At 48.4% G+C, this 57,671-nt stretch carries 56 protein-coding genes and 2 pseudogenes (1 of these 58 running past the window's edge); 44 read left to right on the plus strand and 14 right to left on the minus strand.

The window, feature by feature from the left end:
• From M3650_RS29510 to M3650_RS29565, 12 genes are all read left to right on the plus strand, one after another.
• The coding region (locus M3650_RS29510; RefSeq protein ID WP_285848752.1) for an RHS repeat-associated core domain-containing protein at nucleotides 1-1,423 on the plus strand (1,423 nt) is incomplete at its 5' end.
• A gap of 6 nt (nucleotides 1,424-1,429) precedes the next feature.
• Complete coding sequence (locus M3650_RS29515; RefSeq protein ID WP_251579819.1) at nucleotides 1,430-1,975, plus strand: SUKH-4 family immunity protein; 546 nt, start codon at nucleotides 1,430-1,432, stop codon at nucleotides 1,973-1,975.
• 672 nt (nucleotides 1,976-2,647) lie between these two features.
• A complete protein-coding gene (locus M3650_RS29520; RefSeq protein ID WP_251579821.1) occupies nucleotides 2,648-2,929 on the plus strand; it encodes a hypothetical protein in 282 nt (93 codons plus the stop codon).
• A complete protein-coding gene (locus M3650_RS29525; protein ID WP_369011163.1) occupies nucleotides 2,842-3,342 on the plus strand; it encodes an RHS repeat-associated core domain-containing protein in 501 nt (166 codons plus the stop codon). The genes M3650_RS29520 and M3650_RS29525 overlap by 88 nt, the downstream gene beginning before the upstream one ends.
• A gap of 6 nt (nucleotides 3,343-3,348) precedes the next feature.
• Nucleotides 3,349-3,516 carry a hypothetical protein gene (locus M3650_RS29530; RefSeq protein WP_251579825.1) on the plus strand — a complete coding sequence of 56 codons (168 nt, stop codon included), beginning with the start codon at nucleotides 3,349-3,351 and terminating at the stop codon, nucleotides 3,514-3,516.
• A gap of 12 nt (nucleotides 3,517-3,528) precedes the next feature.
• Nucleotides 3,529-3,888 (plus strand): hypothetical protein, encoded by a 360-nt coding sequence (locus M3650_RS32395; protein ID WP_311295165.1) that lies wholly within the window; start codon nucleotides 3,529-3,531, stop codon nucleotides 3,886-3,888.
• Nucleotides 3,889-4,071: 183 nt separating this feature from the next.
• A complete protein-coding gene (locus tag M3650_RS29540) occupies nucleotides 4,072-4,350 on the plus strand; it encodes a hypothetical protein (RefSeq protein WP_251579827.1) in 279 nt (92 codons plus the stop codon).
• An 18-nt stretch (nucleotides 4,351-4,368) separates the two neighbouring features.
• Entirely contained in the window at nucleotides 4,369-5,130 is a 762-nt protein-coding gene (locus tag M3650_RS29545) for an RHS repeat-associated core domain-containing protein (RefSeq protein ID WP_251579828.1), read from the plus strand.
• A complete protein-coding gene (locus M3650_RS29550; RefSeq protein WP_251579830.1) occupies nucleotides 5,130-5,693 on the plus strand; it encodes a hypothetical protein in 564 nt (187 codons plus the stop codon). Before M3650_RS29545 ends, M3650_RS29550 begins: the two co-directional genes overlap by 1 nt.
• A 108-nt stretch (nucleotides 5,694-5,801) precedes the next feature.
• Complete coding sequence (locus tag M3650_RS29555) at nucleotides 5,802-5,975, plus strand: hypothetical protein (protein ID WP_157259559.1); 174 nt, start codon at nucleotides 5,802-5,804, stop codon at nucleotides 5,973-5,975.
• A gap of 584 nt (nucleotides 5,976-6,559) precedes the next feature.
• Nucleotides 6,560-6,946 carry a hypothetical protein gene (locus tag M3650_RS29560; protein WP_251579832.1) on the plus strand — a complete coding sequence of 129 codons (387 nt, stop codon included), beginning with the start codon at nucleotides 6,560-6,562 and terminating at the stop codon, nucleotides 6,944-6,946.
• Nucleotides 6,947-6,987: 41 nt separating this feature from the next.
• A complete protein-coding gene (locus M3650_RS29565) occupies nucleotides 6,988-8,229 on the plus strand; it encodes a macrolide family glycosyltransferase (protein WP_251579833.1) in 1,242 nt (413 codons plus the stop codon).
• Nucleotides 8,230-8,388: 159 nt separating this feature from the next.
• Here M3650_RS29565 and M3650_RS29570 read toward each other — a convergent pair.
• Nucleotides 8,389-8,820 (minus strand): annotated as a pseudogene (locus tag M3650_RS29570) (endonuclease V); the annotation flags it as partial.
• A 128-nt stretch (nucleotides 8,821-8,948) separates the two neighbouring features.
• Here M3650_RS29570 and M3650_RS29575 point away from each other — a divergent pair.
• The 4 genes and pseudogenes from M3650_RS29575 to M3650_RS29590 all read left to right on the plus strand — a co-directional run.
• Nucleotides 8,949-10,535 carry a sensor histidine kinase gene (locus M3650_RS29575; protein WP_311295168.1) on the plus strand — a complete coding sequence of 529 codons (1,587 nt, stop codon included), beginning with the start codon at nucleotides 8,949-8,951 and terminating at the stop codon, nucleotides 10,533-10,535.
• A complete protein-coding gene (locus M3650_RS29580) occupies nucleotides 10,532-11,254 on the plus strand; it encodes a response regulator (RefSeq protein ID WP_251579835.1) in 723 nt (240 codons plus the stop codon). The genes M3650_RS29575 and M3650_RS29580 overlap by 4 nt, the downstream gene beginning before the upstream one ends.
• A 168-nt stretch (nucleotides 11,255-11,422) precedes the next feature.
• Nucleotides 11,423-12,751, plus strand: coding sequence for a CitMHS family transporter (locus M3650_RS29585; protein ID WP_251579836.1), 1,329 nt, complete (start codon nucleotides 11,423-11,425; stop codon nucleotides 12,749-12,751).
• 319 nt (nucleotides 12,752-13,070) lie between these two features.
• Nucleotides 13,071-13,202 (plus strand): annotated as a pseudogene (locus tag M3650_RS29590) (CbrC family protein); the annotation flags it as partial.
• Between the two features lie 132 nt (nucleotides 13,203-13,334).
• Here the strand turns inward: M3650_RS29590 and M3650_RS32400 are convergent.
• A complete protein-coding gene (locus M3650_RS32400; RefSeq protein WP_311295166.1) occupies nucleotides 13,335-13,514 on the minus strand; it encodes a DUF5780 domain-containing protein in 180 nt (59 codons plus the stop codon).
• The gene (locus tag M3650_RS29595) at nucleotides 13,483-14,751 is read right to left on the minus strand and encodes a hypothetical protein (protein WP_251579837.1); all 1,269 of its coding nucleotides are present in this window, start codon (nucleotides 14,749-14,751) and stop codon (nucleotides 13,483-13,485) included. The genes M3650_RS32400 and M3650_RS29595 overlap by 32 nt, the downstream gene beginning before the upstream one ends.
• A gap of 79 nt (nucleotides 14,752-14,830) precedes the next feature.
• On the opposite strand from M3650_RS29595, the gene M3650_RS29600 reads away from it, so the two are divergent.
• Entirely contained in the window at nucleotides 14,831-15,124 is a 294-nt protein-coding gene (locus M3650_RS29600; RefSeq protein WP_251579838.1) for a DUF4291 family protein, read from the plus strand.
• A 412-nt stretch (nucleotides 15,125-15,536) separates the two neighbouring features.
• Here the strand turns inward: M3650_RS29600 and M3650_RS29605 are convergent, their stop codons facing one another.
• The gene (locus M3650_RS29605) at nucleotides 15,537-18,710 is read right to left on the minus strand and encodes a bifunctional cytochrome P450/NADPH--P450 reductase (protein WP_251579840.1); all 3,174 of its coding nucleotides are present in this window, start codon (nucleotides 18,708-18,710) and stop codon (nucleotides 15,537-15,539) included.
• Nucleotides 18,711-18,938: 228 nt separating this feature from the next.
• Here M3650_RS29605 and M3650_RS29610 point away from each other — a divergent pair, with 228 nt between their 5' ends.
• From M3650_RS29610 to M3650_RS29645, 8 genes are all read left to right on the plus strand, one after another.
• Entirely contained in the window at nucleotides 18,939-20,678 is a 1,740-nt protein-coding gene (locus M3650_RS29610) for a sensor histidine kinase (RefSeq protein ID WP_251579842.1), read from the plus strand.
• Nucleotides 20,679-20,687: 9 nt separating this feature from the next.
• Nucleotides 20,688-22,247, plus strand: coding sequence for a response regulator transcription factor (locus tag M3650_RS29615; protein WP_251579844.1), 1,560 nt, complete (start codon nucleotides 20,688-20,690; stop codon nucleotides 22,245-22,247).
• A gap of 99 nt (nucleotides 22,248-22,346) precedes the next feature.
• Nucleotides 22,347-23,633, plus strand: coding sequence for an ABC transporter substrate-binding protein (locus tag M3650_RS29620; RefSeq protein WP_251579846.1), 1,287 nt, complete (start codon nucleotides 22,347-22,349; stop codon nucleotides 23,631-23,633).
• Nucleotides 23,634-23,645: 12 nt separating this feature from the next.
• A complete protein-coding gene (locus M3650_RS29625; RefSeq protein ID WP_251579848.1) occupies nucleotides 23,646-24,521 on the plus strand; it encodes a carbohydrate ABC transporter permease in 876 nt (291 codons plus the stop codon).
• Nucleotides 24,521-25,351: a carbohydrate ABC transporter permease gene (locus tag M3650_RS29630; RefSeq protein ID WP_251579850.1), complete on the plus strand. Its 831-nt coding sequence runs from the start codon at nucleotides 24,521-24,523 to the stop codon at nucleotides 25,349-25,351. The genes M3650_RS29625 and M3650_RS29630 overlap by 1 nt, the downstream gene beginning before the upstream one ends.
• Nucleotides 25,352-25,381: 30 nt before the next feature.
• The gene (locus M3650_RS29635) at nucleotides 25,382-27,727 is read left to right on the plus strand and encodes a glycoside hydrolase family 65 protein (protein ID WP_251579883.1); all 2,346 of its coding nucleotides are present in this window, start codon (nucleotides 25,382-25,384) and stop codon (nucleotides 27,725-27,727) included.
• Between the two features lies 1 nt (nucleotide 27,728).
• Complete coding sequence (gene pgmB, locus M3650_RS29640; RefSeq protein ID WP_251579851.1) at nucleotides 27,729-28,394, plus strand: beta-phosphoglucomutase; 666 nt, start codon at nucleotides 27,729-27,731, stop codon at nucleotides 28,392-28,394.
• Nucleotides 28,395-28,431: 37 nt separating this feature from the next.
• The gene (locus tag M3650_RS29645; protein WP_251579852.1) at nucleotides 28,432-28,602 is read left to right on the plus strand and encodes a hypothetical protein; all 171 of its coding nucleotides are present in this window, start codon (nucleotides 28,432-28,434) and stop codon (nucleotides 28,600-28,602) included.
• A 437-nt stretch (nucleotides 28,603-29,039) separates the two neighbouring features.
• Here M3650_RS29645 and M3650_RS29650 read toward each other — a convergent pair whose 3' ends face one another.
• Genes M3650_RS29650 through M3650_RS29660 form a run of 3 tightly spaced genes read right to left on the minus strand, consistent with a single transcriptional unit; the run spans nucleotide 29,040 to nucleotide 31,436 of the window.
• A complete protein-coding gene (locus M3650_RS29650; protein WP_251579853.1) occupies nucleotides 29,040-30,020 on the minus strand; it encodes an electron transfer flavoprotein subunit alpha/FixB family protein in 981 nt (326 codons plus the stop codon).
• Between the two features lie 49 nt (nucleotides 30,021-30,069).
• A complete protein-coding gene (locus M3650_RS29655; protein ID WP_251579854.1) occupies nucleotides 30,070-30,828 on the minus strand; it encodes an electron transfer flavoprotein subunit beta/FixA family protein in 759 nt (252 codons plus the stop codon).
• Between the two features lie 23 nt (nucleotides 30,829-30,851).
• Nucleotides 30,852-31,436, minus strand: a complete 585-nt coding sequence (locus M3650_RS29660) for a fatty acid metabolism transcriptional regulator FadR (protein WP_251579855.1) — start codon at nucleotides 31,434-31,436, stop codon at nucleotides 30,852-30,854.
• 208 nt (nucleotides 31,437-31,644) lie between these two features.
• On the opposite strand from M3650_RS29660, the gene M3650_RS29665 reads away from it, so the two are divergent.
• From M3650_RS29665 to M3650_RS29690, 6 genes are all read left to right on the plus strand, one after another.
• Complete coding sequence (locus M3650_RS29665) at nucleotides 31,645-33,819, plus strand: (Fe-S)-binding protein (RefSeq protein ID WP_251579856.1); 2,175 nt, start codon at nucleotides 31,645-31,647, stop codon at nucleotides 33,817-33,819.
• Between the two features lie 292 nt (nucleotides 33,820-34,111).
• The gene (locus tag M3650_RS29670; RefSeq protein WP_251579857.1) at nucleotides 34,112-36,508 is read left to right on the plus strand and encodes a 3-hydroxyacyl-CoA dehydrogenase/enoyl-CoA hydratase family protein; all 2,397 of its coding nucleotides are present in this window, start codon (nucleotides 34,112-34,114) and stop codon (nucleotides 36,506-36,508) included.
• A gap of 22 nt (nucleotides 36,509-36,530) precedes the next feature.
• A complete protein-coding gene (locus M3650_RS29675) occupies nucleotides 36,531-37,712 on the plus strand; it encodes an acetyl-CoA C-acyltransferase (protein ID WP_251579859.1) in 1,182 nt (393 codons plus the stop codon).
• Between the two features lie 30 nt (nucleotides 37,713-37,742).
• A complete protein-coding gene (locus tag M3650_RS29680; protein WP_019421540.1) occupies nucleotides 37,743-39,521 on the plus strand; it encodes an acyl-CoA dehydrogenase family protein in 1,779 nt (592 codons plus the stop codon).
• Between the two features lie 35 nt (nucleotides 39,522-39,556).
• The gene (locus tag M3650_RS29685) at nucleotides 39,557-41,239 is read left to right on the plus strand and encodes an AMP-binding protein (RefSeq protein ID WP_251579860.1); all 1,683 of its coding nucleotides are present in this window, start codon (nucleotides 39,557-39,559) and stop codon (nucleotides 41,237-41,239) included.
• A gap of 59 nt (nucleotides 41,240-41,298) precedes the next feature.
• Complete coding sequence (locus tag M3650_RS29690) at nucleotides 41,299-41,727, plus strand: PaaI family thioesterase (RefSeq protein ID WP_019421538.1); 429 nt, start codon at nucleotides 41,299-41,301, stop codon at nucleotides 41,725-41,727.
• Between the two features lie 264 nt (nucleotides 41,728-41,991).
• Here the strand turns inward: M3650_RS29690 and M3650_RS29695 are convergent, their stop codons facing one another.
• The 5 genes from M3650_RS29695 to M3650_RS29715 all read right to left on the minus strand — a co-directional run bounded on the left by M3650_RS29695 (nucleotide 41,992) and on the right by M3650_RS29715 (nucleotide 46,460).
• Nucleotides 41,992-43,020 (minus strand): phosphotransferase, encoded by a 1,029-nt coding sequence (locus M3650_RS29695; protein WP_251579862.1) that lies wholly within the window; start codon nucleotides 43,018-43,020, stop codon nucleotides 41,992-41,994.
• 601 nt (nucleotides 43,021-43,621) lie between these two features.
• Entirely contained in the window at nucleotides 43,622-44,860 is a 1,239-nt protein-coding gene (locus tag M3650_RS29700) for an FAD-dependent oxidoreductase (RefSeq protein WP_251579864.1), read from the minus strand.
• A 60-nt stretch (nucleotides 44,861-44,920) separates the two neighbouring features.
• Nucleotides 44,921-45,457: a YeeE/YedE thiosulfate transporter family protein gene (locus tag M3650_RS29705; protein WP_019421534.1), complete on the minus strand. Its 537-nt coding sequence runs from the start codon at nucleotides 45,455-45,457 to the stop codon at nucleotides 44,921-44,923.
• Nucleotides 45,458-45,472: 15 nt separating this feature from the next.
• On the minus strand, nucleotides 45,473-45,700 hold the full coding sequence (locus M3650_RS29710) for a sulfurtransferase TusA family protein (RefSeq protein WP_251579866.1): 228 nt from the start codon (nucleotides 45,698-45,700) through the stop codon (nucleotides 45,473-45,475).
• A gap of 61 nt (nucleotides 45,701-45,761) precedes the next feature.
• Nucleotides 45,762-46,460, minus strand: coding sequence for a YeeE/YedE thiosulfate transporter family protein (locus tag M3650_RS29715; protein WP_251579868.1), 699 nt, complete (start codon nucleotides 46,458-46,460; stop codon nucleotides 45,762-45,764).
• Nucleotides 46,461-46,676: 216 nt separating this feature from the next.
• On the opposite strand from M3650_RS29715, the gene M3650_RS29720 reads away from it, so the two are divergent.
• On the plus strand, nucleotides 46,677-47,579 hold the full coding sequence (locus M3650_RS29720; RefSeq protein ID WP_251579870.1) for a LysR family transcriptional regulator: 903 nt from the start codon (nucleotides 46,677-46,679) through the stop codon (nucleotides 47,577-47,579).
• Between the two features lie 10 nt (nucleotides 47,580-47,589).
• Here M3650_RS29720 and M3650_RS29725 read toward each other — a convergent pair whose 3' ends face one another.
• A complete protein-coding gene (locus M3650_RS29725; protein WP_251579871.1) occupies nucleotides 47,590-47,817 on the minus strand; it encodes a sulfurtransferase TusA family protein in 228 nt (75 codons plus the stop codon).
• A gap of 490 nt (nucleotides 47,818-48,307) precedes the next feature.
• On the opposite strand from M3650_RS29725, the gene M3650_RS29730 reads away from it, so the two are divergent.
• From M3650_RS29730 to M3650_RS29770, 10 genes are all read left to right on the plus strand, one after another.
• Entirely contained in the window at nucleotides 48,308-48,601 is a 294-nt protein-coding gene (locus M3650_RS29730; RefSeq protein ID WP_019421528.1) for a TFIIB-type zinc ribbon-containing protein, read from the plus strand.
• 488 nt (nucleotides 48,602-49,089) lie between these two features.
• Nucleotides 49,090-50,025: a bile acid:sodium symporter family protein gene (locus M3650_RS29735; protein ID WP_251579874.1), complete on the plus strand. Its 936-nt coding sequence runs from the start codon at nucleotides 49,090-49,092 to the stop codon at nucleotides 50,023-50,025.
• A 50-nt stretch (nucleotides 50,026-50,075) separates the two neighbouring features.
• Entirely contained in the window at nucleotides 50,076-50,336 is a 261-nt protein-coding gene (locus tag M3650_RS29740; RefSeq protein WP_019421523.1) for a YqkE family protein, read from the plus strand.
• 214 nt (nucleotides 50,337-50,550) lie between these two features.
• Complete coding sequence (locus M3650_RS29745; protein WP_251579875.1) at nucleotides 50,551-50,766, plus strand: hypothetical protein; 216 nt, start codon at nucleotides 50,551-50,553, stop codon at nucleotides 50,764-50,766.
• A 23-nt stretch (nucleotides 50,767-50,789) separates the two neighbouring features.
• Nucleotides 50,790-51,014: a CPBP family intramembrane glutamic endopeptidase gene (locus tag M3650_RS32800; RefSeq protein ID WP_369011165.1), complete on the plus strand. Its 225-nt coding sequence runs from the start codon at nucleotides 50,790-50,792 to the stop codon at nucleotides 51,012-51,014.
• Between the two features lie 289 nt (nucleotides 51,015-51,303).
• Nucleotides 51,304-51,702, plus strand: coding sequence for an IS200/IS605 family transposase (gene tnpA, locus M3650_RS29750; protein ID WP_251579876.1), 399 nt, complete (start codon nucleotides 51,304-51,306; stop codon nucleotides 51,700-51,702).
• 4 nt (nucleotides 51,703-51,706) lie between these two features.
• Complete coding sequence (locus M3650_RS29755) at nucleotides 51,707-52,762, plus strand: RNA-guided endonuclease InsQ/TnpB family protein (protein WP_251579877.1); 1,056 nt, start codon at nucleotides 51,707-51,709, stop codon at nucleotides 52,760-52,762.
• Between the two features lie 119 nt (nucleotides 52,763-52,881).
• On the plus strand, nucleotides 52,882-53,694 hold the full coding sequence (locus M3650_RS29760) for a MerR family transcriptional regulator (RefSeq protein ID WP_251579878.1): 813 nt from the start codon (nucleotides 52,882-52,884) through the stop codon (nucleotides 53,692-53,694).
• 862 nt (nucleotides 53,695-54,556) lie between these two features.
• Entirely contained in the window at nucleotides 54,557-55,819 is a 1,263-nt protein-coding gene (gene ltrA, locus M3650_RS29765) for a group II intron reverse transcriptase/maturase (RefSeq protein WP_251579885.1), read from the plus strand.
• A 203-nt stretch (nucleotides 55,820-56,022) separates the two neighbouring features.
• On the plus strand, nucleotides 56,023-56,529 hold the full coding sequence (locus M3650_RS29770; protein WP_251579887.1) for a GNAT family N-acetyltransferase: 507 nt from the start codon (nucleotides 56,023-56,025) through the stop codon (nucleotides 56,527-56,529).
• A 22-nt stretch (nucleotides 56,530-56,551) separates the two neighbouring features.
• Here the strand turns inward: M3650_RS29770 and M3650_RS29775 are convergent, their stop codons facing one another.
• Complete coding sequence (locus M3650_RS29775; protein ID WP_019421519.1) at nucleotides 56,552-57,076, minus strand: helix-turn-helix domain-containing protein; 525 nt, start codon at nucleotides 57,074-57,076, stop codon at nucleotides 56,552-56,554.
• Between the two features lie 233 nt (nucleotides 57,077-57,309).
• Here M3650_RS29775 and M3650_RS29780 point away from each other — a divergent pair, with 233 nt between their 5' ends.
• Both M3650_RS29780 and M3650_RS29785 read left to right on the plus strand, forming a co-directional pair.
• Complete coding sequence (locus M3650_RS29780; RefSeq protein WP_019421518.1) at nucleotides 57,310-57,525, plus strand: hypothetical protein; 216 nt, start codon at nucleotides 57,310-57,312, stop codon at nucleotides 57,523-57,525.
• A 98-nt stretch (nucleotides 57,526-57,623) separates the two neighbouring features.
• Nucleotides 57,624-57,671, plus strand: partial view of a GTP pyrophosphokinase gene (locus M3650_RS29785; RefSeq protein ID WP_251579879.1) — the beginning only. The gene runs 615 nt beyond the window's last position; only the first 48 of its 663 coding nucleotides appear in the window; it begins with the start codon at nucleotides 57,624-57,626; its stop codon lies beyond the right edge, outside the window.

Below are 57,671 nucleotides of genomic sequence, written 5' to 3' on the forward strand. Positions count from 1 at the left end.
TGACGGGGACGGCCACATGACGAGCCTGCGGGCGACGAGTCAAGAAGGCCAGGACCTGATGCGGCACACCTATAGCTACGACAACAACGGCAACCAGATTGCCAAGATGGAGCAGCATCAGCTCACCTTATATGGCTACGACCGCTTGAACCGCCTGCTAGAGGTGGATTACGGCAGCGGAGCGCAAGAGTCGTTCAGCTACGACCGGGCGGGGAACCGCATTCGCCGCGTGTTGGATGGCCGGGCAACGAGCTACACTTACGACAGCCGCAATCGGTTGTTGTCGTTCTTGGAAGAGGATAGTCGCCAAACCGAGTTTGAATACGATCGCCAAGGCAATATGGTCTCTGAACGTTCTGGCAGCGGCACCACGACCTATTCGTACGACGCGTTCAATCGGACCGCTAAGGTGGAGAAGCCAGATGGCAGCCATATTCACCACTTCTATGACCCTGAGGGGCTGCGCAGCGGCCTGCGCGAGAACGGCGTGACCAGCCGTTTCGTGTATGACGGATGGAACATGGTCAACGAGCTGGACGGGGAACATAACGTCAAGGCATCCTATGTCCGCGGCCATGAATGGCTGGCGCAGGTGGATGGCAGGGGAGATTCCTACTACTATCTGAACAACCAGCACGGCGATGTCGCGCACATCACGAACCGCCTCGGCGGAATTGTAAACAGCTATGAGTACGACGCGTTCGGTCGCACTCTATCCGCCACAGAAGGCATCCCGAACCGCTTCCGCTATGCGGGTGAGCAGTTTGACCACACGACGGAGCAGTATTACCTGCGCGCGAGGTTCTATAACCCTGTAATCGCCCGGTTTACGCAGGAGGACGAGTACCGGGGCGACGGTCTGAATTTGTATGCGTATGTTGGGAACAACCCGATTAATTACGTGGACCCGAGCGGGTATATGTGCGAGGAAAAAGGAAATGTTTATGCTAAGGGTGGTAAGAATGAGGGGGATCTTGATACCATAAGAGGGTATAGGGGAAGAGATTTAACTAATTACCCAAAAGAATATCTTATAGATCCAAGGTTATTAGTTGAAATGAATTATAAAGGAAAGGGAGCCTCGGGAACTAACTCTGCTGGTTGGGAAAGAAACTCTAAAAAATTCTTCAAAGAATTGCTGAAGAGAAATCCAGAGTTTTGGAGTGAAGAGAATGCAACAGAAATTAGGAGAGGTAGAGCTCCAGTAGTTGATGAACACTTTATACAGCATTTCCCACAATATAAGAATTACTTAGAGGATCCATTTAGACACCACCATATTGGAGAAGGTGGTCAAGCTGCTGCCTTGCCACTCACCTTACATCCTGGCTACGGTGGAGTTCATAATATTGAAAAAGAATGGGGAATAACAGGTGTAGATGATACAATTGCAAGTAGATTAAATACCATACTAAGGAGATGAATCGGTATGCTGTCACCTTTTGAGTTTAGACAGAAATGGGATCCTGTGAAAAATGGAAAACTAATAAATTTTTCTTTTGTGGACCTTGAAGAGGTCTCACTTTCTACTGAAGTTAAAATGTTTTTAATAGAAGCTGGATTACCTGAATCTGCTTCTCCATACTTAGAATTTAGAACCTCGAAAAATTTGTCTTTTAAGAATTATAACAATTCAGAATCCATTGATGATTATTTTTGTATTGGTACTACAGGAGCAGGGGATTTTATTTGTGTAAAAACTTCAAGTGGTAATATAGTATATCTTGATAGTGGTAATCAAAATAGAGAAGTATTCATAAATTCTTCAATTAATCAATTTACTGAATGTCTACTGTTTTTTTCAAGCATGATAGATAAAGCAATCGAAACTAATGGTGAAGATGCGTATCTTGATAATAATATTCCATCTGAGTTGTTAGATTGGATTATGAATGAAATAACGCGAATAGATTCTCAGTCTTTACGAGGAGGTAATTTTTGGAATGTTGAGCTTGAAGATTTAAAAAATGAATAGGTATACCAAAAGAATGGATTAGTACCGTTATGATTGCCCCCAAAAGTGTGATTGAAAATATTGTCTCTCATGGGGGCGCTCATATACTTAAATGCTTTATTAGGTTTCTCGTCAATGCTCATTGATTACTCAGATATAGAGGGTGAAGTCAGAATAACATTTCTTAGTCAATTCAATATACTCCTCAAATTCGTGTGGAAAGATACTTAATGACTTAGGTAAAAAGTATGGTAGACACGATTATATTCCTGATGAACTTTGGAATAGCAAGGTATGCAGCTATGGAAATTAGTATTGGTGTTGCATAAAATGATGATTGCGATGAAACTAATTTTTACTTAGAGCTTGGATTCTACGAAGTAGTTAATTCTTGAAGTTAGGAAGTATTTTAGACAAGGTATGTCACTGGATAGTGATAGGACTTAATATATATTTTGATATTTAGCAATGTCATTTGAAGTGAAAGAAATTAGACTAAAAGTTCCATGTATACAAGTAACTAATAATAACTATAAATTTCTTTAAAATGTTTGAGAGCGACATAGTTTAACACTCGACGTCTCTATTCATAGGCTTATTCCAACTTGCAATTTAAGAGGGAATAAGCCTTTTCGATAAGGATGGCCGCGCCCAGCCGAATTGACTACCAGCGCGATTTGAACTTTGAAGTCTATGAAAGAGGCACCACGTAAAGCATTCTATGTCCGCGGGCATGACTTGCTGGCGCAGCCGGATGGCAGGGGAGATTCCTGCTACTACCTGAACATCCAGCACGGCGATGTCGCGCACATCACGAACCGCCTCGGCGGTATTGTAAACAGCTATGAGTACGACGCGTTCGGCGCACCCTATCCGCCACAGAAGGCATCCCGAACCGCTTCCGCTATGCGGGCGAGCAGTATGATCACACGACGGAGCAGTATTACCTGCGCGCGAGGTTCTATAACCCTGTAATCGCCCGGTTCACCCAGGAGGACGAGTACCGCGGCGATGGTCTGAATCTGTATGCGTATGTCGGAAACAATCCGATTAATTACGTGGACCCGAGCGGGTATAGCGGCCAATCGGTTGGATGTGGTGGCGGCAAGAAGGAAGGGCCTTTCGGGGGCAGTGGTAAACCTAATTTCTCACAAAGGCATGATGAAATTACTCATGGCGGCTACTATAGTCGTAAGGAATTCCGAAGAACGTTGCACAATGCAATTCCAGCTGAGCATGGATTTAAACACGTGAAGGCAAAAACAGCTGATGAAGCAGAATTATTTAGTAAAACCGGAAAGAAACATGCGCAGTATCTCCCAGGGGTTAATAATAAGGGGCTTAAAAAAGAAGCTTTATGGAAGGGGGAAATTGTAGATGGAGATTAAGGGGAAATGTACTTTATTTATGATACTGGAAGGCCAATTGGATTTGACTTAGGTACTGAAACATCATGGATTCGGGCGGAAATAACCGCTGGCAAAGTATATCATGTAAATACTATTTATGGAAATAGATCAGAGGAATATTTAAAAAAATCTAAACCAAGAAAAAATAGTTAAGCAGGTGATAGCATGAGAGTGAAACGTAACCCCCCAACTCTGAAATTGCAACCCTTTAGGATACCATCTTCTTGGAAGGTAGACTACAATACTTTTATTGAATTAGACCCAAAAATTTTAAATAGGTATGATGATAAATGGATTAACTTTACAGAAGATTTACTTCAAATAAGTCATACTCGATATAAAATTCTTTTAGATGTGGGATGGTATCCAGAAGGTGATCCGAATGGTGAGTATGGTTTGGAGTTAATAAAGGATCACGATTGGGGAAATCCATTAGAATCTTATTCAACCAACAGTAAAGATGAAATTGTAGCGAAGATTGAACAACTATTATGGCAAGTTGGGGAAGGAGACTACAACAGCTAGCTAATTTGTGCGGAGAAAAATACCTTAACGTGATCACTTCTTTTAAGTACAATACTACCAATAAACTTTAAGACTTAACTAATTGATAAAAGGCTTATTCCAACTTGCAAATTGAGGGGAGAATAAGCCTTTTCAATGAGGGAAACCTCCAACCGCGTTTGAATACGATCAATCTGACCTTGAATGGTCGGCAGCGGCCTCCGCGAGAACGGCGTTACCAGCCGTTTCGTGTATGACGGCTGGAACATGGTCAGCGAGTTGGACAGTGAGCACCACGTCAAGGCATCCTACGTCCGCGGCCACGAATTGCTGGCGCAGGTGGATGGCAGGGGAGATTCCTATTACTACCTGAATAATCAGCACGGCGATGTGGCGCACATCACGAACCGTCTCGGCGGGATAGTAAACAGCTATAATGGCTGGCGCAGGTGGATAGCAGGGGAGATTCCTACTACTACCTGAAACAAGCAGCACGGCGATGTGGCGCACATCACGAACCGCCTCGGCGGAATCGTAAACAGCTATGAGTACGACGCGTTCGGTCGCACTTTATCCGCCACAGAAGGCATCCCGAACCGCTTCCGCTATGCGGGTGAGCAGTTTGACCACACGACGGAGCAGTATTACCTGCGCGCAAGGTTCTATAACCCTGTAATCGCCCGGTTTACGCAGGAGGACGAATACCGCGGCGACGGTCTGAATCTGTATGCGTATGTCGGGAACAACCCGATTAATTACGTGGACCCGAGCGGGTATAGCAGCCAGTCTGTTGGATGCGGTGGCGGCGGCAAGAAGGAAGGGCCTTTTGAGGGTACACAACAAGCTGACCAGAAAACCGAAAAGTTTTATCGGGTTATGTCTGAAAAAGAATTCATTAAGTTAGAGAAGAACGACGGGATTCTGACCAAACGAGTTGAAGGAAAAAGTGAACTCAAAATTACTGATGATCCACACTATGGTTCGGGAGATCTTTCTAAACGCAAGTCACAAAAATCGAGAAACTACACTCGTTTTGTTGAGTTTGAAGTTGAACCGGGTACAAAAGATACGTTGATCAATCAATTTGGTGGAACTCATGAATCTACTCGAAATCATCCAGACTATTCTCATTTACCTGTACACAAAGACGGTCTCGTTGAAGTTAAATTTGAGAGAGGTGACGTTTTAAGTTTAGGTTTGGGATCAAGTGAAAAAGGTCTTGAGTTCTTCAATAAGCAAAGAGTTTCATGGAGGGAGAAATAATGCAAAGTAAAAGTTCTCTTGGAGATTTAGTGAGAATGTATAACGAAATGATGCAAACAGTAGTACGTGGAGAAGGACAAAAAGTACGAAAATTTTTTGGGGAACAAGTCCGTGCATTAAAACATGATGATGTTGAGCAAGATATTATCTCGTATATTAAAGAAAATCTTAAAACAAAACAGTGGAATAATGCTCCTGAATGGATAGGCTCAATACTCTATCATCCGTCTTCAAAATATATAGATTATCTTTTGAAGATATTGAACGAACCAAATCCTACAGCACCTCATTATTGGGCTTTAGACGTTATACAATATATGCCTGAAACCATTTCTGAACTTGCTTTACCCGAATTAAAAAAACTAGCGGAACATATTAATCAAGCTTGGTCTGCATCGGTTATTGAAAAATATTTTGAGACGATTGTATGGAATGATGAAAATGCAGAAGATTTTATTTCTACTTTGGCAGATTCATCTAACGAAAAAATTGCATATAGGGCTAAATACTGGATGGAGACTTTTGAGGTGGAAAGAAAAGAAGACGAGGAAGACAATGATTAACATGGTTCAATTTAGGCTGTCATAAACGACTAGTGCATCAAATACTACATAGATCGCTAAAGTTGTCTGCATTGAGAATCGTCTGAAAGGCAAAAAGATAGAGGGGCATTGGCACAATCAGCTTTTAAGTCTTACATGACAAAACAGACCGACAGCAGCAGCACCGTCACCTATTCCTATGAGGCGTTCAATCGGACCGCCAAGGTGGAGAAACCGGATGGCAGCCATATTCACCATGAGTACGACCCCGAGGGTTTCCCGCAGCGGCCTGCGCGAGAATAGCGTCACCAGCCGCTTCGTGTATGACGGTCGAGGCCTTGGCAGCTCAAACTGCGCCCATCATCAGTGAACAAGTAGACGACGGGGGACTGAGCTGGTATCCAATCAATCGTTATAAAGGCAAGACATGGGTATTAAATCCTGCGCAAAGCGGAAATCGTCATCCTTGACGGAGGCCACTCTGATATACGATGCAGTCAACGGAAAAAAAGTAGGAGCTTTACAGCCGCAAACCGTATCTATCCGCTCCGTAAAACACGATCAAAAGGACAGCGCTCGGCGAACATTCAACATGGAAGGCAACCTGTGGATCAAGCGGCAAGAAAATTGGTGAAGTTTGTTGTTTTACAGGTATTGACATAAATAGTGGTCATGAATATAATAGTCATAGCAACTGTTTTGATCAAGGAAAGGGACATGCTATTGAGAAGTACCGTGATACTTAGGCTATGTCTCTTTTTCAAACAAATAGTTGCTACGACGAGTATTGTTGAAACAACTACTAATCCCAGGAGGTGTAAAAGAAACAAGCTCAGAAAAGATAGGATTTTCCATCTCAAGTATCGAGCGTTGACCATCGGCATCATTTGATATCCTGGAGATTGGTGTTCTGGATTGTGCTTTCGTTAATCGCGCTCGCGCTAAGCATGACACTCCCTTCCTTTCGCAACATATCCGCACCTAAGACATCCGCTTTACAAGACAGTCACAAAGAAATATACGCCATACTGCTCGCTGTTGGAACAGGCATGCCGCTGAACGGGTTAAGCAGAATATCCGATTGGGTAGGAATAGCACTCGCGTTAAGTTTCCAATGGGGGATTTTCACCGGAGTCATGCTGGTATTGTCTCTCCAGCTATGCTTCGTCATTCTGAGCTTGCTCGCTTCTCTCCGCATTGCAACGGAGGCTCGCGACGTTCCACAGTCATCTCTTAATCAAACAGGAAGTTCAAATGCACAAGCTCCCTTGTAGAAAATATGTCATGTAGATATCCATTATCGGAGGTGGAGAATTTGGCACGTGTATTGGTTGTCATCACTCCTGCTGAAGGACATGTCAATCCATCGTTGGGATTGGTCCAACAGTTGGTGAAATGCGGCGAAGAAATCACTTATGTGTGCACGGAAGAATATCGCAAACGGATTGAAGCAACTGGAGCGAAAGTCTTGACTTACACTTACGCCAGAGGATCATTCGCGGATGATCCTGTATTAAAGCCAATTGTATATAAACATCCCTATCAATTTATCCATATGGTGTTGCGCGGCTTTATCGAGCCCGTCATTCCGGAGGTTCTCGCATTGACCGAACAGGATTCGTACGACTATTTGATTTATGATTACTTATTAGGCTGGGGCGGTAAAATGATCGCGGAGAGGCTCGGCATCCCCGCAGTATGCTCCATCTCCTCATTTGTTTTCGTGAAGCCGCTTGGATCTGAACATGACGTGGATGGGTTGGATGATGAAGAGATACAATCCATCTATGAGTCAACGATGAACACAGCGCGGCAATTAGCTGACCGTTACCAACTGTCCGTACCTGCCATTCATGATATTGTCAAGGCTTATGGACGATTAAAGATCGTGCATACAAGCCGTTATTTTCAACCACAGGTGGAGGAGCTGGACGATAGCTATATATTCACAGGTTCCTCCATCGTACCTCGCACAGATGCACCCGATTTTTCGTTGGATCGACATCAGCTTCCCTATGCACATACCGTCTATATTTCGATGGGAAGCATTTTAAACAAAGACATTAACTTCTATAAGCTTTGCTTCGAGGCTTTTCGTGATGAACCGATTCAGTTTATTTTATCCTCTGGCAAAGGCACGGATCTGGAGCCGCTCGCAGACCATATTCCGGACAACTTCATCGTGAAGCCATACTTTCCGCAGTTGGAAGTACTTCAGCAAGTTGATGCCTTTATTACTCATGCCGGCATGAACAGTACAAGCGAAGCACTATATTACGATGTTCCGCTAGTCATGATTCCATTAACGTCCGATCAGCCCATGGTGGCACAGCAAGTACAGGAGCTTGGGGCAGGTGTTATCGTGGATAAGAACGAGCTTGCGCCAGCCGTGTTGAGAAATGCTCTCTTGGATGTATTGAATCAATCGTCCTACAAGCAGCATGCCCGCGCCATCGGCGAATCTCTGCGTCAAGCTGGCGGATATGAGCGAGCCGCGGAGATTGTCATGAATGTTGTTGGCAAGGCTCAATTAGGGCCCATTCCTATACGTAATTGACTAAATCGTAGGCTGTAATGGTAACCGCTCTGCGCCATTGACACGTTATAGGTTACACACTTGATAAACTTAGAAGGCTTATTCCACTTGAAGTTTAGTAGGGGTAAGCCTTCTTTGCGTGTAGACGATGCTTTGAAGGGCGGTAAATCGCCCTTCATTTTATTTTGGATCATTTTGAATGTTAGATAAAACCTTATTAACAAGTTGATCAGCTCGACGTGTAGTTTCCGGTAAACGATAGCGAGGCGAGAGTTCTAAAATCCATTCACAGGCTGTTTTTAAGGAAACACGATGACCAATCGACACGAAAATAGGTTTAATGTTGTCCCGAGTTCTTAGTACACTCCCAATAACCTCACAATTGTCAACTAATGGTGAATGAGCCCCTCTTTTTAGATCGGGGTCTTTGAACTCTCCTAATAACTTTGTTTTTCCACATCCTATTGTAGGAATGTCGAGCAGAACCCCTAAGTGACTCGCTAATCCAAATCGTCTGGGGTGAGCAATTCCCTGACCATCGCAGACGATTAGCTGAGGAAGGAGCTTTATTTGCTTAAGTGCTTTCATTATAGGAGGTAACTCCCTGAAGGAGTTTTTACTAAAATAGGATAATGATATAATAGGATTATTTAACCATAGCTAAAAAATAATTATTTCAACTTTTAGGAGTATAAAACATGAAGCGGTTTTCTAATATAAAATGTAATTTAAGACTGAAGATGATCTTGCTCATCAGTTTTTTGATTATTGGAATATGTTTTATTTTTGCTGTATTTCTAGAACGTTTTATATTGAATATGGCGGAGGATCAAACAGGAAAAAGAGCCTTAAGTCTTGCACATAGTGTCGCGAATATACCGGAAATTAGAGAAGCTTTTCAATTGGAAAATCCCTCTCTCGTGATTCAAGCTATTGTTCAGCCGATCCAGCAGGAGTCAGGAGCCGAATTTATTGTTGTTGGGGATACAGACGAAATTAGACAATCCCATCCCAATTCGAACATTATCGGAGCGAAAATGGTAGGGAGTGATAATGACAGGGCCTTGCTTCATGGCGAGTCCTATGTATCAAAGAAGGAAGGAACGCTGGGATTATCGATTCGGGGGAAGGTGCCCATTTTCTCGGAAGGGAAGATCGTGGGGATCGTGTCTGTCGGTTTTCTCAATAATGATGTACATCGAATCGTAGCGGACCAGAGCAAATCACTCTGGTTAACCTTAAGTATGATTATTCTATTTGGCATTTCCGGAGCTATCTTTATTGCTTATTATATCAAAAGATTATTGCATAATATGGAGCCTGAGGAGATTTCTCATTTGTATCTTCAGAAGGAAGCGATTTTGCAATCTACGCATGAAGGAATTATTGCCGTGGATAATCATGGGGCGATTACGGCGATTAATAAAGCGGCCAAAGACATTCTGTTCACACAAATGAGGCAGAAACAAATGAATTATGTGGGCGCATCCATTAAAGAGATTGTTCCTTCACTCAATACGGATACGAATGCAAAGCAGAGAAGCCGATTGGTTAACCGGGAAATGGTGCTTGGCGAAGCTGTCGTTCTCGTCAATCAGACCCCCATTTTAAGTGAAGACGCATTCACGGGGATCGTCTATACTTTCCGTAAAAAAACGGAGTTAGAAAAAGTGACGGAGGAGCTTTCTATAAGTAAACAATATGCGAATGCGCAGCGGGCACAAACGCATGAGTACTCCAATAAGCTGCATATCATACTTGGGCTTGTGCAAAATAATCGAAAAAATGAGGCGATCGATTTTATAAAGAAAGAAAGCAATATCCAGCAAGACAGGTTAACGTTTTTATCGGAGAAAGTAGCTGACCCTCTGATTCAGGCCCTATTTCAAGGGAAGTTTAACCAAGCCAATGAGCTTGGCATTTCTATGGTCATTCATCCAGACAGCCGTTTCGATTATCCATTTTCAGAGGGAAAACAGGATGCGCTGTTAACCGCGCTGGGCAACGTGATCGAAAATGCATTGGAATCGGTAAAACAAAAGGAAGGCGGTCAGCGTAAGGTTTCCATCTTTTTTACTGATATTGGGGACGATTGTATTTTTGAAATTGAAGATTCGGGCTCGGGGGTGGCTGAAAAGAAGTTCACTCGCATCTTTGAACAAGGATTTTCAACGAAGAAGGGCAGCCATAGAGGAACAGGCCTGGCTCTTACGAAGCTGATGCTGAATGGCGTTGGTGGCGAGATATTGTTAGAAGAAGGGGAAGGGGAGCTCGGAGGAGCTTGTTTTATGATCATCATACCAAAGGACGGAAGGGGATCGCTGTGAAGGACCTATTTTCGGTGCTTATTATCGAGGATGATTTTAGAGTCGCTGACATTCATCGTCAATATGTTGAAAAAACAGCCGGCTTTGCCGTTCATTACATAGCCAAGAGCAGAAGAGAAGCGTTAGATTATCTTGAAAACAGTGAAACGATTCCGGATATCTTTTTGTTGGATTTATATATACCCGATGTGGAAGGGATGGATCTCTTCTGGAAGATTCGTCATTCTTACCATGAAGCTGACATCATCATCGTCACTGCTGAAAAGGAAGTAAAGTCCATTCAGGAAGCTCTTCGCGGCGGCATATTTGATTATATCGTAAAGCCTGTAGGTGAGGAGCGCTTTAGTCAAACATTATTAAAATATAAAGAATACCGGAGTATCCTGCACTCCAAGAAGGAAATGGAGCAGGGCGATATCGACGCTTTATTCGGCTTGCATCGTGTTCCTGATTCTTCCGCAAGGGTTGATGCAGCTCTTCCTAAAGGAATTGACTCTCTTACTTTAGACAAGATTCATCGCGTATTCACCAAAACGGAAATGGATGGAATTACGGCTGTTGAATTAAGCTCCGAGCTAGGCATCAGCCGTTCTACTGCGCGGCGTTATTTAGAATATTTAGTTTCTCTTAAAATGGTAAAAACGAAGCTCATCTATGGCACGGTAGGAAGGCCGGAACGAAGATATATCATCTGTGAAACTTATGAACAAAATCATTAAAATGAGTAATATTGTTTTTATGTTCACAATATTTATCCTCCACTTCATCTGTGATAAATTTCATACTAATCTAAAAAGGATTATGGTTTTACATTGAATTGTAAACGCATTCATTCAATGTGGAATGAGGTTACGTGTGAAACGCGGCTATCACGGAAAGGGGATATCATGTTGAGTCTTAGTTTGATTGGTCTGATTACGATTTTAATTATTGTCACATTGCTTATCAGCGGAAAAGTGATTCCGATTGTTGCCATGGTTATACCACCGATTCTAGGCGCTTTAATAGCGGGTTATAGTTTCGTGGAAATTGGCAGCTTTTTTGGAAATGGCGTAAGCTCTGTCATCAATGTTGCGATTATGTTTATTTTTGCGATTATCTTTTTTGGCATTATGCAGGACGTTGGACTTTTTGATCCACTAATTAATAAAATGGTCGCTTTTTCACGCGGAAGCGTGATCACCGTTAGTGTCGGAACCGTTGTGGTGGCAGCGATTGCCCATTTAGACGGATCGGGCGCTTCGACCTTTTTAATTACCATTCCTGCGCTTTTACCCGTTTATAAGCGTTTAAAAATGAATCCCTATTTGTTGCTCCTATTAGTTGGGGGAAGCGCAAGTATCATGAATATGATTCCGTGGGCGGGTCCTTTAGGACGAACAGCTACCGTCTTGGAAACGGATGTCACGGAATTATGGAAGCCGCTTATTCCTATCCAAATCATCGGCATGATTCTCATGATTGCTTTAGCCGTTCTTCTAGGCATAAGGGAGAAGAGAAGAATCATCAGAAATTATGGTTCGTTAGAGGTTGCAGCATCTCTTGAAGCGACAGCGGTAGCGCAGGAAGCTTCCGTCAAGACCGAGCAGGCGAATGGCCTGGCTCGTCCTAAATTGCTTTGGGTCAATGCTTGCCTGGCCTTAACGGTAGTCGGCGTGCTTGTGGCCGGAATCATCCCGGCAGGCTTGGCTTTCATGATTGGCGTAAGTATTGCGTTGCCGCTTAACTTCTTCAAAGTAAATGATCAGATGGAGAGATTGCGCGCGCATGCGCCCAATGCTCTTACAATGGCGTCAATCATTCTTGCAGCCGGCTTATTTTTAGGAATACTAAACGGGACCGGAATGCTCCATGCCATTGCCAATGACGCCGTTAAGGTGCTTCCGGGAACCATTGCTCCTTACCTGCATATTATCGTCGGTTTGTTGGGTGTGCCGTTTGATTTAATATTAAGTACAGATGCGTACTACTTTGCGCTGCTGCCCGTGGTCGATCAGATTGCTTCCAGCTTTGGAGTCGCTTCGTTATCCACGGCGTATGCCATGGTTATCGGTAATATCGTCGGCACGTTCGTGAGCCCGCTTTCACCAGCTCTTTGGCTTGCGTTAGGTTTAGCTGGACTGGAAATGGGACGTCATATCCGCTACTCTCTTTTCTGGATATGGGGAATTAGCATCATCCTCGTAGTAATAGCCACATTAATTGGAATTATTTAATTATTCGTAATAGTGACTAATTTTCACAGTTATAAGGAGATAGGACTATTATCATTCCGTACGGCCCGGTTTGTTGAGGTGAACGATCTCAAATGGGAACAGGCAGAGGATGTAAGTTAGCAGTATATGTTAAAGACCTGAGTTCATCCCGGGTCTTTTTTATATGCTTTTATATATCTTGCCAATGGTCAAAACGGATTCTGATTAGAGGGGAGAGTACCGTCGAAAGACTCGGCTGGAGAGCCCTCGATTCTGACCCAATGGGAGAATGCAGCAAGGCATGATAGGCCCAGAATTAGAATGATTTAAAAATACAGTCAAGTTTGATAAAGTCGTTGAGCGTATTGATGATGAAAGTTTAGAAGAATTAATCTTCCGTACGTCTGGTTACGTAGCGTGGCAAGAGCCTCAGTGGTTAAGTCATTGCAATGGATATTGTATTTTTATCTAAGAAAGGATTAATACATCTAAAACATCATCTAAAAGATTATGTTAACGAATAAATATGATTATTGAAAAGGTTCGAGAGTCTTCCCGGATTCTCGAACCCTTCTATTGTCGTATTGATTTAAAGCAGATTATTTCAAGATGTAAGCGGCTCTTCCTCATGCTCATCTTTCCAATATTGATAGTACTCATTCTCCCACTTGGAGCCGTCGTAGTATTCGACTTCTTTCACACAAGCGATGAATTTGACAGCTTTAATTATGGACCAGCGCCTCGATTGATTTCTACAAACTCCCCAATGCCACGACCTCTCCACTGGTTGCGTTCACAGCGTACTGACAGTCTAATTTCCCGCACAACACATACTTCTTTTTTCCTGGATCATACACATAGACGGGCGTTAATTCGATGGATTCCGTGAGCTTGGCATAGGCTTCGTCTTTACTTACGGTAATATCTCCTTGCACCTGAAACTCGTCGAACATACTGAGCAATGGCTTGTTATCCATATAATTAATGACCTCATGCCGGTTGGCATCGATGAACAACAGCAGCTTGCGCTGGAACACGCGTTTGGTCGGTTTATTCTCTCGCAATAACGCTTGAATATAGCTTTTTTCACGATGCAAAGTCTTGAGCACCCATTGCCTGGAATCGTTCGGATAGAGTTGACGCAACCCTTCTTTTACTGCAGAAATACACTTCTCTTGCTCAGCCTCAGTGATCGGGAAGGTATCAGGATGAGGTTCACATGCGAGTGCTTGTTCAATGGTGACTTCCTCGCGCTGATCTATGTCTATTCTTTCGAACGGCCGTGTACTCGGCAGCTCCCACTCGATAACCTTATCTATGTTCAAGCGTGATCTTGCTTGCACAATGAACTCAAATGGGATCGCAGCCGTTCCATCGTTCGTAACATAGATTTCCTCGATCCCATAGAGCGGAAGGAGACACTGCTCTTCGTCAACGGGATACTCAATCAACTGCAATTGCTTCTTGGCTAGTAGCTCCACATCTTCAAGGGACAGCGAATAGGTCTCTTCTTGTATGATTGATGTAGGAGGAAAATGTCCATACACCGAATATTGTACGAGCTTCCCATCTTCATCGAATCGAATCTCAATATGTCCGGCGGGGGAGACGGGAATACCGTCCACACACTCGTTGAAATGGAATGCGCCTTCTTCTTCCTTCAATAGTTGAAACTGCTCGCCGTAGACAATCCCTGCTTCCGCCGCAACCCATTTGATAATTTCATCCAAGCTGATGTCTTGATAGGTTGGCCCATTGGCATAAGACTTTCCTTGGACAAAGATAACACTCTTATATTGGCGAGCACCCAAGTCATATTGAATGACTGCAGTACCTGCTGGATTCAGTCCTTCCTCTTCCTGCTCCGTGATATGAGAAGGATACCATTCCATACTCAAGCTGTAGATCGTATCATTGAACATATTTACGTCCCGATACAGCTCGTGAGAATGCAGATAGTAGTTGTCTAAGCCAAATTTGTGCCGTGTGGCAGCTATAATTCCTTCGATTGTGATGTCCATGCCTTGCACCTCTTTGTTATGATGCTTCCATCATATCATGTTCATCTCGTACGCAGTTATGCGAGAAATATCGTTCTGAATGCTACAAAAAAATAATTCAATTGAAATAGGAACAAATATATCGAGAAGCCAGCACATCCCAACTTTGGAGGTTGGGATTCCTTTGGATAGGCGGGCTATTCAATTAGGTTTAAAGGACAACATGGTTAAAAATTACGTTAATGATTGGATTGTCAAAATTACTGATATTACAGAGGAGGTGAGAGGGCTAAGGGAATCAATCCAATCACAAACATTTGAAGCGAGCATGCTGCCTAGTGAACGAGAACATCCTTTGGAAGAAGGTACAAGGACGATACTTGGAGTAGAATAAAGAACAATCGTATTATGCTGCAATATAAACAATTGTAAATCGGATAACTTTTAGCCATAGTTTCTGCTTTTTCAGCCAGTCCATTGGATTTTGTGCAATGAAAGCAGCCTATCTACCTCTTTACGGGATGCTTCATTGGAAATCATCCAATGCGATTCAATGATTTTTCACTTATTGCGCAACATTTGGCAGAAAAATTCCAAATCCATTGGATCAAATGCAGTCTGCATGCCGTTTACATGCTACATTCTGACTTTCTACTGCATGAAATCCAATGGGGCTGCTGTGTGACCGCTAAAAAAAGATACGCCACAGCTTCTATATGCGATGCGGATTAGCCAAGCCCGAGGACCTGAGCAACGAGGGAGCAGCCGAGGGTCTACCACCCTCGGCCGCTCGTCACTACATATTCTTAAATGCCCGCCCACACATCCTTGGCGTAAAGCCCTTCGGTCTGGAGGCGATCCATCCATTGCTTCGCTTCCGCTGCGCCGACTCCGTGAACGTCTTGATAGGCTTGTTGCAAGGTTGCCTCGACATCGGGAGCCATTTTGCTGCCGTCTCCGCATACATAGAGCCGTCCGCCCCTATCCATGATGTCGATTAGCTCCCGCGCATGCTGCTGCATCAAATGCTGAACATACGTCTTCGGCTGCCCTTGCTTCCGGGAAAATGCGGTGTGGACCGTCACCAGCCCCTCTTGTTCGAACTGTCCCAGCTCCTCACGGTAGATCTCGTCCGCTTCGTTGCGGCAGCCGAAATAGAGATGCGCTTCGCCAAGCGCTTTTCCTTCCTCTTTCAGCGCGTGGCGAGCCTGCAGGAATCCCCGGAATGGCGCAACCCCGGTCCCCGGTCCGACCATAATGATGGGGACTTCCGAATTCTCGGGAAGCTGGAAGCCGGACTCCGGAGTGCGGACGAACATGACAATGGCTTCTCCCGGCTGCTGTCCGGCAAGATAGTTGGAGGCCACGCCCCGGTATTCGCCTTGGCCGCTCCATGCAGGTCCGCGCACGACGCCAACGGTAATGCTGGCTTGTTCCGGCTGCACGCGTGGCGAGCTGGATATCGAATAGTATCGCGCCTTCAGAGGAGGCAGCAGCTCCAAGAAGCGTTCGAACGGCAATTCGCAGGCTTCGTATTTTTCCAGCAAATCAAACATCGTCAACCGTTTCTGGAGAACGTTCGTCTTGTACGCCTCTTCCTCCAGCAATGCTTCCAGCTCCCGCTTATGTGGCGGACACACGGTGAAGGCCGCCAGCTCCCGCAGCTGCGCCCGGGTCGCCGCTTCCTGCAATTCCACGCTGTGACTCAGCAGGTCGTCTAAGCTTACCGGGCGATCCAGCGGCAGGTGAGCCGCACTCCGTCCGGTCGCATTCAGCACGACATGGTCGTTGCCATCCATGCCGAACCGGCGCAAGACACGTTCGATGAGCTCCTTCCGATTCCGAGGCAGAACCCCTAAATGATCGCCCTCTTGATACGATATCCCTTCCGGGAGCGCGATTTCGATATGGCGGGTGCTGCGCTCGCTGCCTTCTGCTTGCAGCTCGCGATTGTCCGCCACCTTGGCATACGTCGCATCGTATGTTTCGGCAAGCGGGGTTCCGATGAACCCGCTGACGTACTGCACGGTGAGCGTGCCGCTTTCCCTCTCTGTCTTCTCATTCATCTTCAGACCCAGAGCGGTCATCACATCCGGCCATAGATGCTCGCGCCAGCTCTCCACCTGCATCTCGAAATCGCCGCTGGCGTCTCCTTCGCCACGCGGAGTAAGCCTCGCGGCTCCCTTGGCTGCAAGCTGATCATCGATGAAGCGGGGAACCTCTTGATATGTGCTGGCCCAGTTGTGGTCCCCGCAGCCAAAGACGGCATAACGCACGCCCTCCAGCTCCCCAGACCCCACTTCCTGCAACCACTGGACAAACTTTTGCGCATTGCTTGGCGGTTTGCCGTTATAAGATGCCGATACAATATAAACGGCGCCCTGCTTAGGCAATTTCCCCACATATTCGTTCAGCGGCGCGACCTCGCTCCGGAATCCTTGATACCGGGCTGAATCCGCCATTTCCCGGGCAATTCCCTCGGCCGTGCCGAGATTGGAGCCGTACAGCACCAGTAGAGGGGTATTGTGAGCCTCAACCGGATTGGGGGAAGCGTGTTCAGCCGGCTTCTTTTCCGGCGCTCGCGTCTCTGCTGCGCCTGCTAACGTGTAGCCGACTTGTCCGCCACGGGGACGCACCCGCATCGTGAAGCCATCGGGCTTCAGCGTCAACGTTTCCTTGACCTTCAATTGGTAATTGGAATGATCGATAATCTCAAAATGCTTTAATACCATCCCGAGCACAAGCGTCGCCTCTTGAAGGGCGAACTGCTGCCCGATGCATGCCCGTTGTCCGTTGCCGAACGGCTTATAGGCATGATGAGGAATCCGGCTAGGATCCTCGAACCGCTCTGGACGGAACTCCTCGACATCTTCTCCCCAGACCTCAGTATCCCGATGCAGCTTGGGAATCAGCACATTGACGCTTTCCCCTTGCTTCAACGGGTATTTTCCAGCCAGCATCGTATCTTCCTTGGCATACAAGGCGAAGGCCGGGGCCGTGGGCCACAGGCGCAGCGACTCGCTCAAAATCATGCGGATGTATTTCAAGTTCCTTACCTCGTTATAAGACGGAACAGGTTCCATAAGAACGCGATCGACCTCTTCATATGCCTGGTGAAGCTTGTCGGGATTCTTCAAAAGATAATACAACGCGAAGGACAACAATCCGCTTGTCGTTTCGTGTCCGGCAATCAGAAACGTAATAATCTGATAGCGGATGTTTTCATCATCCAGGGCTTCTCCAGTCTCGGGGTCTTTTCCGTTCAGCATATGGGCCAATAAATCATTTCCGTCCTGATCGCCCTGGGCCTTGCGTTCCGTAATGATTCTATCCACTAAGGAAAACATCGCCTGCTTGTCGTGTATGAACTGACGTTTCGTAATAACCATCAGCTTATCTTGAATGCCTAGACGCTGAAGCTGACTCATCGATTCGTCCAGCGCCCGAACCATGCTGGTGATGAATGGATGCTGTTGTTCTCTGTAGAAGCTGTTGAAGCGGTAGTTGAAGCCGCACAGCCCGATTGTATCCAAAGTCAGGCGGGTCATGTCTTCCGGCACATTGACGCTTTCATCCGGATTCAGCCGCGACCACTTCTGAATCAACTGCACCGCCAAATCCACCATCATCTCGTGGTATCCGCGCATGGCCGTCTGGCTGAAGCTCGGAAGCAAAATGTTGTGTGCTTTGTGCCAATTGGGCTCCTCCGTTTTGGCCGTGAACAAACCATCCTTGGTGAACGAACGAACCTTCTGCAGAGGCGCCCACACCTTTTTGTCGAAGCGGGACTCGTCACAAGCATCTTCCACCAACTCATGACCTGAGATGAAGATCTCGCTTCTTCCGGGTAAATCCATGCGAAATATTGTTCCATGCTCCCCAGCCAATTTTACGAGTGACTGAACAGGCGCATCCAGGTTGATTTGGGGCAAATTGCCCAACGGTCCAAATGTTTTTGGCTGTGGAATTGCAATGGTCATAGCAATTGGCCTCCCTTGTGTTGGAATAGGATGAGTATATAATTCGCGACATCTTAATATCCCCTAATATGTTAATATTATCCGAATTTGTGAGGAGAATCAGTTCTTTGAAGAGACGTAAATTAGCGCTGTGATTTATTGACATGGGAGTTGCAAATTAAACATGCTATTATGAAGTTGATCAATTTAGTTATTTTCTTTATTACGGGGTAACTAGGGGGGAACAACATGAACTGGCTCAAAAGAAGTTTGTTCAGCAAATTGTTAATAGGGATGCTATTAGCAGCCGTTGTTCCATTTTCATTGTCCAATTTGATTGCCTATCAGACCACCTCGAGTTCGATGAAGCAGCAATTAATCGAACTCAACCACAATTCCATGGAAATCATTTCGAATCACCTCAAGCTGTACTTTCAAGAGCTGAATATGTTGTCAGGCTCCTTTTATGTAGATCCGCAGCTCATGAGTTATTTAAGAGCGGAATACACGCCCCCTCTACAAACGTTGTACATAAATAACAAAGTGAATGCCATGTATATTAGCCGTCCCGAGTTCCATGCCGTGCGCTATATCAGCCATCTGAAAAAACAAGCCTTTACTTCATCCGATGTCGGGAATAGCGAGCTAGAGAGGCTGCTGCAAGATGATGACCACAATATGAACGCCGAATCAACTCGATATGATGTTAAGAAAATGGGGAATAAACAAGTCCTGCTTATTCAGAAGAATCTTATCGACTATCCCAAATCGACCATACTCGGCACGTTAAATATGTATATCGGACAAGGGGAAATCGATAAATTGATTCATTCTCAGCTTTCTGCTGACGATGCGTATTTTTTGCTTATTAAAAATGAACAGCAGCTGCTTTATAGTTCCAGAGAAGACGCTAACGGCGCAGTCTATATTCAAACCAAGCTTCAAGGCGGCAGAGGTTCATTCGAGGGCGAGTTCAACGGCAAAGAAGGAGTATTTATTTATGTGCGCAACCAGTACAAGGATTTTCCGTTCACCTTAGTTAAATTCGTGCCGGCTGCAGTAATCTATCAATCCGCTCACCAGACTCTTAATCGCTCTTTGCTGATTCAATTCATTGCCATAGCCTTTGTTATTCTGCTAGCGATGGTATTGTCCTATTTCACGATATTGCCAGTTAAAAGGCTGATTCGTAATATCGCTAGAGTTGAAAATGGAAGGTTTGACATTCAGAAGGGCAACAAGCGGACAGATGAGTTGGGTTTGCTAGAAGACCGTTTTTACGTCATGGTTCGTAATTTGGATGACTTGATGAATCGGGAATACCGTTATCGGCTAGAGCTATCAACGGCACAGTTAAAAATGCTGCAGGCTCAAATCAATCCGCATTTTCTATATAACGCCTTGCAATCTATCGGTACGGAAGCGTTAAAGCACGGGGCCTATGAAATGAGTGACAAAATCTCCGAATTGGGAGCAATTTTAAGGTATAGCATGGATTTTCAAACGGAAATCGTGATGTTGGAGCTGGAACTAAAGCATATCGAAGACTATATGTCACTGCAAATGGGTCGATTCAAAAACAAATTGTCCTATACATTGTCTTGTCCTCCTGAAGCTCGCCCGATGAAGGTTCCTAAAATGCTGCTTCAGCCTTTGATAGAAAATAGCATTGTGCATGGCATCGAAAAAGGAAGCGGTTTCGGATTCATACACCTTGATATCGAATGCGATACTGAGGATTCGGCGTATATGCTTCGTATTCGGGTCATTGATAATGGAAAAGGAATCACGCCTGATACGATGGAGGCCATTCGCCAGAAATACGCGGAGGACAAGCTGCATTACGGGCAAAATGGAATTGGGCTGATTAATGTGCTGCAGCGGTTGCGCTTATGTTACGGCTCGGATTTTATATGGGAAATGAGCAGTGTTCCTTATGAAGCGACCATCATTTCGTTGTATATAAACATAAATCAGAATGAAGGGTAGGAGACGACTGTGAAAGTATTGATTGTCGATGATGAGGAGCATGTGCGGGAAGGTATTGAATTAGCGATTGATTGGGATAAGTTCGGCGTTAAGGAAAGATATCAGGCAGAGAACGGACTGGAAGCCCTGAACATGATCCGGCTGCATCGGCCAGGGGTTCTATTTTGTGACATGAGCATGCCAGAAATGGATGGTGTTCAGTTATTGGATTTAATTCGTGAGGATAATCCGGATATGAAGATTATTGTTGTGAGCGGATACAACGACTTTATGTATACACGCGCCACGATAAAGGCAAACGGTGTGGATTATATTTTGAAGCCATTTAAAAAGAAAGATTTGGAACAAGCCCTTTTGCAAGCTGTAACGTCTTGGAAGGAGCGGGAGAACAGCTTGCGCATCGAACGAGATACAGAATTTCTCTTGCAGCAAGCTGATTTTTTGGTCATCGAGCAAAAAATGACACAGTTCCTCAAGGGCGACACTTCTCATTATTCAGAAATCAAAAGTTACTTACTCAAGTCAAGACTGCCGATAGAGCATATTCGAGCCGCCGTAATTCTGATGAGAAACAGCACAACATTGATCGAGCAGCGGTTTAACGGGGATGGGGAGCTGTTTGCTTTTGCGCTCATCAATATGGCACATGAGTCAATGGAAGGGTACGGCTCTCATCAATTGTTCAGATTGGATGAATACCGTTGGTTATTGCTGACCGCTGAGGATGCTAACTACAGCCTGACCAACAAGCTGAATCATTTCATAAAAAAGGTGACAACAGCATGGGAAGCGACTATCGGCTTGGAGGTTTTGACGGGAACAAGCCACGGCGCAACCGATCTGCAACATATCCAGTTGCAGCTTGTCTCTGCGCGGACCGCTTTGCTGCAATGCAATATATCCTCGATTTCGGCCAGATGTGATAGCGCTTACACAAAGCCTGGCTTGTCCAATCTGGAAATGTTGTTGAATATCGCGTTAGAAGACGGGAACAAGGCTTTTGTAGCTGAACTCATACACGGCTTTGCCGAGGAATTGCGTACATGCGGCACATTGCTTTTAAAAGACTTGCAAATGTATACCAAGGAAGCTAATTATATGTTGGAGAGAGCGAGCCGGCAGATCAGCAAGGATACGGCTGACTTATCGATTCCGCTATGGATTAGCTATATAGCGGAGTGGGAAACGAAGATGATTCAACAATGGTGGAGGCTCATTGAAGACAGCGGAGCTGATAGATATGAAGGTAGAGGAATACAAGCGATCCATGAGTACATTCAGCAGCATTTTCATGAGAACGTTACCTTATCCGCATTATCTGCAACATTCCATTTCAGCCCGCAATATATTGCCAAAAAATTCAAAGAGATGTACAACACAACGGTAGTGACATACCAGACAGATTTACGAATGGAAAAAGCAAAGTCATTGCTTGCGCATACAGACATGCCCATTATTAAAATTGCTGAGCTTGTCGGCTATTCCGATGAAAATTATTTCAGCAAAGTATTTCGCAAACATCAGGGTTTGCCCCCTCTAAAGTACCGGAAGCAGGCGCGAGATTCATAAATTACTCTTTTTAGCGAAGATAATCTCTGTTTCGCCAAATTCAATATTTATAAAATAGAAGTGTGGCATACAGAACCAACAACTTGAGGGGGAATCGGGATGCGTAAGTTAATGTTAATGCTTCTGACGAGTGTTGTTACCTTGTCCTTAATCAGCGGTTGCGCTGGCGGCGGGAGCGCAAGCGGCACTGAGGGAGCAGCAAGCGACACGGCAAATGCAGGGAACAGTGAGAAAGTCACCATCAAAATCATGGATTTCAAAACAGAAATCACAGATAAAATCAAAGCAATGGCTGCTGATTATATGGCGCAGAATCCCAATGTCAATATTGAAGCGCAAGTAACCAGCAACTACGATACGTTATTAAAAACACGCTTTGCTGCTGGCGACGGTCCGGATATTTTTATGACCAGAGCTTATACGGACATTCAAGATTGGTCCGGCAGATTAGTAGATTTATCAGGCGAGCCATGGATGGATAAGGTTGTTCCTTCCTCTGAGCCTGGAATGACGGTGGATGGCAAGAAGCTGGGCTTCCCGCTCGCTGTTGAAGGATACGGATTTATTTATAACAAAGATTTATTCGCGCAAGCGGGCATTGATACATTGCCGACTACGCTAACAGAGCTGAAGCAAGCGAATGAAAAGCTCAAGACTGCAGGGATATCCTCTTACTCTGAAGGGTATAAGTCGTTCTGGGTGCTGGGTCAGCATTTGTTCAACTTGCCATTTGCATTTGAGAAAGATCCTGCTGCTACAATCGAGAACATGTCCAAAGGTGAGGCTAAGATTGCGGATTTAGCGAACCTGAACGGATTTTTCGATGTGTTGGATATGACGGTCCAATACGGGAAAGGCGCAGATACAATCGGCCTTAGCTACGATAACCAAGTGTCGGATTTTGCATCAGGCAAGACGGCGATGATACAGCAAGGCGTATGGGCAATCGACTCGATTACGAAAATCAACCCAGATATGAATATTGGCATGTTCGCCATTCCGCTTAATGAAAACGCTGACGAAACCAAATTGCCTGTCGGTGTGTCGACGTATTATTCGATTAATAAAGATTCACAAAATATTGACGAGAGCAAGAAGTTTTTGACGTGGCTCCATGAGAACGGGCAGAAGTATATCGTAGATTCGTATAAGCTGATTCCGGCCTTCACAGACTTGAAGACTACAGCAGAGCTGGGTCCTTTGGCAGCTGATTTGAATAAGTACCTGCAAGATGATAACACACTGATTTGGTCCTTCCAGCTGTGGCCGTCCGGAATCGCAGAAGACTTTACTGTGCCTTTGCAGGCTTATGTAGGCGGACATTTCGATAAAGAGCAGACGATTCAGGAATTGCAAAAGGTTTGGGACCAAAAAGTAAAAAAATAGGAATGATTACTTATGACGATTAAGACACGCGGGCGATTGATGTATACCGCTTTTGTCGCACCAGCTATCATCTTCTTCGCTTTAGTTATTCTTGTTCCATTCCTAAGAGCGATTGTTTATTCCTTTCAGGATTGGGATGGAATCAGCAGCAATATTAGTTGGGTGGGGTGGAGCAACTATCAGCAGTTGCTTCACGACACGGCATTTATGAAATCTTTTGTTTTTACAGCTAAGTATGTTGCGGTTACGACGGTTCTCCTCAATGTTATTGGTTTTCTTCTCGCATTGGGGTTGAACCAAGCGATTAAATTTCGGAATGTATTGCGCACAATCTTTTTCCTGCCTTATGTCATGGGTTCGGTAATCGTAGGTTTTATTTGGCAGTTTATTATTACGAATCTGTTTAGCGAAATCGGTGCGGCAACGGGATGGTCGCTGTTTCAGAAAAATTGGCTGAGTCTTCCCGATTATGCCTTCTGGTCTATCGTTATGGTAGCTGTATGGCAGTCTGTCGGATATTTTATGATTATTTATTTGGCTGCGCTTCAGGGCGTGCCGAAAGATATGCTTGAGGCCGCCGAAATCGATGGCGCCGGATATTGGAGCAGAATGAGGAACGTTGTGTTCCCGCTCATTCGTCCTGCATTAACGATCAACTTGTTTTTGGCGATTGCCAACGGCTTTAAGGGCTTCGATCTGAACTATTCCCTTACGGGCGGCGGACCCTTCGGAACAACACAATCGTTGGCTTATCATATCTACACGGAAGGTTTCGGAAGGAATTTGTTCACCTACGCATCTTCGAAAGCGGTCGTATTCTTCCTCATTCTTGCTGCGGTAACCTTGGTACAGTCCATTGTGCTGAAGCGTAGGGAGGTAGAGTTATAATGCATAAACGCGAGAATCAACGCAAGCCGATTCTATTCATCATCTTATCCTTGCTTGCTGTAGTGGTATTTTTTCCGTTGTTTATCACGTTAGTCAATTCATTTAAATCGTACAATGAAGTCGTGTCGTCGGTTGCAGCTCTTCCGAGTGCGTTTCATTTTGGCAATTTTGCGACGGTGTGGAAACAGCTTAACTTTGGCGGCGTATTCATGAACTCGCTCATTATTACGGTAGTTTCAGTGGCTGGTATTTTAATCATCAGCGCACCGGCTGCGTATCAATTTGTGCGGCGTCCTGGTTGGGTGAGTCAATTCTTGTTTTTACTCATATTGTCCTCACTCGTTATTCCATTCCAGACGTTAATGATTCCGCTAGTTAAGGTAGCCAGTGAATTGCGCCTTATGGATTCTATTCCCGGCATTATTATTATGTATTGGGGATTCGGTATTCCTCTTGCTGTATTTTTATATCACGGCTTCATCAAATCCATACCGCGTGAGCTTGAAGAAGCTGCCTTAATCGACGGCAATGGCATTGCAGGCGCGTTCTTTAGAGTAGTCCTTCCGTTGTTGAAACCAGTTACGACTACGATTGCTATTTTGCAGTCATTGTGGATCTGGAACGACTTCCTGCTGCCGCTCATCACGCTCAGTTCCAAGAAGAATCAGACGATTCCGATCGCATCATCCGTTTACTTCGGTCAATATATGAACGAATGGCATTTGGCGATGGCGGCATTGACGATGGCTTCCATACCGGTAATCGTGTTCTTTGTCTTTATGCAACGAAATATTATTGAGGGAATTACGGCAGGAGCGGTAAAAGGCTGATGGGCCGGTATAACGGAGGAATAGATGGCTATGATGAAATACGACTTAGGAGAGGGCGACTTTAAAAATTGGATCGTTGCCGAAGCAGATTTTTCTCGAAATTTATTAGGCAAGGCCGAAGCTGTTATGTCCCTGGGCAATGGGTATATGGGATTGCGGAGCGCAACGGAAGAACCTTATGTTGGCGAAGTAAGGAACTTATTCGTTGCCGGCACCTTCAATCAATCGGATCGAATCGAAGTATCCGAGCTGCCGAACGCTGCAGACGTGACCAGGCTCGATATCCGGGTTGACGGAGAACGATTGGATGCAGCTCCCTCCCGAACAGCCAACTATGTTCGCGCCTTGAACTTGAAGGAAGCCGAGCTGACTCGCTCATTCATTTGGACGACCTCAGCCGGAAAAGAAGTGGCATTTACATTTAAACGATTTGTATCGCTGGATAACCTGCATGTCATTGCGATGAGCCTGGAGATCGAAGCTCTCGATGCGGATGTGCAAATCAGCATCGAGAGCGGCATTAATGCGCAAGTGGCCAATAGCGGTTCACAGCACTTTTATGAAGGCGAGAAACGTATATACGATAAGAAATATATCGAGATGATACAAAAAACAGTCGAATCGCAAATCGATTTCATGTTCCACACGGTTCATCATGCAAGTCTGGACGGCGTTGAGCTAGAAGAGCCCTTCATGCGCATTGATCGCAGAGTTGTGATGCTGACGTTTAAGAGCGCCGTGGCTAAAGGCCAAAAGCTTTCTTTGGAGAAGCTGACTACGGTCCATACCTCGCGGGATAAAGACCTGGCGGGAATGGAGCTGCAGGATATGCGTCAACAAGCATTGTCAAGCTTGCGGGCCTGTGCTGCCAAAGGCTATGATGCATTGCTTCTCGAGCATACCCGAGCATGGGAGCGAAAAGTATGGGGAGTGTACCCGTTACACATTGATTCCGAGAATGAGTTTGACTTGCTCGCAGCCAGATTCGCCCTGTACCATTTGACAGTGATGACGCCTGCTCATGATGAACGGATGGGAATAGCCGCGAAAGGCTTGAGCGGTGAAGGGTATCATGGCCATTCCTTTTGGGATACGGAAATGTTTATTTTGCCGTTCTTTACTTATTCGAATCCTCAGATTGCGCGTTCGTTGTTGACTTATCGCTATTTGGGACTGGAAGGCGCGCGGAAAAAAGCAAAAAGCAACGGATATGAAGGAGCCATGTATCCTTGGGAAGCGGCATGGCCGAGCGACGGGGAAGTTGCGCCCGAGTGGGGCCGGGTTGATGTTGTTACAGGGAAGCAAACGAAGATCTGGACAGGGTTTATTGAGCAGCACATTACCGCTGATGTAGCTTTTGCCGTATGGCAGTATTACATGGCAACAGACGATCAAGCATTCATGGAAGAATTCGGCTATGAAATCATATTTGATACAGCAAAATTCTGGGCGAGCCGCTTGGAATGGGACGACAGCAGGCAGCAATATTCTATCAACGATGTAATCGGCCCGGATGAATACAAAGAGCATGTTGACAACAATGCGTTTACCAACTATTTCGCGCATTTTAACTTAGAGCTTGCGGTGACGTATTATCAGCAATTGCGGGAGCGGGACACGGCTGTATATCAAAAATTAAACGCGAAGCTTCAGTTGGAACAAGCCGCTATTGCATGGAATGAGGCCATCGACAAACTATATTTGCCTCAGCCGCGCGACACCGATTTGCTGGTGCCGCAAGATGACACTTACTTGACGAAGCGAATCATTGATCTGACGAAATATAAAAATCAAACCCATGTGAACACCATCTTTGAAGACTATAGCTTGGAGCAGCTTAGTGACATTCAGGTATCGAAGCAGGCTGATCTGATGATCCTGTTTTACTTGCTAGAGGATAAGTTTAGTGAAGAGGTTAAAATCGCCAACTACCATTACTATGAGCCGAAGACATTGCATGACTCATCTTTAAGCTTATCTACGCATGCGATACTGGCAAATGACTTGAATGATCGTTCGCTAGCGTATCAATTGTATCAGCAGGCATGCGAGATTGATATGGGGCCGGATATGAAATCCTCTGATTTAGGTATGCATACGGCCTCCATTGGGGGGATTTGGCAAATTATCGTTATGGGATTTGCGGGCGTGCGCATGATCCATGGAAAGCTGAGAATGAACCCCAAGCTGCCGGCGCACTGGAACAAGCTGGAGTTCTCGATCAGTTGGAAAGGCCAACGCCTGGAGGTTGCCATTGGGAAGGACAAGCTCGCTATAACGGCTCTCAATCAGCTTCCAGTAACGCTAGAAGTATATGGAACGGAATACAGCTTCGATCACGTGTTAACTGTCAATCTAGCGTCGGGGGATAACTAAGATGAAGCTGCAAGCCGTATTATTTGATTTGGATGGTGTCATTACAGATACGGCAGAGTATCACTATCTGGCGTGGAAGCAAATGGCGGAGAACATAGGTATCGGGATTGACCGCGAATTCAATGAGGCGCTGAAAGGAATCAGCCGGATGGAGTCTCTTGAACGCATCCTGGTTCATGGTAACCGTGCGCAAGATTTTACGCCTAATCAACGCACAGTCTTGGCACAGGAGAAGAATGAACACTATGTTTCTTTGCTGACACAGCTCTCGCCTGAACATACGTATCCGGGGATTGGAGAATTGCTAGAACAGTTAAAGCAAGAAAAGGTGCCTGCCGTTCTTGCTTCGGCCAGCAAGAATGCGCCTCGCATTTTAACGTCGCTGGGACTGGAGGAAATGTTTCAATACATGGTGAGTCCGGACGGAATTCCGGGAAAGCCTGCTCCCGATATATTCTTGAACGGTGCTGAAGCCGTAGGGGCTGACCCGCGATATTGCATCGGAATTGAAGATGCCCAAGCAGGCATTGAAGCTATCAAAGCTGCGGGAATGTACGCAGTAGGCATTGGTGAAGAGCGCGTATTGCGTATAGCAGGAGCGAATATCGTATACGAGAGTACAGCTGAATTGAACCTCTCGTCATTATTAAAAGCCGCGTCTATGTAATAATGGGATTGCGATGACAGTGCCCATGCAGTTGAATATGGCAGCATCACTAGGAAGCCGATCTCTCAACTTTGAGGATCGGCTTTTATTATGGAGCTGCATCGCTAACGATGGTCTGTTGATAAAGGTGATTCGAGGACGCAAGTTAGGCGTCTTCATTATGATCCATTGGATTCTGTCCAATGGAATCAGCGTGTATATCGCTTAACGGAAGGTTCCATTGGAGTTCATCCAATGGTTTGACACTGAGCGGGCTCAATCGCCGAGAAACAGCCGGATCTACTGTATAAAATACAGTCTACATGCCGTTGAGCAGCTCACCCCGTACTTTCTGATGTACGCTTTCCAATGGAAACAAGCTTCGACCGTACTGAACATCAACTTTCCTAACATGAATGAGCGCATTCAGAAATGGGGAACGAAGCGGGAGTGGGGAACAAACCAGAAAAAAAAGTGACTGCAGGGCGGGAGTTACTCGCAGCCTCCCCCGCCTGAGTCACAACTATGGCGAACGATATGATCGAATAGTTAATAGTAAAAAAGCACTGGGATTTAAGGGGCATCCCGAGCCTTCTAATTAGGCTGCCTGATGCCCTTCCTGTATGAAATGATGGCCGAATGAGCGGATACAGAAAAGCTACATCCTTACGTCTGCAGCGCCTGCTTGAATTGCTCGGTCAAGAGCGGCACAACTTCGAACAAGTCGCCTACGATACCGTAATCGGCAACCTGAAAAATCGGCGCCTCCGGGTCTTTGTTAATCGCGATGATGACCCGTGATTGGCTCATACCGGCCAGATGCTGGATCGCGCCGCTGATGCCGCAGGCGATGTACAGCTCCGGCGTGACGACCTTGCCAGTCTGGCCGATTTGCAGGGCATAATCGCAATAGGCCGCATCGCACGCGCCGCGTGAAGCGCCGACGGCGCCGCCCAGCACGTCCGCGAGCTCCTCCAGCGGCTTGAAGCCCTCGGCGCTGCGGACGCCCCGGCCCCCGGAGACGATGACCTTCGCTTCGCTCAGATCCATCTTGCCGGCCGTATTTTGCACAACCTCGCGGATGACGGCGGCCAGCGGCGGCTCTGGATAAGCGACAGCTGTTACTGGCGCCGTCCGGCCTGCTTCAGCGGTCAGAGGCGGAATGTTATTCGGGCGGATCGTGACGATCCACGGCGTTGACATAAATTTTTTCTTCTCCATAGCTTTGCCTGCATAGATCGGACGGGTAAACAGCAGTTCGCCGCTGTCGTCCGTGTCCATGGAGATGACGTCGGAGATCTGGCCGGCGCCGAGCGCGGCAGCCAATTGGGGCGCAAGATCTTTGCCCCACGCGGTATGGCCGAAGAACACGCCGTCTGGGCGGACTTCCTGCATGACTGCCTGCAGCGCGGCAAAGTAAGCTTCCGGATGATAATGAGTGAGAGCGGAATGATCAACGGAATAAATACAATCTGCGCCATAGACGGCCAAATCGCCCGCAAGCCGGGTCACATCAGAACCCATGATGACAGCGGCCACGGTTCCGCCGTCGCCGGCAGCAGTGCGGGCCGCACCGATCGCTTCATAAGATACCTGCCGAAGAACGCCGCCTTTCGCTTCGGCTACAACAAGAATTGTTCTGGACATGGTCAATCGCCTCCTTCAAATATGGACCTTGCCGGAATCGGAATCGGAATCATACAACCTTCGCTTCTGTACGCAACAGCCGGAACAGCTCCTGCGCCTGCTCCCCCGGTTCCCCGGAGATCAGCTTGCCCGCTTGGCGCTGTGGGGGCAGGAACAGCTCGGCGCGCGCGGTGCACGCTTCGGCTGTCACGCCAAAGTCGTCCAGCGTCAGCTCGCGGAACGGCTTCTTCTTCGCCTTCATAATGCCTTGCAGCGAAGGGTAGCGCGGCTCGTTCAGCCCTTGCTGGGCCGTAAATAGCGCCGGCAGCGGCAGCTCAAGGATCTCCGTATCACCCTCGGCGTCCCGGGAGCACACGGCGCGTCCGTCGGCGATGTCCAGCTTCGTAATGGCCGACACATGCGGGATGCCGAGCAGCTTCGCCAGCCTTACGGCCACTTGCCCCGCACCGTTATCCACGGAGAAGTTGCCGCCGAGGACAAGGTCGTACGGCTCCGTGCCGACGAAAGCGGCCAACGCTTGCGCGACCGCGTGTTCATCCGCGCCGATACGCTCGTCGTTCAGCAGCACGGCCTCGTCGGCGCCCATGGCGAGCGCCGTGCGCAACGCTTCGGCTGCGCGCTCGGGACCGGAGGAGACGACGGTCACTTTGCCGCCCATATCATCACGGATGCGAATCGCTTCTTCCACTGCGTATTCGTCATAGGGATTAAGCACGAATTTGACCCCGTCTTCGACGACGCCTCCTTCTGCGATGAAGATCTTTTCCTCCGTATCGAACGTCTGCTTGACTAATACGATGATATTCATCTTTCATTGCCCCTTTCGTTTTTTCATGCCTCGAGCCCTTTTAAAAAGAAGCCTACCGCACCGTCCAGTTGTCCGGAGAGAGAATACTTCTGCCCGGAGATGAGCCATGAGGTAACGACCTCGTCCATGGAACCGAAAATAAGAAGACGGGTGAGCTTCACGTCCAGATCGGAACGGAACACTTTCTCTTCAATGCCCTGCAGCAGAATTTGTTCAATCAGCACGATGTACGGCTTAATCGTCTTGCCGATCTCCTTGCGGAGTTCAAGCGAGCTCTGTCGAAGCTCGATCTGCGTCACGAAGGCGAAATCGGGATCATTTTCGAGTTCGGTAAAATGAATTTCACATACCTTGCGCAGCGCTTCCTTAGCCCCTGTGGCTTCTTCGAGGCTGGTGTGAAACTTGGCGACAAGCTCGCCCAGCTTCTCGCGGAACAAGGAAATGAGGATATCCTCCTTTCGTTTGAAATATAAATAAATAGTACCGTCAGCTACTCCAGCCGTTTTGGCAATCTTGGAAACTTGCGAACGGTGAAATCCGTTTTCTGCAAATACCTTGACCGCTGCATCGAGGATTTGGGTATATTTTTCTTTTTTCTGACTTGCCATGGAATCACCTCAGTGCTAAAATGTGGAATACGAATGAATGAACGCTCATTCATTTTCTGCTGATATCATAAAATAGAACGAAACCCTTGTCAATGATTGGATGGAAAACGGGTTCGCATCAAGACGATGACATGTGATATCAGCCGATTGGAAGTGCTTCTTATGAGAGCATTCATTCATTTACAAAAGGGGAAAGGAGATGGTTCCGATGCCGGGAGCGATCGTGCAGCTCGTCCTGTTTTTGGCCGTCACGGGACTCGGTGTCTACTGGTTCGCCAAAGCGGTCATCCATCGGTACATGTATGTCAAGCTGGGTCAGCCGGTGGATTGGAGCGGGCGCGCGAAGCATAACTTGCGTGAATTCGCCGTTCAGGTGTTCGGCCAGACGAAGCTGCTCAAGGACAAGAAGAGCGGTCTGATGCACATTGTCATTTTTTACGGATTTATCATTTTGCAATTGGGTGCGCTGGATATCATCTATAAAGGACTGTCGGGCCAGCCGCTTCCGATTCCCGGCTATGCGGCGTTCGAGCTGCTGCAAGAAACAACGGTGGCGCTCGTGCTGGTCGCCATGGGTTATGCCGCTTACCGCCGGTACGGCGAGAAGCTGGAGCGATTGAAACGCGGATGGAAGCCTTCCATCGTCGTCTTCTTTATCTTTTCGCTCATGCTGTCCGTCCTGTTGACGATGGCGTTCGATCGCCTGGTCGAAGGGGAGGGCCAGTCGCCATACGCGCCCATATCGTCTCTGATCGCGGTGTCGCTTGCCGGGTTGTCCCGAGGCGCGGCCGAGGCGCTGTATGTGACATTCTGGTGGGCGCATCTGCTTATTCTGCTGGCGTTTCTTGTCTACGTGCCACAGAGCAAGCATTTTCATCTGCTGTCAGCCCCGGTCAATCTGCTGCTGCGGCGCACCGAATCGCCCGGGCGTCTCCGCAAGCTCGATCTCGAAGACGAAGAAGCGGAATCGTTCGGCGCCGGCAAGGTGGAAGATTTCACACAGAAGCAGCTGCTTGATCTGTATGCTTGCGTCGAATGCGGGCGCTGCACGAATGTTTGTCCGGCTGCCGGAACGGGCAAATGGCTCTCGCCAATGCACATGATTGTCAAGCTGCGGGATCACTTGACGGACAAAGGCGCGGCCGTCACTTCGCGCTCGCCTTGGATCCCGGCATTCGCCTTCTCGACTGCCAGCACACACGGCATGCAGACCGGAGGTCAAGAGCTCGGCGCGTGGCAAGGCGAGGGGATGACCGACATCGGGCCGACGATGCGGGCGCAAGCCGCATCTTGGCAGACGACGGCGAATCGTGCGCCGGGCGAGCTGGAGCTTATCGGCGATGTCATGTCCGAAGTTGAAATATGGGCGTGCACGACTTGCCGCAACTGTGAGGATCAATGCCCTGTCGCCAATGAACACGTCGACAAAATCGTCGACATGCGCCGATATCTCGTGCTGACGCAAGGCAGCATGCCCCATGATGGGCAGAGGGCGCTGCAGAACATCGAGCGTCAGGGCAATCCATGGGGAATCAGCCGCAGCGATCGCGCCAAATGGGTGCGGGAAATCGATCCTGAAGGCGTGCTGCATGTGCCGACGGTGAAGGAGAACCCCGAATTCGACATTTTGCTGTTCGTTGGTTCGATGGGCTCGTACGACAATCGCAGCCGCAAGATAACGCGTTCGCTCGTGCGACTCATGAACGAAGCCGGAGTGAACTTCGCCATACTTGGCAACGAGGAAAAAAACTCGGGCGACACCCCGCGGCGTATGGGCAATGAGTTTCTGTTCCAACAACTGTGCGAGGAGAACATCGGCACGTTCCAAAAATACAACGTGCGCAAGATTGTAACCGCCTGTCCGCACACGTATAACACGCTGAAAAATGAATACCCTGAATTCGGCCTTGAAGCCGAAGTTCTTCATCACAGCGAGCTGCTCGACGAGTTAATCCGCGCAGAGCGTCTCGTGCCGCGCCATGAAGTGCAGGAACGCATAACGTATCACGACTCGTGCTACCTAGGGCGATACAACGGCGTCTACGATCAGCCGCGCAACATTTTGCGGGCAATCCGGGGCGTAACATTGCTTGAGATGGAGCGCAGCCGCGAGAACGGCATGTGTTGCGGAGCGGGCGGCGGCATGATGTGGATGGAGGAAACCGCCGGCAAGCGCGTCAATCTGGCACGCACCGAACAGGCGCTTGCCACGAAGCCGTCAGTCATTTCATCGGCCTGTCCGTATTGCCTCACCATGATGGAAGATGGCACCAAGCTGCTGGAGGCGGAAGAAGCGGTACAGACGCGAGATATCGCCGAGATTCTGGAATTGGCCGTATTCGGCCCGGTGAAGTCAGACGACAAGCAGCCAGTCAGCGTGTAAATCAACATTGTTTTTGTATGGAAAGCACTGCGACTTCAACGTATGAACATCGAACTAATATGGAACGAACATCGAATGAATGGACATCGAATGAACAAACCTCAATGAATCAACCACAACGATTACAACCATCAATGACCTACCCGATATAGCCAATCATCAATGACCTGTCACAAACAACAACGTCCGACTCCAAAGCAACGACATCCTGTACATGTCAACACAACCAACAACGATTCAGTCATCTCATCATGTTGAAACAGAACATTTCAATCTGGGAGGGAATCTGCATATGATCCAACCGATTCAACGCGCCGCCGTTATCGGCTCCGGCGTAATGGGAGCGGCCATCGCCGCCCATTTGGCAGGCGCCGGCATTCGGTGTCTCTTGCTTGACCTCGTGCCGGCTCAGCTTACGGAAGCAGAAGCACAGAAGGGACTTACGCTTGAGCACCCGGCTGTGCGCAACCGTCTTGCCGTTAATGCAATCACACGTTTGAAAAAGACAAAACCGGCACCTTTATACAGCGAAGCATTTGCCGAACGAATCACGCCGGGCAATCTGGATGACGATCTTCCGAAGCTGGCCGACGTGGATTGGATTATTGAAGTCGTCGTCGAACGGCTTGACGTCAAGCAGGAGCTATTCGGGCGCATCGAGGGGGTATGGAAGCCGGGCACCATCGTATCGTCGAACACGTCCGGCATTTCCATCAATGACATGGTTGCTTCATGCGGAGAAGAGTTCAAACGTCATTTTTTAGGTACTCATTTTTTCAATCCGCCGCGTTATATGAAGCTGCTTGAAATTATACCGGGAGCAACGACCGCTCCAGAAATTGTGTCGTACATGCACGAATTCTGCGAGCGCCGTCTCGGCAAAGGCGTCGTTGTGGCCAAGGATACGCCCAATTTCATAGCCAACCGCATTGGCACGTACGGATTGCTCGTTACGCTGCGCAATATGCTTGAAGTGGGATACACGATCGAAGAAGTCGATGCGGTGACTGGACCGGCCTTGGGACGGCCGAAGAGCGCCACGTTCCGCACGCTTGACCTCGTCGGACTCGACACGTTCGTCCACGTTGCGGCCAACGTGCATGGTCAGACGGCTGCCACGGCAGAGAAGGACGTATTTAGCGCTCCCGATGTCCTGAACCGGATGGTGGAGCTTGGCTGGATCGGCGAGAAGCAGGGTCAAGGCTTCTATAAGAAGGTGAAGACGGAGGCCGGCAAGGAAATTCATGCGCTCCGCTTCGACACGATGGAGTACACGCTGTCGCGCAAAGTCTCTTCGGCTTCGCTCGAAGCGGCCAAGACCGCGAAGGGGGCGGCCAATAAAATCAGGGCGCTGCTCGGGACGAAGGACCGGTACTCCGATCTGGCTTGGAACACGCTCAAGCCAGTGCTGCTCTATGCGGCGCACAAGCTGGGCGAGATCGCGGACACGATAGCCGATATTGACAACGCCATGAAGTGGGGCTTCAATTGGGAGCTCGGTCCATTCGAGATATGGGATGCGATTGGCCTGGCATCGACCGCCACACGCATGGAGGCCGAGGGCGATACGCTGCCGGAGTGGGTGCGTGCCTGGATAGACGCCGGCCATACCGGATTTTATGAGCAGCGGGACAATAGAAGCTTCTATGTCCGCAATGGGGACTGGAGCGAGCTTGAGATGCCGGCCGAGCATATTTCGCTGCGAGGGCTCAAGCAGCAGAACCAAGTCGTGCTGTCCAATCCGGGCGCTAGCTTAATTGATATCGGCGACGGTGTCGCATGTCTTGAATTCCATTCGCCGAACAACGCCATCGGGGCCGACATACTGACGATGATACAGAAGAGCGTCGACGAGGTGCGCCGCAATTACCGCGGACTCGTCGTGGCGAACGAAGGACGCCACTTCTGCGTCGGCGCGAATGTGATGCTGCTGTTGATGGAGGCGCAGGAAGAGGAATGGGATGAGATCGACCTCATTATCCGCCAGTTCCAGAACACCATGCTGACGCTCAAGAGGCTGGAAAAACCGGTCGTCGCAGCGCCGCATCAGATGACGCTGGGCGGCGGGGTGGAAGCATGCTTGCCTGCCGACAAGATCATTTTCTCGGCGGAAACGTATTTCGGACTGGTGGAGACGGGTGTCGGCCTAATTCCGGGAGGCGGAGGCTGCAAGGAATTGGCCTTGCGCTCAAGCCGGATGGCGGGCCATACGGACGCTGATTTGCAGCCGTTCGTGAGCGGGTATTTCGAGACGGTCGCAATGGCGAAGGTGTCGACGAGCGGCTATGACACGAAGCGGCTAGGGTACATGGGACCGCGCGATTCCGTCGTCATTAATGAGGACCGCCGCATACATGAAGCAAAGATGGCCGTGCTGGCAATGGATAGCGCGGGATACGAGCCGCAGGAAGAGGAGCGCATCCGTGTCATCGGAGAGCCGGGCAGGGCGGTGCTTGAGCTGGGAGCCTATACGATGCATCTCGGCGGGTACATTTCGGATCATGACCGGCTTATCGCGAACAAGCTTGCGCATGTGCTCGCAGGCGGCAATGTGCCGGCGAACAGCCTTGTGACTGAGCAGTATATGCTCGATTTGGAGCGGGAGGCATTTTTGAGCCTGTGCGGCGAACCGAAGACGCAGGCGCGCATGCAGCACATGCTGGCCAAAGGAAAGCCGCTGCGCAATTAATTATGAATGAGGTGAGATTGCAATGAAAGAGGCAGTCATTGTATCTATGGCGCGTACGCCAGTTGGCAAGGCAAAGAAGGGAATCCTCGCGCACACACGCGCCGAGGATCTGGGCCGCATCGTGCTGGATGAGGCGGTTCGGCGGGCGCCGGGCTTGAGCAAGTCTGAGATCGAGGATGTCATTATTGGCTGCGCGATGCCGGAAGGCGAACAGGGGTTGAACATGGCGCGCATCGTGTCGCTGTATGCCGGTTATCCGGAGACTGTGCCTGCGGTGACGATTAACCGTTTCTGTTCGTCAGGCCTGCAGTCGATAGCGTTCGCTGCGGAACGAATCAGGGCCGGCTCCGCCGAGACGATCGTGGCCGGCGGCATAGAGAGCATGAGCGCGGTTCCAATGACCGGATTCAAGTTGTCGCCGCATCCGAAGCTTATATCCGAGATGCCGGAGGTGTATATGGGCATGGGGTATACCGCGGAGAATGTAGCGACACGGTTCGGCATCAGCCGCGAGGATCAGGACCGCTTCGCGGCGGACAGCCACCGTAAGGCGGCGGCCGCCATCGCGGAAGGGAAATTCCGCGATGAGATCGTACCTGTGAATACGTCGCAAAAAGGCGTAGGCGCCGACGGCCGTCCATGGGAGAAGGACATCACGTTCGATATAGACGAAGGCGTCCGGCCGGATACGACGCCGGAAGCTCTTGCCCGGCTGAAGCCGGCGTTCGCCGTGAGAGGCAGCGTTACGGCGGGGAACAGCTCGCAGATGAGCGATGGCGCGGCGGCTTGCGTGCTGATGAGCGCTGAACGGGCGCAAGCGCTCGGCCTGCAGCCGCTGGCCGCATTCCGCAGCTTCGCTATCGCCGGCGTCGAGCCGGACATTATGGGCGTAGGCCCTGTTGAAGCGATCCCGAAGGCGCTGCGCATGGCAGGCATTACGCAGGAGCAAGTGGACCTGTTCGAGGTGAATGAAGCGTTCGCCTCGCAATGCATTCACATCATCCGCCAGTTGGAGCTGGATGAGAGCAAAGTGAATGTGAACGGGGGCGCGATTGCGCTCGGCCACCCGCTCGGCTGCACGGGTTCGAAGCTGACGGCGACGCTCGTGCATGAACTGCGCCGCCGGGGCGGCGGCTACGGTGTCGTCTCGATGTGCATCGGCGGGGGAATGGGAGCCGCCGGCGTGTTTGAAGTATTTGCTTAACTTAATAATTCATTGGAAAGGAAGATTGCGATGTTGGAAACGAAGATTAAAGGCGGCAGCTTTGTTATTGAGGATGTAGAACCGGAAGCGATCGTCACGCCGGAGGATTTCAGCGAAGAGCAACGCATGATGGTGGAAACAACCCGCGATTATGTAGAAGGCGAAGTGTTGCCTAACGACGAAGCATTGGAGAAATTGGACTATGAGCTGACGGTAAAGCTGATGCGCAAAGCCGGGGAACTCGGCTTGCTCAGTGCCGACGTTCCAGAGGAATATGGCGGCCTCGGTCTCGATAAGGTAAGCTCGACGCTTATCGGCGAGACGCTGACGAAAGCGTCCGGATTCGCACTGTCCATTGGCGCACATGTCGGTATCGGGACGCTGCCAATCGTGTTCTTCGGCACGCCGGAGCAAAAGAGCAAATATTTGCCCGACTTGGCGACAGGAGCGAAAATCGCCGCCTATTGCCTTACCGAACCGTCATCCGGATCGGATGCGCTCGGAGCGAAGACGACGGCAAAGCTGTCCGAAGACGGCAGCCATTACGTGTTGAATGGCTCCAAAATTTTCATAACAAATGCAGGCTTCGCCGACATTTTCATCGTTTACGCGAAGGTGGACGGTAAGGATTTCACCACCTTTATTGTAGAAAGAGGGATGGAAGGCTTCACGATCGGTCCGGAAGAGAAGAAGATGGGCATTAAAGGATCTTCCACCTGCCCGTTATTTTTTGAGGATGTCAAGGTGCCGGTGGAGAACCTGCTCGGTGAAATCGGCCGCGGCCACGTCATTGCGTTTAACATTTTGAACATAGGGCGATTCAAATTGGGTGCGGGCTGCCTTGGCGCTTCGAAGGAAGCGATCGAGCTGAGCGCGAAATACGCGAATGCGCGCACGCAGTTCGGCAAGACGCTAGCCTCTTTCCCGCTCATCGGCAAAAAGCTCGCAGAAATGAATATCCACACTTATGTGACGGAATGCATGGTGTACCGCACGTCCGGCTTGGTTGATGCCGCGCTCAAGGATATCGATCATCAGCACCCGGACTCAGGCATGCTGTCGGCCAAGGGCATTGCCGAATATGCGCTCGAATGCTCCATCAACAAAGTGTTTGCTTCCGAGGCGCTCGACTTCGTTGCCGACGAAGGCGTGCAAATTCACGGCGGCTACGGCTTTACCCAAGAATATAAAATCGAGCGCATCTACCGTGATTCCCGCATCAATCGCATCTTCGAGGGCACGAACGAAATCAACCGGTTGCTCATTCCGGGCATTCTGCTCAAAAAAGCGGCCAAGGGCGAACTTCCGCTCATGCAAAAGGCACAGGCGCTGCAATCCGATCTGATGTCGATCGTATCCGTGCCAGATGCGGGCGGCGCATTGGAGCAGGAGGGGCACCTGGTGTCCATGGCGAAAAAGGTGTTCCTCATGGTCGGCGGCTTGGCAGCGCAGAAGTACGGCACGGCGTTAGAGCAGCATCAGGAGACACTCAGCAACCTCGCTGATCTGATGATTGCGGTATATGCCATGGAGAGCGCCCTGCTGCGCACGCGCAAGCTGATGGCCAAGGGCGGCGAAGCGAAGGCGAAGCTGGCCGTACAGATGACGACCGTCTATGTGCACGAAGCGTTTGCCGACATCGAACGAATCGCCAAGGAGACGTTGGCCGCCATGGAATCGGGCGACATGCTGCGCACGCAGTTGTCCATCCTGAAAAAGCTGACCAAAAGCTCACCGATCGATTCTGTCAGCATGAAGCGCGAAATAGCGGCACGTGTCATTCAGGCGGAAAAATACGCGGTCTCATAATACGCGCCAATTCCGCGAGAAAGGGATGAGTTGGTATGCCATTGGAGAAACCATGGCTCCGTCATTACCCGCAGGAAATCTACCCGACGTATGACTACCCGCGGCATAATGTCGCCCAATTTCTTATCGACGCGGCGCGGGATTGTCCGCAGCGTCCCGCGCTCGAATTCATGGGGAAGCAGTTGCGGTACGAGCGGCTGCACGAGGAGAGCTGCCGTTTCGCCAATGCGCTTACGCGCCTTGGGATCGCGAGGAAGGAACGGGTGGCGATTATGCTGCCCAACTGTCCTCAGACGGTCATTGCCTATTACGGCACGCTGATGGCCGGCTGTGTCGCCGTGCTCACGAATCCGCTGTATAAGGAGCGTGAACTCGAGCTGCAGCTGGCCGATTCCGGCGCAGTGGCCATCGTGACGCTTGATGTTTTATTTCCGCGCGTGCGTGCCGTTCAGGCTCGCACGCAGCTGCGCCACACCATCGTGACTTCCATTAAGGATTACCTGCCGTTTCCTAAAAATGTGCTCTATCCGATCAAGGCCAAGCGGAGCGGAAAAACAGCTGAGGTGAGTTACGGCCAGGATGTCCATGCTTTCACCGCGTTGCTGAAGAGCGTTCCGCCTCGCTTCTCCTGCGTCGATGTCGACGCGGAGAACGACCTGGCGCTGCTGCAGTATACTGGCGGCACGACGAGTACCTCGAAAGGGGTTATGCTGACCCATGGCAATCTTGTCGCCAATACGATGCAAGCCAGCACATGGTTCTATAAGGTGAAGCGGGGTGAAGAAATATTTTTGGGAGCGCTTCCCTTTTTCCATGTGTTCGGCATGACGATACTGATGAACCTATGCATGCTATGCAGGGGAATGAATGTGCTGGTGCCGAAGTTCGAACCAGGCGAGGTGCTGCGCCTGATTCACAAGCAGCGTCCGACCGTGTTCCCTGGAGCGCCGACCATGTACATTGCTCTCATCAATCATCCTGACATTCATGAATATGATCTGTCCTCGATCCGCATGTGCCTCAGCGGCGCGGCTTCGTTGCCGCTTGAGGTGCAGGAAAGGTTTGAATCGTTGACGGGCTGCGTGCTTATAGAAGGATATGGATTGACGGAGGCTTCGCCTATTACGCATGCGAACCTGTTATGGGGCACGCGTAAGAACGGCTCGATTGGAATTCCTTTCCCGAATACGGATGCGAAGGTGGTCGATGCATACTCCGGAGAGGAACTGCCGCCGGGTGAAGTCGGCGAGCTTGTCGTCCGCGGGCCCCAAGTGATGAAGGGGTATTGGAATAGGCCGCAGGAAACGATGAAGGCGCTTAAAGACGGATGGCTCTATACTGGTGACATGGCGCGGGTGGACGAGGATGGATTTTTCACCATCATGGACCGGAAAAAAGATTTGATTATCGCAGGCGGCTTCAACATTTATCCGCGCGAAGTGGAGGAAGTGCTGTTCGAGCATCCGCAGGTGCAGGAAGCCGTTGTGGTAGGCGTGCCCGATCCATATCGCGGCGAGACAGTGAAGGCATATATCATTTCGCGTCCGGGGGACTCGCCGCCGTCCGAGGAAGAGCTCAATCTCTGGTGCCGGGAACGTCTCGCTTCCTTTAAAGTGCCGCGCCAATACGAATTCCGCGACGAACTGCCGAAGACGATCGCAGGCAAGGTGCTGCGCAGAAAGCTTCTCGAAGAGGAAGAAATGCTGCTGAAGCGATAAGAGTTACGGGTCACATGCAAAGAATACGAACACAGGAATGGAGCGGAGGTGAGACCTGTATGAAGAATCAAACGGCGGCACCTTTAGCGTTAGAAAGCTCACAGTTTAAAAAGCTGTTCGAACAGGCGCGGGGCACCTTCTGGGAATATCTCGGCTGCGAGGTGGTGTCGGCTGCGCCCGGTAGGGTTGTCCTGAAGCTTGACGCCGGGCTTCACCATTTGAACGCGATCGGCATCGTGCACGGCGGCGTGCAGTCATCTCTCTTGGACAACGCGATGGGACTTGTCACGATGCTGGCTCGTCCCGGCGAGAATACGGTGACATCGAACTTGAACGTTCATTTTGTCGCACCGTTGCATGCAGGCGATCTTCGCGTCACAGCGGACATTGCGCACGAGACGCGCCGAACGATCACCTGCACTGGACAGGTGATAGGCGCGGATGGACAGCTCGGATCGCTTGCGACAGCGACGTTCCGCGTCATTTGACGCGGGCGAACCATTAACACGCAGGGACGCCCGTCGAACAGTACGGAACGCACGCTAGCCGAGCGAACATGCGCCGATAGTTGGTAGAGCCTGCTGCCTTATCTGCACGTGCTCGGTTCTGTCACACAAAATACTCTTGCTCAACAGAGCGTTAACAGCCCCTGAACGGAAGGTTCCGTCAGGGGCGTTGCTCTGCCCAAAATAAAATTTTCAGACGAACTCGGCACAGCAGACCTCAACTAACACCCAAGCCGCCACAAGCGGTCAGTGCGGAACGAAAGCGATGTCACTTGGCTGACGCCGGGCCCATTCGTCCATCCACTGGATGGCGCTGAGACGTGCATCCCATGTTCGCTCCAACAGACGAAAAACGCGCGAACCTCTGCCGGATGCAATTCCCCGGGCTGCAATCCATGCTTCGACCGGCAAACGGAACAAAGAGCTGACTAACACACGTTCCGCAGGTATCAATGGTTTTAATTGTTCGTACCCCCGCAGCAGAGCATCGATCTGTATCTGATTATAATTAGTAGTGTTCAACAAGGTTTTTACGATTTCATAGTAGGTCGAATCGATTCGTAACTGATCCCAGTCAATCAGAAATAGTCCGTTCGAATGAATAATGACATTAGGGGACGTGACATCCCCGTGAATCAATGCGGGATGGTTAATCTCCTCTTCCATAATATGTTTCGGTTCTGGCGCGTCGATGGCACCCCATGCTTCGTTCGCGAGCTTGATGCAATGGCCGCCATGTTCATTAAACCATTTCCCTGCGCCTTTTCTCTTACGAATGGTTGGCAAGCGGCGGCGAAAGAGTATATCCTGCATTTTGAATAGCTTGGTTTGGTTACGGGTACATCGAGACATGGGAGGAAGAGAGCCCTTGCAAATGTTATGAAGAGTTGCCAGGGCGCTGCCCAAGTTTTCGTAGTCTTGCTCGCTTTGCAGCTGGCCGCCCTCAACCCATTCCATCATATAGTAGGGTCTTCCGCTCTGGGTAACCCAGTACCCGCCGGACTTTGTGACCAGCCAATTAGGCAAATGGGGATATCCGTGTTCCTTTAATTTTTGGATGTACGAAGAGAGCCGGACGATTTGCTGCTTGGTAGTTAGTTTGTTTCCGATCTTTCTTCGGTAAAAGGGTTTGATTAAAAAATCGCCCTTATCCGTAGACACCCGGAAAGCCGCGCTTGGTTTGTACAGGGAAGCGTAAGATTTAACATTGTGCAGTTGGAGCCCGTAGTACCTGACGATAGTTTTGAATCGTGCTTTATGGAATCGGTTTGCCACACCGTGATCCTCCGTTTCATTTCAGTAATGGGGCCTGTTGACAGTTTATTCGGCGGCTCGTGTGCGGTAACGGATAACAATTTTTTTTTGAAGGCCATGTTTGAATGTGGCGTTAAAACGAGGCGGAGAAGGATAACTATATTCCTTCTCCCGCTACGAACATGAAGAGTAATAAGGGTTTACCTTATTGCAAGTGATGCGATCAGCAAGATGATGCCGATAACAATGCCGATAGGTCCCCAAAATTGCATGGAACGAAAAACAAGCTGTGTTGTGTCCCCATTTGATATTGCTGGCCCGTCTCCGGATCGATGGATTCCATGCCAAATAAGGACAATATCCAGCTAATCACCATGAAACATACAGCTACAATAATAATATTGAGGATGCCAAACCCTTTCCAAATAACCACTAATCCCAACTCCAATATGTATGAAATAATTATTAAATATTATTTCTTAATACAAATGATGTCCATCCAAATTATTACAAAATAAAATTAATTTATTTGTGTCCTCAACCTTTAATTTAATGGACAAGAAAATACCGCCCTCTTTGCAGAGAGAGCGGTCGATCGATTGTGCCAATTGACATGGCATCCTTATGACTTCACCAAATCCTTGGCGATTGCTTCGAAGTCGGCGTTTCCGCCTTCAAGTTGATAGATCTGAATTACTTTGCCGTCCCGCATAGCCAGAATGGCAGGAGCTCCCCTATGCCCGAGCCTTTCCGCGAGAGTGGCACCTTTATAAATATCGATGGCGATGACCTTGAGCTGATTGTTCCATTGTGCTTTGACTTTATCCAGCTCGGGCAACAAATCGCGGCATGCCGCATCCCGCGGGTCCCAGCAAAATACGAGCGCGGGCAGCTCTTTCTGCAGGATCTCGGTTTCAAAATAATCGCTCTCTTCAATGTGCCGCTCGGCAGCCACCCCTGCGATAGCTCCGTCACCAACAGCGGTTGCGACTTGTCTTAACCATTTATTCCGCACGTCGCCTACGGCAAAAATACCGGAAACGTTCGTTTCCATCTGTTCATTGGTGTGGATGTAACCTTGCGGAGTCAAATCGATCAACTCTTTGAATAGCTCCGTATTAGGAACATAGCCGATGAACAAGAAGCAGCCATCGACGTCAACAGGAATGGATTCATTCGTTTTGACATTTCGCAGAATGACCTTTTCAAGTGAATCCTTTCCCGCGAACTGATCCACTACCGTATTCCAAATAAAATTCATTTTAGGATTTTGCAGCGCTTTCTCCTGGGCAATCTTGTTGGCATCCATGACGCCTTCATCGTGGATGACGGACACCGTTACTGTGCGAGCGAACTTTGTCAGGAACAGACCTTCCTCAATCGCAGCATCGCCACTGCCGACAATGAGCACATGCTGGTCGGTGTACCGCGCAGCATCGCATGTGGCGCAGAACGAAATGCCCTTATCGTACAGAAAATCCTGCTCTCCTGTCGCACCGGTTAAGCGAGGCTTGCCGCCTGTAGCAATAATGACGGCTTTTGCCTTGTAGTCGGTCCGATAGGTTTGAACGATTTTCACAGTTCCTTCATCTACAATGCCTTTTACATCGGTCAGCTTGATTTTGACGCCGAATCTTTTCGCTTGCTTTTCGAATTGCTTCATGAGATCGATGCCGGTGCTGCCGTCTGGGAAGCCGGGATAGTTCTCAATTTCATTCGTATAGGTAGCAAGACCGCCCATCAACGTCTTTTCGATGAGCAATGTTTTAAGTCGTGCGCGGCCGCAGTAGATGGCAGCAGTCATGCCGCCCGCACCGCCGCCAATAATGACGACATCATACTCTTCTATCCGTTTTTCCATGTGTAACCCGCCTTTACATGGACAAAAGCAGGAATCCCTGCTTTTATCCGCATTCTATGATCACATCAAAAACTTCACGAGAATTTTGCTGCCGATCCAGGCGCCGATGAAAATGAACACGGCATATAACCAGCCATGCAGCGAAAGGGAGGCAATCCCGCTGAAAAAGGCGCCAATGTTGCAGCCGAATGCGATGCGGGCGCCATAGCCCATAATCAATCCGCCCCCAAGTGCAGAGGCGACCTGTTTCCAAGACTTGATTTTTTTAATTTTAAATTGGGAAGCCGCCAATGCCGCAAACAGCGCTCCGACAATGATGCCGATATTCATGACAGACCCGCTGTGAGTCAGGAAGTTTTTGGCCTGATTCGCCGCATTGTTTGGAATCTGAAAGTAGTCCCAGCCGGACGGGTCGATTCCGACCGCATCCATAATCCAAGTCCCCCAATAGACAAACGTAGTTGTCACACCCCAAGGCTTGCCTTGTACAATAAACAAGCATACATTGAGCAATCCGAGCAAAATACCGCCAACCCAATACGGCCAAGCATTTTTAAAAATGACTTTGTATACCGGGTGGTTTTGAATTTTATCCAAGGGAGAGCCCTCCTCTTACTTGTTCAGTTCAATGATAACTTCCCATTCGCCATCATCTACTTCTTCCAACTCAACAGGGTAGCCTTCTTTACGAGCCCATTCGGGAACGTTCTTCATCGCACAGCTGTGATCAATCTCTACGATAAGGACATCGCCTTTGTTTAATTCTTTTAATTTCTTTTGTGTTTTTAACAAAGGAACCGGACAAGCTTCTCCCATACAATCCAATCTTACTTCTGCCATGATAAATGACCTCCGTTTGTGTAGTTATATAATGAAATAATGATGTTAACCGCGAAAACCTTTACGAACCTAACTTGCGCTTGCTGAACGAGTCAGCCACCCAATATAACAGACCAAGCACCAGAAGCTGTAAAAATACGGCGCCTCCCCAGCCTAAATAATCGGGCAACCAGATCGTTGGTGATTTTTGAAAAAAGTTGCTGTCCCAGAACGTATAGTCTTTAATGCCCCATACAGATCCGGCTACAAAGCCAATAATGGTAATCCATTGCATCGTAAAACCTTCGCCCATACGCATCAGCGTCCCCGAAGCACATCCGCCAGCGATAACCATCCCAATGCCGAATAGCGTTGCGCCAATCATAATATGAATACCGGCAGGGTGAATATTGCCGGGAATGTTGGCTGGGTCAGCGAGAGATGCGCTATATTGAATAGCTGCAAAACCAGCCGTAGCGATGGCAAACGCGATAATGACCGCTTTTGAAATCGAGGTGCTTCCGGTCAAGACCGGATCACGCAGCGATGCAGTAAAGCAGAATCGGGTCTTTTGCAACACGAAGCCAAACGCAATGCCAAATATCCAGGAGATCGACAGGTTGTCACTTTTTCTGGCGAAGAGGATGCCAGCGATCACAATCATGACAAGCGCGATAGCAGCGTACGGAATTTGTGATTTTTTGCGTTTCTTTTGCGGTCTTGCACCTGTTCTAGCGGATGATGTTGCATCTGTTGCTGTGGAAGCAGCGATCTTTGCCACAAGATTCTCTCCTTCACTGATGTGATTGTTTTCACATATCTAAACAAACCGGTTTGTTTTATAATTAGAGTATAAGCGCGAACTTCGGGAAGCGGTCATAACAAACGCTTATTAGCTATAAGAAGTCTTTATAGCAAGCGCTCGTGGCATGATGCATTCATCCACTAAGGAGCACATCATGATTCAGAGCATTCATCATTTGCAGGTGGTGATCAGATGAATACGGAAGCCTTGCACGCATATTATGAGACACTTCAAATGAAGAGCATTTCCAAAGCTGCGCAAAAATTGCATATGTCCCAACCGGCCCTCAGCATGCAGCTGCAGACGCTAGAGCGAGAATTAGGGTATACGCTGCTCCATCGAACGAATCGAGGCGTAACGGCAACGGAAGAGGGGCAGATCGTGTTTGAATATGCCCACAACGTATTGGAACTGCTCGATGATATGGATAATAAGCTAAAGAAGCATGCCGAGTTGAAGTATAGCCAGATTTTGCTGGGGACATGCCCCACATTGGCAGAATATTTAATACCGTGCAGCTTGTACAGCTTCAAAGAAAAGTACCCGCATACGTGCATCGAGCAGAAAACGGTTGCTTCCCGTGAAGTTATTGAAAGCTTGAAAAATCATACGATCCAAATTGGACTCATCAACGGCACTAGTAAAAATCCAGAGATCGTATGCCACGAGCTATTTACGAGTGACATTCATCTGGTGATGTCCGCCAAGCGAAGCTACGTCGATAAGGAATGGATCCAACCGGAAGAGCTATATAGGCTGCCTTTTGTGTTGCCGACGAAGAGCAGTCGCACGCGTTCGCTATTGCAACAAGAGCTGTATCCATTCGGGATTGATGTGAACCAACTGCAGACCAAATTAGAATTTGATTACTTGGAATCTATCAAATCATTAGTCGTCTCAGGGAAGGGCATGGCCTTTTTACCTTACATGGCGATTAAAAAAGAACTGTATACAGACATGCTCAAAGTCATTCGCATCGAAGGAATGGACTTGAAGTGGCGCTGCTCCCTCATTCACTTGGCCAAAAAGCAGCTGCATCAGACAGAGAAAGAATTCATCCGGTTTCTTACTTCTAAGGAAAGAGGATTTTGTTAGAGACACGGAATCATTCCTTTTTTCTAATGGTCACCTCCCATATGCCGGTCATCACTTCCACGGATTGAATCGTATGCGTTTTCTTGGAAAAAGAGGAGCGGATATTGCTTTCCACACAGCTATGATCGGTAATGAGGATGAGGGTGTCCGCTGGAGTCATGTTTTTTAAAGCGATTTGGCTTTTAGCTACAGGAATAGGACACATCTCTCCCAACATGTCCAATCGGATGATAGCCATAGTTCTCACCGCCTTCTGCGTTCTATATGACCTAATGTAGCATGGATCTACCGCCGATGAAGTGACGTCCAACACTTGTTGCGATTAAGCTGTGTGCCTTAGGGGTAACGTATTGATACTCTGGTAAAAAATCTGCTTACGGCGGGATGCAGGAGAGGCGGCGCAAAGATGTCGAATGTTGCATATATCATCATCTCATCACCTATCTTAAGAGAAAACGGAAGTAGTATACATATCTGTGATTGACATTCAGATTAAGCAACTCTATAATGTGATTAATTGAATAGCGCTTCTGTGTAGAAGGGGAGTAGCTACTACAGTAAAGTCGTCAATTCGGGTGTATGCCCCGGCTTTATTGGCAACGTATTTCGTTGTAAGCAAGACCTTTGCCAGCAATAGGTGAAGGATATGATGTGAACTATAATAGACCTTTGCCAATTGCTTGGCAGAGGTCTTTTTTCAGTCTTTACGATAAATGGAGGGATGTTCGATGAATTGTCCGATTTGCAACGATGTCCGCATGCGTGAAGTTGAAAAAGAGGGCGTAGTGATTGATGTATGTCCAGATTGCAAGGGAGTATGGCTGGATAGAGGCGAGCTGGAGAAGCTTATGTCTGACGTAAGGGAAGAACGTAAAGTGTTCAATGAGTGGTATGATGACCGTGACCGACGTCCGCACAAGTCAGATTATCCTCATCATAACCCGAATGCCGGATACCCGCCGCACTATAAAGAGAAAAGAAAGAAAAGCGTCCTGGATCGCCTTGGAGACATATTCGACTGATAAGGTTCCTCTTGCATTACTCCTGTTGTTAAGGAAATGGGCAGTTAGCCTATCTCCTTGGCATCAGGATTTTTTTGTTTTGACCGAGCCGTTGAGTTCACCACATATTCCGATGCTCGCTTAGAAACAGCCAAATCCACTGGACAAACTATAGTCTAGATGTCGTTCAGCCGCCAAACCGCATATGTTGCTGTATATTTCCTAGTGGAGCTGCTGCGACCTGACCTTTTGGAACCACAGGGTGGGCCCCTGCCTTTTAGTTACTTCGTCTCTACAGATGCTGCCTATCATCAATGTATGTATATGTTTGGGAAGGGAACAGGGTAACGACCCACTATGTTCATCATTGGGTTATGAATCTATCGATCATCTATATGGAATCTAGTGGACAGTTGTGGAGCAGAGCCTTTATCGGGAAGGACGTCAATTCCTTCTGGAAATTATTTTTTTCATCTCTTATAATAAAGTTTAAAACTAAAATTCAGGAGATGGAACGATTGGAGAAAGTCAGTCAGTTTGTGGGGAAAACGTTTGCGATTTGGGTTATATTATTTGCATGTCTTGCTTTCTATTTTCCGGATTCATTCAAATGGTTGGGTACGTACATAACCCCGTTACTGGGCATTATTATGTTCGGTATGGGCTTAACCGTCTCTCCTGCCGATTTCAAAGAGGTATTTCGCAGACCAAAGGATGTTGCCATCGGCGTCATCGGACAGTTCATCATTATGCCGCTGCTCGCATTTGCTCTGGCGAAAGGCCTGCAGCTGCCGCCTGAGATCGCAGTAGGGGTTATCTTGGTTGGCTGCTGCCCGGGGGGGACCTCGTCCAATGTCATGACATATCTTGCGAAGGGTGACGTGCCGCTCTCTGTAACGGTCACTTCCATTACGACATTATTAGCTCCCATTGTTACCCCTGGTCTCATTCTTCTGTTTGCCAGTCAATGGGTGCCGATTAATGCGACGTCATTGCTATGGTCCATTTTGCAAATCGTCATTATTCCGATTATTTTGGGCTTCATATTCAAAACATTTCTGCGCAAGCCGGCGGAAATGGGGGTCAAAGCGCTCCCATTGATATCCACCATTGCCATTGTCGCGATTGTAGCAGCGGTTGTAGCGGGCAGCCAGCAAAAGATCGCAGAGACGGGATTAATCATCTTTGCCGTCGTTATTCTGCACAACGGACTAGGCCTACTGCTCGGATATTTATTCGGAAAGATGCTTGGACTCGATATGGCGAGCCGCAAAGCGGTCTCCATTGAAGTAGGCATGCAGAATTCCGGTTTGGGCGCAGCTATTGCCAGCGCTCATTTTTCGCCGCTATCTGCCGTTCCGAGCGCTATTTTTAGTGTATGGCATAACATATCGGGGCCGATTGTCGCCACCATTTATAGCCGTATGAAAGACAAACCGAAATGAACTGCATAGCTCAATATATGCTATAATGAGGGGAAATCGAGGTGAGTTCAATGGCGAAAAAAAAGAGACAAGCCGCTGCACCTGCACCGGCTTCAACAGACAAACCAGCCACGTTGAAGGATTTGCTCAGCTCCGACATCCTGGATAAGCTGAAGGCACAGGCGACTGAGCTGAAGGCGGAAGAAGCAAAGCGCAAGGAAGACGAGCGGAAGCAGGCGGAGGAAGTCCGCCATGCCGAACAGAAACGGCTTGATAGCAATTTCGAATACTTGCTGAACAACAGTAAAATGGACTGGAAGAAATATAAATGAACAAAGCGTGCAGCCGATATCGGGTCTGCACGCTTTTGTATTTTGGCCGCAGATCTTCCCCTCTCTACCATCAGGCACCCTCAGAAAACTTCTCATCTGACCTGTTCGCTCCGTCCCTTTGTTCACAATTTGCCCATTGATAGTGACGTTACGTCGTCTTATACAATTGCAAATGTTCATCCCGATTTTTATATGGATAGGAGGAATAATATCGATGACGCGAATGCGGCGAAATGAAAGGGGAATTTTGTTGAGCGACAATTCTACGATTCATCATGACTCAGTTAAACATGACAAGGTGCTCTGGAATGTAATCGATTTGCTGCTTATTTTAATTATATGGAGAATAATGCTGACGGATACAATAATGGGGGCTGTTGGGGATCAGTTCGAACAACTAGGACTTAGTCCTGCATTGCCCCGATCGTAGAAGAGATTATAAATCGTGGGGTTATTTACAGGTATCTTCGCTCTCGTTTCGGCGTAGTTGTTGGAGTTGTGATTAGCGGGCTCATTTTTGGGATTGGCCATGCGCCAGAGCTTATGCTCAATGCCACTGTAACTGGTTGCCTTTTTGCTATATTTTACGAAAAAAGGGGCACTTTGTGGATGCCTATTATTCTACATGGGTTGATGAACGCTCTATTGATCATTATTTTTTTCTTCTCGGCGCCTTAAAAGGGATACTTTGCTATAATATACCACGTATGGCTGTCCTCCAAGCAATATAAGGCCCTGTACCATAAAGAGATTAGCCGGGAAGCCGATGGAGATTATGCGAAACGGACAAGGGAACTTGGGCTGGGGAAAATAAAAACTAGGGATTGAAAGTGACGTCACGTCATCTTAAATTAAGGGATTACAGAAATTAGCTAAGAAAGCCCTTGCCTTTAGGCTTGGGATGAATTGTCCTACAGTTTTCCATGTTTTTGTTGCAGTCTTGTATTTAAACTAATACAATCGGTGTATGGGACAAGAATATAGAAGAACGACAGCAACCGTTTCGCTCATCAATTATCATTTTGTGTTTTGTCCGCGATACCGTCGAAAAGTATTAGTCAAACATGTAGAAGCACGATTTAAAGAGCTTGTGCAAGAGCTTTGTGTAGCCAACGATTGGCTCATTGTTACACTGGAAGTGATGCCTGATCATGTACATCTATTCTTAAATGTGCTACCGACCGATTCTCCAGCCGACGTTATGGCGAAGTTGAAAGGAGCGACGTCGCGAGACTTGCGCAAAGAATTTCCGCACTTGACGCACCTGCCAAGTCTCTGGACACGTTCCTATTTTGTCAGCACGGCAGGTAACGTATCAAGTGAAACGATCAAACGTTATGTCGAAGAGCAAAAGAAAAGGGGGTGAAACCATGCAAACCGTAACGGTTCAAATTCGTCTATTCCCCCGTGATCCCGCCATTATGAAAGAGATGGGAAATGAATATATCCATACGGTCAATCACTTAACCGAACAAGCAGAAGCATCGGGCGCATTTCCAAAGGTGACATCCAAGGATGTCGAGGCCAATCTTCCTTCCGCAGTAAGGAACCAAGCCATTAGAGATGCGCGAAGCATCCATAACAAGACGAAAAAGCAAGGGAAACGCCCGATTCTAAAGCGTAGAGCCTACTACGTGAACAATCAAAACTATTCGTTTGGCGACAGTAACGTTTCATTTCCTGTCATGATGAACGGAAAGGTACAGCGGCTCACGGTTTCTGTTCGCATAACCGAACGGGAGCAACGTCTCCTATTCAGCAATAAACTCGGGCTATTGCGAGTCGTCGAAAAGTCAGGTAAGTGGTACGTGCACATAGCTGTTGAAATACCAACAGAACAACTAACGAGCGGCGCAACGATGGGGATTGACTTGGGATTAAAAGTCCCCGCCGTCGTTGTCACCTCAACAGGTAAAACGCAGTTTGTCGGCAACGGCAGGCAGAACAGGTACATGCGTCGCAAGTTTCAAGCGCACCGAAGAAAGATGGGTAAGCTTAAAAAGCTGTCGGCGATTCGCAAGCAACAGAACAAGGAACATCGCTACATGAAAGATCAAAACCACAAGATCAGCCGGAAGATCGTGAACATGGCGATAGAAGAACAAGTATCGGTCATCAAGATCGAGAAACTAACGAATATTCGCCAAACGACAAGAACAAGTCGTAAAAACGCTAAAAATCTGCATAACTGGTCGTTCTATCAACTGCAAATGTTTATTGCGTATAAAGCGGCATTGGCGGGAATCAAAGTCCTCGAAGTGAATCCTGCGTACACTTCGCAAACATGCCCGGCGTGTAGTAAACGCAATAAAGCCGATGACCGAACGTATCAGTGTTTATGCGGGTTTCACACGCATCGCGACAGAGTTGGTGCGATTAACATCATGCGTCAACCTGGGGCAGATGGTAATAGTCTGTCAGCCTAAGATGCTAGATGCACTGTCTTAGGACGGGCTGATGGCACAGCCCTAAACTTAGCAGTTTTCCAAACCAGAAATGGACTGCGGAAGCACCAACTAGCTAAGAATCCCACGGCTTTAGCCGTGTGGAGTGTCAAATTATTCACCAAAGAAGGTGTTGCGCTACGATTCCGATTCAAGACGTTACCAAACAGACTGGCATAACGGTCCGCACGCTGCGCTATTACGATCAGATCGGGTTGCTGAACCCTTCAGCCAAGACGCCTGGCGGACATCGAATTTATTCTCATGATGATTTGATGAGGCTGAAGCATATTCAATTTTTGAAGCAGATGGGCTTCAGGCTGCAGGAGATAGATGATATGCTCACCATTCAGGACCGGGATTGGTCCGCCAGTCTGAACAACCAGCTGGCTTATGTATTGGAAGAACAAGAGAAGCTCAAGCAGATGGAGAATTATTTGCGCGAACTGCTGCACAGCATGGCCTTCGAAGGAGAAGCGAAGGGAGCCGCGGTTCGGAAGCTGATTCAGTTGTCAGGCCGCAGTCAGGAGACGCGGAAGAAATACCGCAAGTTGCTGTTCGAGGAGCACGAGCAGAAGCTCGTGTCGCGCCTGCCGAAAGTGAACGGAGATGATCCCGACTCGCTGGAATGGATCGGGCTGATTGCACAGCTCCGCAAGAATAGGGATGCCGGACCGGATGCTCCTCAGGTACAGCGGATTGTCAGACGTATATTGGAAAAAACCGACGAATCATTTTCAGGGGAAGATGAATTCCTCGATAAACTGTGGAAAATCCGGAAATGCCCGGAGCAATCCGCTCAGATCGGGATGTATCCACTGGAGCCTGAACTGCTGGAGCTATTCGAGCAGGCTTATGAAGTCTATCTCACCCGCCAACAAACACAGCATCCAGAGCAGGAGGCGGATTCATAAGCATCGAGCAGCTCCGCTCTGTCGGGGCGCTGTCCCATTTAGATATGGCCCCGCTGTGCTAGATGCGCCGCCATTATACGCTGCTTTTCAGCGAAGAACGGCAGATTGAGCGTCTGCGGTCGCACAGAAGCTGTCTTTCCTGGCGACTCCCATGTAATCATGGTGCTGCTGCCGCTTGCGCTGCCTTGGAGTGAATGATAGTATCGCCGGAATCATTCTCGCAGCGAATGGCATGGACAATTTGTCACATGGACATGAAAGCGATGAGCTAATCCCTTTGCTCATCGTTTTTGTTTGGTGTCGCCCAGCATGGGCGTTATCTACAGGGTGCAAGTCCCGAGTGACGAAGGCAGTAGTAGTCATTAGCTTAAGACAAGGGTGTCTACCGCGAGGTGGAATCTGAAGGAAGTCGGCGGCAAACCTTCGGTTCGAGGAACACGAACCTCATATAAGGCTAACGTTCGTTGGATGAGGCTGCCAACCAAGTCAAAGTCCATACTGCCGAAGGCGAACGAGAGTAAATGAGGCGAATAGATGGAGGGAAAGATAGCGTTCTTACCTGGGGAGGTCTGTACGAAAAGCGGGGCAAACTCCGTAACCCTACTTGTGAAGGTAGGCTGAGCGTACAGAAGTCATCAGAAGCCATAGTACGCAGGCTGTTGCAACAGCCTGCGGAAGGGCCGAACATGAAATAGGTATAGGTATTTGTACATCAAGGCGTTCAGGATGGGCGATGAAAGCAGAAAAAAACCGAAAGGACCTGACTGAAGGAGGAAGCGGTGAATCCCGTGTGGGACTTCGGCAGGGCAGAGCTCACCACTGGCACAAGAGGAAGGTACAAATCACGCAAGGAGTTGTAGAAATGCTGGAGCAGTTGCTATCACGGGAAAATCTTCTAGAAGCATTAAAGCGTGTGGAAGCAAATAAAGGAAGCCACGGCATAGATGGCATGTCCGTAAAATCCTTACGAGACCACATCAAACAAAACTGGCAGACCATACGACAAGCAATAGAAAAAGGAACCTATGAGCCACGCCCCGTCCGTCGGGTCGAAATCCCGAAACCGAATGGCGGAGGCGCAAGAATGTTAGGCATACCTACCGTGACAGATCGAATGCTGCAGCAGGCAGTCGCCCAGGTGCTAACACCATTGTTTGATCCGCAGTTTTCCGAACATAGCTATGGCTTTCGCCCGAAAAGGCGAGGCCATGACGCAGTGAGGAAAGCTAGAGAGTTCATGAAAGAAGGATATCGATTCGTAGTCGACTTGGACTTGGAGAAATTCTTTGACCGCGTTAATCATGACCGCTTAATGATGAAGATTTCAGAGAAAGTGAAGGACAAGAAAGTTCTCTTGCTTATTCGTAAATACCTTCAATCGGGCGTGATGGAAAACGGGTTAGTTAAACCGACACTTGAAGGAGCGCCGCAGGGTGGTCCTTTGAGTCCGCTATTATCTAACATCGTACTGGACGAATTGGACAAAGAATTAGAGAAACGTGGACATCGATTCGTCCGCTATGCGGACGATTGTAACATCTACGTGAAAACCAAAAGAGCAGGCGAACGAGTCAAGGCATCCGTTACTAAGTTCATCGAGACGAGACTGAAACTAAAGGTAAACCAAGCCAAAAGCGCGGTAGACCGCCCATGGAAACGGAAGTTTCTTGGCTTTAGCTTTAGTTTGAACAAAGAGCCTAAGGTGAGAATTGCAAAGCAATCCTTACAGAAAGCAGGGTCTAAGATTCGAGCGATTACCTCTCGAAGAAAATCGATGAAGATGGAAGAGCGAATTAAGGAACTAAACCAATACCTTACTGGTTGGTGCGGTTACTTCTCACTCGCGGACACGCCAAGTATCTTTCGGGAGATGGATAAATGGATACGAAGAAGGTTACGGATGTGCCTTTGGAAACAATGGAAGAAACCAAAAACCAAAGTCAAAAGGCTTATATCCCTAGGCGTACCCAAGGATAAAGCCTTTGAGTGGGGGAATACCCGCAAAGGGTATTGGCGAACTGCGGGAAGTCCGATCCTAAGCCGAGCATTGGATAATCAATACTGGGAATCTAATGGATTAAAGAGCTTAGTGGACAGATACAACTCATTACGGAATATTTCATGAACCGCCGTATACCGAACGGTACGTACGGGTGGTGTGAGAGGTCGGGGGCTAGCCGCCCCCTCCTACTCGATTAAGCATGCATTCTCCAATAGGGAAGGCACATAAAATTATTTCCTTTTGGACATAGATTGGTATACAATTTTAAAATCGGCGGCGATTCACCGCTGTGCCAATCTTGTTGCCTGAAGGACGTGACGCTCGAAATGATAGACAACATTACGATTCGAAATGCTGTAATCAGCGATTTGCCGGCCATTGTCGATATATACAATTCTACCGTGCCAAGCCGTATCGTAACCGCAGATACCAGCCCGGTTACCGTGGAGAGCAGAGAACCATGGTTCCACGAGCATTCGCCTGATTCCAGACCGCTGTGGTGCGTGGAGCAACAAGGGAACCTTTGCGGATGGTTCAGCTTTCAATCTTTTTACGGAAGGCCCGCATATAACGCGACAGCAGAAGTGAGCATCTACATTCATGAACAATATAGAGGGAAAGGACTCGGCAAATACATGCTCCAGAAAGGCATTGAGGCCTGTCCCTCACTGCAGATCAAAACCTTGCTCGGATTTATATTTGGACATAATGAAGCGAGTCTGTATATGTTTGAGCGCTTCGGATTTGACAGGTGGGCTCATTTACCGAATATCGCTGAGATAGACGGGATAGAGCGTGATTTGATTATCGTCGGAAAAAGAGTCTGCCCGTGACCCGAAATGGTTCCGTTCAGCTTCACAGCTGCTTATCGTCCGGCTTGCCCTCTTCTGGCTTCGTATGCTTCGAATCCGGAAAGAGCACATCCAGCATGGTGAGCGTACGTTGGCAATCCGCTTCATTCAACAGATGCCCGCGGTAATATACGGGAACATCTCCTTGCAGAACGTCGGCAAGCTCGTAGCATGGCCGCGTCTCTTTGACCGTTCGCTGCTGCGGGTTTCTCCGGGCGTGCGAGCTATAATTCATATCAGAGTCGTTGTCTGCAACGAGAGTGTCTTCCAGCATCTCCGTCAACGAACGGTTATCGTTCCTGTCCATATCCATATATCCGGCGCTGAGCATCAGCTGCTCGTACGAAATGTCGTACACCTGCGCCAGCTTCTTCAACGTGTCGGGTGTAGGCTTCCGTTCCTTTCCCGTTCGCGGATCATATCCTTTTTCAAGACTGCTTAAATAAGTGTGGCTAACCCCCGACTCGCGCTCAATTTCCCTAAGCGACCGCTTGCCGCGCAATTCCCGCAGCAGTGCTCCGATACTCATAACATACCTCCTTGAAAAAAAGTAAAATAACACATGTAAAAATGCAATTCTTGGCTTGCAAACATCATACCACTACGCTATAGTAGTTGCAAAGAACGCTATTCTTGGTTTGCGGGATACACCTCAGAAGTTCCTTTCACAGCACCATATAATCCACATGCTATTCCAGAATACCACACTTTGAGGTACAAAACAGTACAATTACGTAAATTACGTAAAGGAGGGAAGGGGAAATGGATATACATCACCTGATACGGTACAGCCAACTGAAGACCGGTCTGTTGGAAGTCGCTTGTCAGCTCGATGACGACGAAGAATACACGAGGGCGATGGCGGTGCACGACTTGACGGAACTATTGGAGCAAGTCATTCTGTTGGAAGCATCGTGCTCGTTTGCAAGTGTTGATTTCCGCGCACACGCACGGACTGTACCGATGTCAGACACATAAAGGCGAGGCGCGTTGTCCTGTTATTTGATATTGCGATTCGATCCGGTTAATCTAGAATTAACGAAAATATTTACATTGGAACATGACGGAGGGGCAACATGATAGACCATACCAATCAATTGATTAACATGATCAACCGGGTCGAG

The sequence above is a fragment of the Paenibacillus sp. MER TA 81-3 genome (assembly GCF_023713585.1).
Taxonomy (GTDB): Bacteria; Bacillota; Bacilli; order Paenibacillales; family Paenibacillaceae; genus Paenibacillus_B; species Paenibacillus_B profundus.

What these genes read in the sequence shown, in the direction of transcription:
- M3650_RS29515 (WP_251579819.1), top strand. Translation starts at nt 1,430, where the DNA reads ATGCTGTCACCTTTTGAGTTTAGACAGAAATGGGATCCTGTGAAAAAT.
- M3650_RS29520 (WP_251579821.1), top strand. Translation starts at nt 2,648, where the DNA reads ATGAAAGAGGCACCACGTAAAGCATTCTATGTCCGCGGGCATGACTTG.
- M3650_RS29530 (WP_251579825.1), top strand. Translation starts at nt 3,349, where the DNA reads ATGTACTTTATTTATGATACTGGAAGGCCAATTGGATTTGACTTAGGT.
- M3650_RS32395 (WP_311295165.1), top strand. Translation starts at nt 3,529, where the DNA reads ATGAGAGTGAAACGTAACCCCCCAACTCTGAAATTGCAACCCTTTAGG.
- M3650_RS29540 (WP_251579827.1), top strand. Translation starts at nt 4,072, where the DNA reads ATGGTCGGCAGCGGCCTCCGCGAGAACGGCGTTACCAGCCGTTTCGTG.
- M3650_RS29550 (WP_251579830.1), top strand. Translation starts at nt 5,130, where the DNA reads ATGCAAAGTAAAAGTTCTCTTGGAGATTTAGTGAGAATGTATAACGAA.
- M3650_RS29575 (WP_311295168.1), top strand. Translation starts at nt 8,949, where the DNA reads ATGATCTTGCTCATCAGTTTTTTGATTATTGGAATATGTTTTATTTTT.
- M3650_RS29585 (WP_251579836.1), top strand. Translation starts at nt 11,423, where the DNA reads ATGTTGAGTCTTAGTTTGATTGGTCTGATTACGATTTTAATTATTGTC.
- M3650_RS29595 (WP_251579837.1), bottom strand. Translation starts at nt 14,751, where the DNA reads ATGGACATCACAATCGAAGGAATTATAGCTGCCACACGGCACAAATTT.
- M3650_RS29600 (WP_251579838.1), top strand. Translation starts at nt 14,831, where the DNA reads ATGCTACAAAAAAATAATTCAATTGAAATAGGAACAAATATATCGAGA.
- M3650_RS29605 (WP_251579840.1), bottom strand. Translation starts at nt 18,710, where the DNA reads ATGACCATTGCAATTCCACAGCCAAAAACATTTGGACCGTTGGGCAAT.
- M3650_RS29610 (WP_251579842.1), top strand. Translation starts at nt 18,939, where the DNA reads ATGAACTGGCTCAAAAGAAGTTTGTTCAGCAAATTGTTAATAGGGATG.
- M3650_RS29620 (WP_251579846.1), top strand. Translation starts at nt 22,347, where the DNA reads ATGCGTAAGTTAATGTTAATGCTTCTGACGAGTGTTGTTACCTTGTCC.
- M3650_RS29625 (WP_251579848.1), top strand. Translation starts at nt 23,646, where the DNA reads ATGACGATTAAGACACGCGGGCGATTGATGTATACCGCTTTTGTCGCA.
- M3650_RS29630 (WP_251579850.1), top strand. Translation starts at nt 24,521, where the DNA reads ATGCATAAACGCGAGAATCAACGCAAGCCGATTCTATTCATCATCTTA.
- M3650_RS29635 (WP_251579883.1), top strand. Translation starts at nt 25,382, where the DNA reads ATGATGAAATACGACTTAGGAGAGGGCGACTTTAAAAATTGGATCGTT.
- pgmB (WP_251579851.1), top strand. Translation starts at nt 27,729, where the DNA reads ATGAAGCTGCAAGCCGTATTATTTGATTTGGATGGTGTCATTACAGAT.
- M3650_RS29645 (WP_251579852.1), top strand. Translation starts at nt 28,432, where the DNA reads ATGGCAGCATCACTAGGAAGCCGATCTCTCAACTTTGAGGATCGGCTT.
- M3650_RS29650 (WP_251579853.1), bottom strand. Translation starts at nt 30,020, where the DNA reads ATGTCCAGAACAATTCTTGTTGTAGCCGAAGCGAAAGGCGGCGTTCTT.
- M3650_RS29655 (WP_251579854.1), bottom strand. Translation starts at nt 30,828, where the DNA reads ATGAATATCATCGTATTAGTCAAGCAGACGTTCGATACGGAGGAAAAG.
- M3650_RS29660 (WP_251579855.1), bottom strand. Translation starts at nt 31,436, where the DNA reads ATGGCAAGTCAGAAAAAAGAAAAATATACCCAAATCCTCGATGCAGCG.
- M3650_RS29665 (WP_251579856.1), top strand. Translation starts at nt 31,645, where the DNA reads ATGCCGGGAGCGATCGTGCAGCTCGTCCTGTTTTTGGCCGTCACGGGA.
- M3650_RS29670 (WP_251579857.1), top strand. Translation starts at nt 34,112, where the DNA reads ATGATCCAACCGATTCAACGCGCCGCCGTTATCGGCTCCGGCGTAATG.
- M3650_RS29675 (WP_251579859.1), top strand. Translation starts at nt 36,531, where the DNA reads ATGAAAGAGGCAGTCATTGTATCTATGGCGCGTACGCCAGTTGGCAAG.
- M3650_RS29680 (WP_019421540.1), top strand. Translation starts at nt 37,743, where the DNA reads ATGTTGGAAACGAAGATTAAAGGCGGCAGCTTTGTTATTGAGGATGTA.
- M3650_RS29685 (WP_251579860.1), top strand. Translation starts at nt 39,557, where the DNA reads ATGCCATTGGAGAAACCATGGCTCCGTCATTACCCGCAGGAAATCTAC.
- M3650_RS29690 (WP_019421538.1), top strand. Translation starts at nt 41,299, where the DNA reads ATGAAGAATCAAACGGCGGCACCTTTAGCGTTAGAAAGCTCACAGTTT.
- M3650_RS29700 (WP_251579864.1), bottom strand. Translation starts at nt 44,860, where the DNA reads ATGGAAAAACGGATAGAAGAGTATGATGTCGTCATTATTGGCGGCGGT.
- M3650_RS29710 (WP_251579866.1), bottom strand. Translation starts at nt 45,700, where the DNA reads ATGGCAGAAGTAAGATTGGATTGTATGGGAGAAGCTTGTCCGGTTCCT.
- M3650_RS29720 (WP_251579870.1), top strand. Translation starts at nt 46,677, where the DNA reads ATGAATACGGAAGCCTTGCACGCATATTATGAGACACTTCAAATGAAG.
- M3650_RS29725 (WP_251579871.1), bottom strand. Translation starts at nt 47,817, where the DNA reads ATGGCTATCATCCGATTGGACATGTTGGGAGAGATGTGTCCTATTCCT.
- M3650_RS29730 (WP_019421528.1), top strand. Translation starts at nt 48,308, where the DNA reads ATGAATTGTCCGATTTGCAACGATGTCCGCATGCGTGAAGTTGAAAAA.
- M3650_RS29735 (WP_251579874.1), top strand. Translation starts at nt 49,090, where the DNA reads ATGGAACGATTGGAGAAAGTCAGTCAGTTTGTGGGGAAAACGTTTGCG.
- M3650_RS29740 (WP_019421523.1), top strand. Translation starts at nt 50,076, where the DNA reads ATGGCGAAAAAAAAGAGACAAGCCGCTGCACCTGCACCGGCTTCAACA.
- M3650_RS29745 (WP_251579875.1), top strand. Translation starts at nt 50,551, where the DNA reads ATGACGCGAATGCGGCGAAATGAAAGGGGAATTTTGTTGAGCGACAAT.
- tnpA (WP_251579876.1), top strand. Translation starts at nt 51,304, where the DNA reads ATGGGACAAGAATATAGAAGAACGACAGCAACCGTTTCGCTCATCAAT.
- M3650_RS29755 (WP_251579877.1), top strand. Translation starts at nt 51,707, where the DNA reads ATGCAAACCGTAACGGTTCAAATTCGTCTATTCCCCCGTGATCCCGCC.
- ltrA (WP_251579885.1), top strand. Translation starts at nt 54,557, where the DNA reads ATGCTGGAGCAGTTGCTATCACGGGAAAATCTTCTAGAAGCATTAAAG.
- M3650_RS29770 (WP_251579887.1), top strand. Translation starts at nt 56,023, where the DNA reads ATGATAGACAACATTACGATTCGAAATGCTGTAATCAGCGATTTGCCG.
- M3650_RS29775 (WP_019421519.1), bottom strand. Translation starts at nt 57,076, where the DNA reads ATGAGTATCGGAGCACTGCTGCGGGAATTGCGCGGCAAGCGGTCGCTT.
- M3650_RS29780 (WP_019421518.1), top strand. Translation starts at nt 57,310, where the DNA reads ATGGATATACATCACCTGATACGGTACAGCCAACTGAAGACCGGTCTG.